Genomic DNA, 56,596 nt, shown 5'->3' on the forward strand with positions numbered 1-56,596 from the left:
GCGCCGCCGGGAGGTCCGTGCCGGTCGCGAGCAGCGGGTTCCAGGCGCCGGCGGCGGCGTCGGCGGGGAGGTCCTCGACGGCGTCGAGCAGGTGGGCGAGCCGGCCGAACAGCCGCCCGGCCTCGGCGAGCGGGGCCGCGTTGTCCGGCCGCCCGGCGAGGACGGCGGTGTGCCCGAAGGCGGCGGCGGTCGCCGTCTCGGTCGGCTCGGTCACGGTCAGCAGGGGCGAGCCGGCGTGTTCGAGCGCCGGCTGGCGGGCGACGGCGTCGAGCAGGACCGCCGGGTCGAGGCCCAGCCCGGCCGCACCCGTCGACGCCCGGTCGGCCCAGCCGGCGGCCAGCCGACGGGCGGCCGCGGCGACCGGACGGCGGGCGAAGGCGCCGTCGCGGTCGGCGACGTGGTCGGCCAGTGTGGCCGAGGCCAGCACCAGGCTCACCGCGGCGGCCAGCCGGGCGCCGTCGCCGGTCGCGACCCGCGCGGTCCGCATCCCGCGCAACGGGCAGGGCCCGGCGGTCCGGCGGCCCCGGGCCGGGGACTGGGCGTCGAGCAGGACCGAGATCAGCAGGCCGTCGTAGTTGGTGGCGATCCGCGCGGCCTGGCCGTACTCGTCGCGCAGCGCGTAGCAGAGCCCGCACAGGTGGCCGATCCACTCGGCGCGCAGGGCGGGGGAGAGGGTGTGCCGGCAGGGCCGGACCATGCCGAACACGCGCCGGATCGTAGCGGGGTACCCGGCCGTCCGGTGCGCGTCGGCTTCCCCGGTCCCGCGTGTCCTCAGTAGCCTCGGACCGCGTCGAGAGGGCGGTCCCGAGGACGAGGGGATGAGCGATGGCGAACCCGCTGGCCTCGCTGCGGCAGGGCAAGCTCCGGATCGACAAGCTGGAGAACGTCCGGGTACCGCCGAACACGGAGCGCACGGTGTTCGCCCGGACCGGTCCCGGGGTCGTCGTCTCCCTCTGGATGGCGCTCGGCGGCGGCAACGTGCCGGCCCTGGACGCCCGGCTGCGGGTCGCCTACGACGGCTCGCCGGCGCCCGCCATCGACATCGACATGGGCACGCTCCTGGCGACGCACTGGGGCGCCGGCAGCGCGAACACCAGCCACTCCTGCCCGCACCTGCACGTCGAGATCGACAGCGCGAGCTACCAGACGGCGTTCCTGTCGACCTACCCCCTGCCCTTCGGCAGCTCGATCAGGATCTCCTACCTCAACATCGACGCCGGGCAGACCGCGAGCATCTACTCGATGGCGACGTACGGCCTGACCTCGACCGACGAGGCCGACGGCCGGCGCCTGCGCTGCCAGGGCGCGCGCTACGTCGACCAGAAGGTCACCCGCACGGCCGCATCCACCACCACACTCGCCCAGATCACCGGCGGCCCGGGGTCGATCGTCCACCACTCCTACGTCGGCGGGGTCGGGGCCACGAACCTGTCCTGGCTCGAACGCAACTTCTCGGTCGCGGTCGACGGCGAGCCGACGCCGCAGATCGAGGCGACGGGGACCGAGGACTGGTTCGACAGCGGGTGGTACTTCCACGGCCGCCGCGACTACGGCACCAGCATCCACAGCTACGTCGGCACGGACCGGCCGGCCGGCAACGTGAACGTGGTGGGCATGGCCACCGATCTGTGGTCGAAGTGGGGCGGGATCCCCTTCACGAGCTCCGCCGTCGTCAGGTCCCTGCCCGAGCCCGCCTGCACCACGGGCGACACCCTCTGCTGGTGCCTCCTCTACTACCAGTGACGGCCCGCGAAATGCGTGGCGCAGGCACGAACCACCGCCTTACGGTCACCGTCATGCCCTCGACCGGCGCGATCCTCGCCTTCCTCGCCGCGTCGCTGGTCCTGGTGGCGATCCCCGGCCCGAGCGTGCTCTTCATCGTGGGCCGCGCCCTCGCGCACGGCCGCCGCGCGGCGCTGGCCAGCGTCGCGGGCAACACCACGGGCGTGGCCGTGCTGGTGGTGGTCGTCGCACTGGGGCTCGGGGCCGTCGCCGCGGCGTCGGCCGCGGTGTTCACCGTGATCAAGTTCGCGGGCGCGGTCTACCTCGTCTGGCTCGGCGTGCACACCATCCGCACCCGCGGCGACCTCGTGGCCGCGCTGGGCGCTCCCGGCGCCGTCGCCGACCGGCGGGTGTTCCTGCAGGGCGTGGTGGTCGGGCTGACCAACCCCAAGGCGCTGGTGTTCTTCGCGGCCGTGCTGCCGCAGTTCCTCGGCCCGCAGGCTCCGAACCCGTCGCTGCAGCTGCTGGTCTTCGGCCTGCTCTTCTGCGTGACGGCGGCGCTGCTGGACTCGACCTGGGGCCTCGTCGCGGGCGCGGCGCGGGACTGGTTCGCGACGAGCCCGGCCCGCCTGCGCCGGATGGGCGGCGCGGGCGGGCTGGTGCTCGTCGGGATGGGGATCGGGCTGGCCTTCACCGGCCGCCACGACTGATCACAGGACCTGGGTCCCTTCTCCTCGGGAGCAGGACCCCTTAGCCTGTGTGCGGGTCGGGGATGACCTGGGAGTTCGCATGCCTGTTCGCCGAGTCGGCGTAGTCGTTGTCCTGCTCCTGCTGGTCGTCGCCGGGTGCGCGGGCGCTCCGGCCGAGCCCGCGCAGCAGCTCCGACCGCCTGAGGTCCCGGCCGGCGGCATCGCCCCGACCACGAAGTTCACGCCGCTCTCGGCCACCACGGTGACCACGCCCGGCCCGGTCCTGGGGACCGACGGCAGGACGCACGTGACCTACGAGCTGCTGCTCACCAACGCCACGCCCGCCCCGTTCACCATGGAGAGGGTCGACGTGCTGGCGGGCCGGCAGGTCGTGCTCTCGCTGAGCGGGGGCGAGCTGGCGGCCCAGGCCGACCTGCTCGCCGCGAGCACCGGGGACGAGCCCGTCGGCGACCCCACCGGGTCCGCCGCCCCGATCCCCGGTGGCGCCACCGCGGTCGTCTGGCTGGACGTCCTGTTCGACGGCCCTGGATCGACTTCGGTGCCGACCGCCCTGGCCCACCGGGTCACCGGCTCCGTCGGCGGCGGGCCCGCCACGGAGGTCGACGCCGGGTCGGTCGCGGTGAGCACCGCCGCGGCGCCCGTCCTCGGCCCGCCGCTGCAGGGCGGCCCCTGGTACGCCAGCGACGGCTGCTGCGTCGACGACACCCACCACCGCCGGGGGATCGCCCCGATGAACGGGCAGATGCTCGTCCCGCAGCGCTACGCCATCGACTGGTACCTGCTCGACGACCAGCACCGCGCCTGGGTGGACGACCCCTCGACGATCACGAACTTCCTCGCCTACGACAAGCCCGCGATCGCGGTCGCGGACGGTGTCGTTGTCGACGCCACGGACGGGTTCGCCGACACCACGTCCCTGCCGCAGCCGCCGCCGATCCCGCCGATCGTCGAGACCGTCGGCAACCACGTCACGCTGATGATCGCGCCCGGGGTGTACGTGATGTACGCCCACTTCAAGAAGGACTCGGTCGCGGTGAAGACCGGCCAGCAGGTGAGGAAGGGGGACGTGCTGGGCCACATCGGCAGCTCCGGCAACTCGACGGCCCCGCACCTGCACTTCCAGGTCAACACCGAACCGACGTTCTTCCCGACGGACAGCACGCCGTTCGCCTTCGACTGCATGCGGGTGAACGGCCAGGTCACCGAGCGGATCTGGGACGACGTGCTGGCCGAGCAGCCCACCCCGGTGCTGCCGTACACGGCGTCGACGGACACGGACGAGCGGCGGGGTCAGATGCCGCTCGACCGCAACGTCGTCACCTTCTGCTGAGCAGGGCGGCGGCGAACCACTCGAAGGCCGGGACGCTCGGCGGCCGCTCCGGCCAGCCGTTGAGCCGCCCGAGCAGGGTCCAGTACCGCTCGACCCGCCGGTCACTGAACGTGTGGACCGTCGCCGCCAGCGCGGCCCGGTCGGCGCTCTCGTCGACGCCGATCCGCTCCAGCACCGCGGCCGCCTCCGGGGAGGCGGGGTCGACGCCCTCCCGCAGCGCCGCGCCGGCGTGCTCCAGCACCGCCGCGGGGTCGTAGGGCGGCGGCGCGGCGGCCTCCGACCCTGCGACGGCCATCTCCCGGACCCGCGCCTTGAAGTCGGGATCGGCGACGAGGTCGGCGAGCTCGATCCACGCCTCCACCTGCTCGGTCGTCGGGTCGTCCGGCAGCTCGGCCGGCATCGTGCGCATGGCGGAGGCGATGCCCGCGCCGGGCGCCTCGGGGTCGGTGCCGGCGAAGGCCTCCGCCACGAACTCGTCGATCATCCGCTGCCGCTCCTCGGCGGACAGCCTGGCCAGGTCGTTCATCAGTCTCAGCTCCCTCGGTGCGGGATCCGTGCCGTCGCGGGCGAGCAGCGTGCACACGGCACGCTGCACCCGCAGGGCGCGGATCCGTTCGTCGATGGCCCGCACGTGCGCGGCGGCCACCTCGCCGACGCGGCGGCGACGCAGCAGCACCTCCCGCACGTCGTCCAGCCCCATCCCGAGCTCCCGCAGGGTGCGGACGAGATCGAGCCGGGCCACGGCGGCCGCGTCGTACCGCCGGTAGCCGGCGGGGCTCCGGTCGGTCTCGGGCAGCAGGCCCTCGTCCGACCAGAAGCGGATCGTGCGGACGGGCACCCCCGAGCGCCGGGCGAGCTGCCCGATCGTCAGCAGGGGGTCCGTCCCCTCGTGCGTCGCGGTCACGGGATCCACCTTCGAGGTTCCAGCGGCTGGAAGGTCAAGGTATTCGGGCCCTCAGCCCGCGCACAGCCGGCGCTGCCACACTCGGCGCGTGCTGCCATCCGAGGTCCAGGGCGTGCTCGACGCGATCGTCGACGGCCTCACCGCCCGCCCCGCCGAGCTCGCCGCGGCGGCCGCCGCACTGCTCGTCGTGCTGTGGACGGTGTCCTGGCGGACGACCAGGACGGTCGTGACGATCGCGCACGAGGGCGGGCACGCGCTCGTCGCCGTGCTGGTCGGGCGCGGGCTCACCGGGATCCGGCTGCACTCCGACACCTCCGGCGTCACCCACTCGACGGGTGCGGGGCGCGGGCCGGGCGTCGTGCTGATGTTCCTCGCCGGGTACGTCTTCCCGCCGCTGCTCGGGCTGGGCGGCGCCGCGCTCGTCGCGGGCGGCCACACGAGCGCGCTGCTCTGGCTCGGCGTCGCGCTGCTGGTCGCGACGCTCGTGTACATCCGCAACCTGTTCGGGGCGTTCGCCGTGCTCGTGACGGGCGGCGTGCTGGGCGCGGTCGCCACGTGGGCGCCGCCGGACTGGCGCGCCGGCTTCGCAGCCGCGCTGTGCTGGTTCCTGCTGTTCGGAGGCCTGCGGGCGGTACGCGAGCTGCAGCGCAGCCGCCGCCGGCGCCGCACCACGACCTCCGACGCCGACCAGCTCGCCGCGATCACGGGGATGCCGGGGGGAATGTGGGCGGGGGTGTTCGGCTTGATCGGGCTGGGGGCCACACTGGCCGCTGCAGTGATCGTCTTCATGCCCTGAGCATGCTCGGCCGAGAGGAACGCAGTGCCCGAGGACTTCAACGCCCGCGTCATCCGTGAGTTCAAGGAGAACGATGGCAAGGTGGGCCCGCCCTTCGAGGGCGCCCCGATGATCCTGGTCCACCACGTCGGCGCCAGGTCCGGCGCGGTCCGCACCAGCCCGCTCGTGTACTTCGAGGACGGCGACCGCTACCTGATCGTCGCCTCCGCCGCCGGCGCCCCGTCGCACCCCGCCTGGTACCACAACCTCAAGGCCAACCCGCGCATCTCCGTCGACCTCGGCACCTCGGAGGGCGTTCGCGAGCTCATGGTCGAGGCCTCGGAGATCACGGGCTCCGATCGGGACCGGGCCTGGGAGAAGATCAAGTCCGCCGCCCCGGGCTTCGGCGACTACGAGAAGAAGACCGAGGGCATCCGCACCATCCCGGTCTTCGCCCTCACCGCCGCGTGACCTCGTCTCCGAACTCTCGGAGCCTGTCCACCGCCGACCACTGATCCCGTGCGAGCTGAGGAAGCGATCCCGGTCGCCAGGTGACGGGGGCGTCTGAGAGGCTGGCCCCTCGTGAGCATCTCGCTGGAGCAGGCCCGCACGATCGTCGACGCCGCCCTCGCGCACGGCACCGAGCAGGGGTTCAACCCGCTGACCGTCGCCGTCCTGGACCCGGGCGGGGCGATCGTCGCCCTCGCCCGTCAGGACGGATCCGGCTACCTGCGGCCCGACCTGGCCGTGGCCAAGGCGAACGGCGTGCTGGCGCTGGGCATGACCAACCGCGCCATCGCCGCCCGCGCCGCGGACTCGCCCGAGTTCTTCACCTCGGTCGCGAACCTCGCCGGCGGGAAGATCTTCTCCGTCCCGGGCGGGGTGTTCGTCCGCGACGGCGAGGGCGCGCTGCTCGGGGCCGTCGGCGTGACCGGCGACGCCTCGCTCAACGACGAGGCCGCCGCCGTCGCGGGGATCGAGGCCGCGGGCCTCGTCGCCGTCACCGGCGCGGAGTGACTCCCGGGCGCAGCACCGCACCGTTGCCCGACGCCGACCCCGCCGGACGTGCGACCCAGGTCGGTCTCGCGTTCGCCGTCGTGTCGGCGGTGTCGTTCGGGCTCTCCGGCCCGTTCGCGAAGGCGTTGATCGACGCCGGCTGGTCCTCCGCCGGGGCGGCGTTCGTCCGGATCGGCGGCTCGGCCGTCGTCGTGCTGGTGCTGCTCGCCGTGACGCGGCCGGGTGTCCTGGCCGCGCTGCGCGCCGACGCCCCGGCGCTGCTGCTCTACGGGCTGATGGCGATGGCCGGCGTGCAGGTCGCGTTCTTCAACGCCGTCCGGTACATGCCGGTGAGCATCGCGCTCCTGCTCGAGTACCTGGGCCCGGTGCTGGTCATCGCCTGGGTGTGGGTGGTGCGCCGGCAGCCGCCGAGCCGCCGCACCCTCGCCGGCGCGGCCGTCGCGATCGCCGGGCTGCTGCTGGTGGTGCAGATCTGGTCGGGCACCGCGGTGCCGCCGGCCGGCCTGGCGTGGGGCCTGGTCGCCGCGGTCTGCCAGGCGAGCTACTTCCTGCTCGCCGACCGCGCGGGCGCGGCGACCCCGCCCCTGGTGCTGGCGGGCGTCGGGATGGCGGTGGGCACCGTGGTGGTCGGGGTGCTGGGCGTGGTCGGGCTGCTGCCGCTGGTCGTGACCACCCCGCCCGACGGGCCGGTGGTCCTCGCCGGCGCCGACGTCGGCTGGGTGGTCGCGGCCGGTCTGCTCGTGCTGGTCTCGACGGTCGTCGCCTACCTGACCGGCGTGCTGGCCATCCGGCGGATCGGGGCGGCCCGGGGCTCGCTCGTGGCGCTGCTGGAGGTCGTCACGTCCGCGGTGGCGAGCTGGCTGCTGCTGGGCGAGGTCCCCGCGGCGGTCCAGCTGGCCGGGGGAGTGCTGATCCTGGCCGGCGTCGCGCTGACCCGCTCCCGCCCGGCCGGCCTCGCGGAGCCTTGAGCCCGCGGCCGACCGCGAGAACCCGAGAACGCGGCGACGGCCCGCCACCCCAGCGGAAAGGGGTGCACGGGCCGTCGCCCGGGCCGACCGTCCGACCGCCGCGGCCCGACCGCGTCACCGCAGGTCGGGCCGCGTCGACGCGATCAGACGTCGTAGTACAGCGCGAACTCGTACGGGTGCGGGCGCAGCCGCAGCGGGTCGATCTCGTTCTCCCGCTTGTACGAGATCCAGGTCTCGATCAGGTCCGGGGTGAACACGCCGCCCTCGAGCAGGTAGTCGTGGTCCTCCTCGAGCTTGTCGATGACCGCACCGAGCGAGGCCGGGACCTGCGCGATGTCCTTGAGCTCCTCCGGCGGGAGCTCGTAGAGGTCCTTGTCGACCGGGGCGGCCGGCTCGATCTTGTTCTTGATGCCGTCGAGGCCGGCCATCAGCATGGCCGAGAAGGCCAGGTACGGGTTGCCGGACGAGTCGGGGCAGCGGAACTCGATGCGCTTGGCCTTCGGGCTGTCGCCGGACAGCGGGATCCGGATGCAGGCCGAGCGGTTGCGGGCCGAGTAGACCAGGTTGACCGGCGCCTCGAAGCCCGGGACCAGGCGGTGGTACGAGTTCACCGTCGGGTTGGTGAAGGCCAGCAGCGACGGCGCGTGGTGCAGCAGGCCGCCGATGTAGTAGCGCGCGGTGTCCGAGAGCCCGCCGTAGCCGGACTCGTCGTGGAACAGCGGCTGGCCGTCCTTCCACAGCGACTGGTGGACGTGCATGCCCGAGCCGTTGTCGCCGAACAGCGGCTTCGGCATGAAGGTGGCGGTCTTGCCCGCCTGCCAGGCCACGTTCTTGACGATGTACTTGAACAGCATGATGTCGTCCGCCGCGTGGAGCAGCGTGTCGAACTTGTAGTTGATCTCGGCCTGGCCGGCGGTGCCGACCTCGTGGTGCTCGCGCTCCACGGTGAAGCCGGAGTCGATCATCGTCGAGACGATGTCGGCGCGCAGGTCGGCGTAGTGGTCCACCGGCGGGACGGGGAAGTACCCGCCCTTGTAGTTGACCTTGTAGCCGAGGTTGCCGCCGTCCTCCTCGCGGCCGGTGTTCCACCAGCCCTCGGAGGAGTCGATGTGGTGGTAGGTCTCGTGCGGGTTCGAGCCGAAGCGGATCGAGTCGAACACGTAGAACTCGGCCTCGGGCGCCATGTAGGCGGTGTCCGCGATGCCCGACGCGGCCAGGTACTCCTCCGCCTTGCGCGCGATGTTGCGCGGGTCGCGGGAGTACGGCTCGCCCGTGATCGGGTCGTGCACGAAGAAGTTGATGTTCAGCGTCTTGTGCTTGCGGAACGGGTCCAGCCGCGCGGTCGCCGAGTCCGGCAGCAGGGCCATGTCCGACTCGTTGATGGCCTGGAACCCGCGGACCGACGAGCCGTCGAACGCGGCGCCGTTCTCGAGCAGGTCACCGGCGGTGGAGGCGGGGACGGTGAGGTGCTGCATCACGCCGGGCAGGTCGCAGAACCTGATGTCGACGTACTCGACCTTCTCGTCCGAGATGTACTTGAGTACCTCTTCGGAGTTGTTGAACACGCGCGCTGGCTCCTTCGATCGTCCTCTGGATTGGCCGCGACGGTATGGCTGCCGTGTTGCCCGTTCATCACTCGCGGGTTTCACAGACGTTAACGGGCCCGGATCGCGTCCTCTCTCACATGGGACAACTAGGGTAGGGGTCATGGCGGGGTTCCTCGACTCCTGGACGGCAGGTTCACCGTCCGCGCACGACCAGGGTCACCCGGGTGAGCGGTTCGGCCTTCCGGCGGAAGGCGTGGGCGCGGTCGCCGGGTTCGGCAGGCGGCTGCTCGGCGTCACGGTCGACTGGCTGCTCGCGTACGTCCTCACCCTCGCCGTCATGGGGCTCGACGCACTGGGCGGCTCGGCCATCGGCTGGTGGGTCTGGGCGGTCTGGTTCGTGCTCACCGTGATCCCGACCGCGTTCTTCGGCATGACGCCGGGGATGGTCGCCGTCGGCATCCGGGTCGCCCGGGTGGACATGGCCGCGACGGTCGGCTTCCGGGCGATCCTGCGCACGGTCCTGCTCGGCCTGGTCCTGCCGGCGGTCGTCCGGGACGCCGACGGGCGCGGCTGGCACGACCGCGCCTCGCAGACCATCGTGATCCGCTCCCGCGCCTGACGGGCGCCCCTCGAACGACGGCGGCCGGGACCCGGATCGGGTCCCGGCCGCGGTAGGTCGGGTCAGCGGCGGCGCACGGTGCGCTGCACGCTGCGCATCTTGGCGCCCTGGGGCATCGGGCCCTTGGGCAGCGCGGCGGCGCGGTTGCCGAGCGCGGCGAGCCGGGCGTCGAGCGACTCCATCTCGGCGGCGCTGATGTTGCGCGGCAGCTTCATCATGTGCCGCTGCAGGCCCTTGAGGGGGACCTGGCCCTCCTCGTTGCCCACGACGACGTCGTAGATCGGGGTCTGGCCGACGACCCGCGCCGTGCGCTTCTTCTCCTGCGCCAGCAGCGACTTGACCCGGTGCGGCGCGCCCTCGGCCACGAGCACGACACCCGGCCGGCCGACGACCCGGTGCACCGCGTCGAGGTGTGTGGTCCCGGCGACGCCCTGGGTCACCCGCCACTGCCCGCGCAGCTGGTCGAGCGCCCAGCCCGCGGCACCCGGCTGCCCGTCGGCCTGCGCGTACACGCTGCGCTGGACCCGGCGGCCGAAGATGCTGATCGCGATCATCACGCCGATCGCGACGCCGAAGACCAGGAAGATCCACTCCAGGCCGAAGATCAGCCCGATCAGGAACGCGACGACGGCCGCGCCCACCACCGACCCGATCATCAGCGGCAGCAGGAGCTTGTCCTGCTTGCGCTGCATCTGGAACGCCTGCCAGATCTGCGCACGGCGCTGCTTGGACGCCGCGCGCTTCTCCGCCTTCAGGCGCTTCTGGGTCTCCTTGTCGGGCTTGCCGGCCATGCGGGCCAGGATACGTCCCGAGGGCCGGGTCGCGCCGCGAGGATCCGCGACGATCGGCGGACGTCAGCCGCGGGCGAGCAGCGACCGGGCCTCCTGGGCCGCCGGGGCCTCGGCGGCGAGGTGGGCGAGCTCGGGGGAGAGCTCCTCGCCGCGGTGCGCAACGGTCTGGGCGTAGAGCCGCCCGGCCCGGTAGGAGGAGCGCACCAGCGGCCCGGCCATCACGCCGGCGAACCCGATCTTCTCGGCGGTCTCGGCGTGCTCGACGAACTCCTCCGGCTTGACCCAGCGCTCGACGGGGTGGTGGCGCTTGGACGGGCGCAGGTACTGGGTGATCGTGATGATCTCGCAGCCGGCGTCGTGCAGGTCCGAGAGTGCCTCGGTGACCTCGTCGGGGGTCTCGCCCATGCCGAGGATGAGGTTGGACTTGGTGACCAGGCCGTCCTCGCGGGCGGCGGTGAGCACCTCGAGGGAGCGCTCGTAGCGGAAAGCGGGCCGGATCCGCTTGAAGATCCGGGGCACGGTCTCGAGGTTGTGCGCGAGCACTTCCGGACGGGACCCGAACACCTCGGCCAGCTGCTCCGGCTTGGCGTTGAAGTCCGGGATGAGCAGCTCGACGCCGGTGCCCGGGTTCATCGCGTGGATCTGCCGGACGGTCTCGGCGTAGAGCCAGGCGCCGCCGTCGGGCAGGTCGTCCCGGGCCACCCCGGTGACGGTGGAGTACCGCAGGCCCATCTGCTGCACGGACTCGGCGACCCGCCGGGGCTCGTCGCGGTCGAGGTCGGCGGGCTTGCCGGTGTCGATCTGGCAGAAGTCGCAGCGCCGGGTGCACTGCTCGCCCCCGATGAGGAAGGTGGCCTCGCGGTCCTCCCAGCACTCGTAGATGTTGGGGCAGCCGGCCTCCTCGCACACCGTGTGCAGACCGCCCGAGCGGACCAGGCCCTTGAGCTCGGTGTACTGCGGGCCGGTGCGGGCCTTCGTCCGGATCCACGAGGGCTTCCGCTCGATCGGGGTCTCGGCGTTGCGGACCTCGAGGCGGAGCAGCTTGCGGCCTTCCGGAGCGATCGTCACGGCGACCAGCCTACGCCCCGGGATCAGTGCCGACGGTCGACTCCGCAGGCTACGTCTCCGGCGTGACGCCCGTCTCCGCGGCGGTCCGGCGGCTCGTCGCGGCCCGGGCTAGCGTTGCCCGCCGTGGACCTCCGGATCTTCACCGAACCGCAGCAGGGTGCCGACTACGACGACCTCCTCAGGGTCGCGAGGACCGCGGAGGAGGCCGGGTTCGACGCCTTCTTCCGCTCCGACCACTACCTCGCGATGGGCGGCAGCGGCGAGCCCGGTCCGACGGACGCCTGGCTGACGCTCGCCGGGCTGGCCCGCGAGACGTCCCGGATCCGCCTGGGCACGCTCGTGTCGTCGGCCACCTTCCGGCTGCCCGGGCCGCTGGCCGTCTCGGTGGCGCAGGTGGACCGGATGTCCGGCGGCCGGGTGGAGCTCGGCCTGGGTACGGGCTGGTTCGAGGCGGAGCACGCCGCCTACGGCATTCCCTTCCCGCCGCTGCGCGAGCGCTTCGACCGGCTCGCCGAGCAGCTGGAGATCGTCACCGGGCTGTGGGGCACGCTGCCGGGGGAGCGCTTCGAGTACTCCGGCGACCACTACACCGTCACCGACTCGCCGGCGCTGCCCAAGCCCGTCCAGCAGCCCGGCCCGCCGGTGATCGTCGGGGGCAAGGGGAAGCAGCGCACCCCGGCGCTGGCCGCGCGGTTCGCCTCGGAGTTCAACGTCCCCTTCTCCTCGATGGACGACGTCGCCGCGCAGTTCGGCAGGGTCGACGAGGCCTGCGCCGCGGCGGGCCGGGACCCGAAGGAGATCGTCCGCTCCATCGCCCAGGTGGTCTGCGTGGGCCGGACGGAGGAACAGGTGAAGGCCCGCGCGCTGGCCATCGGCCGCGAGGTCGACGAGCTCCGGGCCAACGGGCTCGCGGGCTCCCCGGAGGAGGTCGCCGACCGGCTGGGGCAGTGGGCGGAGCGGACCGGCATCACCCGCGTCTACCTCCAGGTGCTGGACCTCGGTGATCTCGACCATCTGGAGCTCATCGCCGCCCACCTCCTCTGAGCCCCGCGCGGCGACCGCTCGGCGCGGATCGTCGCGGCGTCATCACTCCGTGATGAACCGTCCGTAACGGGCGCGTTCCCTCCGTCGATTGCCAGACGCAAGTGTCGGCCACTCTCCGTGAGTCCTCGGACGAACGGAGTAGGCCTTTTGTAGTACTGGTTCATTCGGATGAGGGAAGACCTGCTCGTGCGTACGCACTCCCGCTCGGGGCGTCATCCGGCCCTGCTCACCCTGCTCGCCCTCCCGGCGCTGCTCCTCGCGGCGTGCGGGACCGGGCCGACGGGGGAGGGCACGGCCGGGAGCAGCGCTGCCGGCACCACCGCGACCGCCGGCACCACGGCGTCGGGCACGCGCGTTCTGCCGTACGTCGACGCGTCGCTCGCGCCCTCCCCGCTCCCCGCGATGGCCGACGCCAGCGGGGTCACCGACGCCGTCCTCGGCTTCGTCCTCGCCGGCGCCGGCGGCTGCACGCCCACGTGGGGCGGCACCCAGCCCGTGACCGCGCCCGCCGTCGTGGCGGCCGCGCGGGACCTCACCGACCGCGGCGGCGCGGTCGCCGTCGCCACCGGCGGCGCCACGGGCGCCTACCTCGAGAGCGCCTGTCCCGACGCCGCGTCGCTGGCCCGCGCCTACGACGAGGCGCTCGACGCGGTCGGCAGCACCGAGCTCGTCGTCGACGTCGAGGCGGACGTCCCCGTCGCCACCGTCGTCGAGGCACTGCGGACCGTGCAGGACGAGCGGCACGCCACCGTCACGCTGACCCTCAAGGTCGACGACGCCGAGCGCGGCCTCACTCCGTCCGCCGTCGACCTCGTCCGTGCGGCCGACCGGGCCGGGGTCGACGCCCGCGTCGACGCCATGATCATGAACTTCCCCTACACCGGGTCGTGGGCCGACGCGATGACCGGCGCCACGGACACCGTCCTCGGCCAGCTCGGCGAGGTGTGGTCGGGCTCCGACGAGGTCGCCGTCGCGGCCCGCACCGGCGCCGTGTTCATGCTCGGGCGGACCGACCTCGGTGCCGTCACCACGCTCGACGACGCCACCGCCGTGGTCCGCGACGCCCGCGGACGCGGCCTCGGCACCGTCGGCTTCTGGTCCGTCGGCCGGGACAACGGCGGTTGCCCCGACCGCCCCACCGCCTCCTTCGACTGCAGCGGCATCGCGCAGTCGCCCTTCGCCTTCACCCTGGCCGCCCGCGACGCGGCCGCGTCCCCCGAGGAAGGTCCCCGATGAACGACGACGACACCCTCGCGTACCGGGAGGTCCCCGAGCGGGGCCCGGTGTTCGTCGACGGCAGCGGCCGGCGCCAGCGCCGGATCCGGATGGCCGTGTACGGGCTGGTCTCGATGTGCCTGGTGTTCCTGATCGTCGTCGGGACGAGCCTGGTGGCCGGGCAGCGCACGCCCATGCTCGACATCCCCGTGCTCGGCAACCTGCTGCCCGCGCCCGAGGCGGAGGCCGCGGACGACACGGAGGGCGAGCTGCGCCCGGAGGCGCCGCCGTCCCAGGGCGGCCTGATCGGCGACGTCACCACCACCTCGACCGGGACCACCGGCGGGACGACGACGGGTGGCGCCGCCGGCGTCATCGCCCCGCTGGCCGGGCTGCCCGCGGCCCCGCTCGCCCCGGCCCCTGCCCCCGCCGCGGTCGCCCCGGCGGCGCCGGTCCCGGCCGCCCCCGTGCCGGGCGCCCCGGTTGCGGTCGACCCGGCGGCCCCGGTCCCGACGACGCCGCCGCCGAACACCGAGGGCCAGCCGGACACTCCGCCGGCCACGACCACCCCGCCGACCAGCTCGAACCCGCCGGTGACCACCATCCCGCCGACGACGAAGCCGCCCACGACCACGACCCCGCCGGCGACCACGACCAAGCCGCCGGTCGTCATCACGACCGTCAAGCCGACCGTCACGACGCCCCCGCCGGTGACCACCACGGTGCCGCCGACCACGCCCACGGTCGTGCCCACCACCACGACGACCCCGGTCCCGGCCTAGGAGCACGCAGAACATGCCCAGTCGCATCCGCAGGCGCGGGAGCGGTTTCTCCCTCGGCAAGTTCGTCGTCGCCGTGGTGGTGCTCGCGACGTTCGTCGCCGTGCTCCTCCTCAACGGCGTCCTGACCGCGAAGACCTCCTCCGACGCGGAGGGCCACCTCCAGCGGGGTCCGGACGACCAGGTGCCCGTCGCCGTGCACGACGGCGGGTCGGCGATCGACACCATCCACGACCCCGTCCGCACCCTGAGCTACCCGGCGAAGACGATCGCCCTGACCTTCGACGACGGCCCGGACCCCGAGTGGACGCCGCAGATCCTCGAGGTCCTGGAGAAGTACCAGGTCCCGGGCACGTTCTTCGTGCTCGGCTCGCTGGCCGCGCAGCACCCCGACCTGGTCCGGGAGATGCGCGCCACCGGGTCCGAGATCGGGTTGCACACCTTCACGCACCCGAACCTGGCCGAGGCGTCGACGAACCGGATCGACCGCGAGCTGACCCTCACCCAGCTGGCTCTCGCGGGCGCCACGGGCGAGATCTCGTACCTCGTGCGGCCGCCGTACTCCTCGCGCTCCGACGCGCTCACCAACAACGAGTACGAGGTCGTGCGGGAGCTCGGCGAGCGCGGGTACGTCACGGCGCTGACCGACTTCGACAGCCGCGACTGGGAGCGCAAGGGCGTCGAGGTCATCGAGAAGGCCTCCACTCCGAGCTCCGACGCCGGCGGCGCGCTGCTGCTGCACGACGCCGGCGGCGACCGGACGCAGACCGTCGCCGCGCTGGACCGGCTGATCCCGCAGCTGCAGGCGCAGGGCTGGCGGTTCACCACGGTGAGCGAGGGCCTGGGCCTGCCGACGGCGAACACGCCGGCCGACACCTGGGACCGCGTCTTCGGCACGATCCTGGTCGGCGCCGCGGGCGTCTCCACCTACATCGTCCGTGGGCTGGAGTGGCTGCTCCTGCTGGTCGGCGCGCTGGTCGTCGCGCGGCTGGCGATCATGGTCGTGGTCGCCCGCCGGCACGCGAAGCAGAGCCGCCTCGCCACCCGCAGCCGCAGCGGCCCGTGGTTCACCGACCCCGTGTCCGTCGTGGTGCCCGCCTACAACGAGAAGGAGTGCATCGAGCACACGGTGCGCTCGCTGGTCGCGAGCGACCATCCCGTCGAGATCATCGTGGTCGACGACGGCTCGACGGACGGGACGCCGGACATCGTCGAGCGACTCGGCCTGCCCGGGGTGCGCGTGCTCCGGCAGCCCAACGGCGGCAAGCCGGCGGCGCTGAACGCCGGCATCCGGGCGGCGCGCCACGAGATCGTCGTGATGATCGACGGCGACACCGTCTTCGAGCCGACGACGGTCGGGACCCTGGTGCAGCCCTTCGTCCGGCCCGAGGTCGGCGCAGTGGCGGGCAACGCGAAGGTCGCCAACCGGCGCAGCCTGGTGTCGCGCTGGCAGCACATCGAGTACGTGATGGGCTTCAACCTCGACCGCCGCGTCTACGACCTGTGGCGCTGCATGACCACCGTGCCCGGCGCGGTCGGCGCGTTCCGCCGCAGCGCCCTCCTCGAGGTCGGCGGCGTCAGTGACGACACCCTCGCCGAGGACACGGACCTCACGATGGCGCTGTGCCGGGCCGGCTGGCGCGTGGTCTACGAGGAGCGCGCCCGCGCCTGGACCGAGGCGCCGGGCACCCTGGGGCAGCTGTGGCGGCAGCGCTACCGCTGGAGCTACGGGACCATCCAGTCGATGTGGAAGCACCGGGCGTCGGTCGTGGCGCGCGGGCCGGCGGGACACTTCGGCCGCGTCGGACTGCTGAACATCGCGCTGTTCCAGGTGGTGCTGCCGCTGCTCGCGCCGCTGGTCGACGTGTTCCTGGTCTACGGCCTGTTCTTCCTCGACCCCGTGACCACGCTGGTGGCCTGGGGCGGCGTGCAGCTCATCCAGCTGTTCGCCGCGGTCTACGCGTTCCGGCTGGAGCGCGAGAAGATCGGCGTGCTGTGGCTGCTGCCCTTCCAGCAGATCGTCTACCGGCAGCTGATGTACGCGGTGCTCATCCAGTCGATCATGACCGCCCTGGCGGGCATCCGGCTGAAGTGGCAGAAGCTGCGCCGCACCGGCGACTTCGGTGGCGCGCCCGTCGAGCGGACGGTGGGCGCAGGCCTGTAGTCCGTCGTGAGTGGCGATGGTCGCTCCAGCGACCATCGCCACTCACGGGCTCAGTGGAGCGAGGGGTGCAGCTGCAGGTCCAGGCCGGCGACGTCCGCAGCGACCGGGACCTCGCGCCGCGGGACCGCGTGCTCGCGGACCGGCAGGGCGCCCTCAAGGGCGGCGAGCACCGCGTCCGTGACGCCCGCCAGCACCTCGTCCGTGGTCACCTCGCGGCCCAGCTCGGCGGACAACGAGGTCACGCCGGCGTCGGTGATCCCGCAGGGCACGATCCGGCCGAACTCGGCGAGGTCGGGGTCGCAGTTGAGGGCGAAGCCGTGCAACGTCACCCCGCCCTGCACCCGGACGCCGATGGCGGCGATCTTGCGCTCGGGGCGCAGGTCGTCGGCCGGGAGCCACACGCCGCTGCGGCCGTCGACCCGGCCGGCGGTGCTCACGCCGAGGCCGTGGCAGACCGCGATCAGGGCCTCCTCGAGCCGCCGCACGTAGTCGACGACGTCGAGGGGCTCGCCGAGCGAGACGATCGGGTAGCCGACGAGCTGGCCCGGGCCGTGCCAGGTGATCCGGCCGCCGCGGTCGACGTCGATGACGGGGCTGCCGTCCGTGGGACGGTCCTCGGGGCGGGTCCGCTTGCCCGCGGTGTACACCGACGGGTGCTCGAGGAGCATGAGCACGTCCGGTCCGGTCCCGGCGCGCCGCGCCTCGGCGTTGGCGCGCTGGACGTCCCAGGCGGTGAGGTAGTCGACCGTGCCGAGCAGGTCCACCCGAACGGGGTTGGGGGAGCGGCGGCACGAGGTTCCCTGGCTGGCCACCGGCCCAGGGTACGCCCGCGTTCCGGAGCGGCAGGGCGGGCGTGGCCACACCACAGGGACCTCACACCCGGCGCTCATGTCAGGGCGCGCAGCACCTCCGCGGCCGCCCGCCGCCCGCTGACCAGGGCGCCCTGGGTCGACGGGGTGTCCCGGTGGTCCCCGCACACGAAAAGTCCGTCGCCGAGCGCGACCCCGCTGCGCAGCGGGCGGCCGGGGAGGAAGGCGGGCAGCGCCCCGCGGATCTCGGCGAGGTGCACGAGCTCCCACCGGTAGGTGCCGGTGCCGTAGATCCGGGCCAGCTCGCGGCGCACCTCGGGCTCGGGGATCGCCGGGCCGACGACCGTCGAGGACACCAGCGGGCGGCCGGAGGCCGAGTACTCCGGGGCCGCCGGCGTGAGGACGACGGTGTTGGCGACGGGCCCGCCGGTCCCGTCGAGGTGCAGGACCGGCTCGTCGGCCGGGGGCTCCGGCATGGTGTGGTACCAGGTCGTGAGCGTTCTGGTCTCCGGTGCGGTGACGCCGGGGAGCAGCCGCGCGGCGGTCGCCGCGTCCGTCGCGACGACCACGGCGCGGGCGGTGACCTCGCCGGCCGCCGTCCGGACGACCGGGGTGGGCCCGCCGGTCACGGCCTCGACCGGGGTGTCCAGCCGGACCGGCACCCCGACGGCCAGGCGCCGGGGGAGGGCCTCCATGCCGTCGGCCGGCACGAAGACCCGGCCGAGCGCGAAGCTCCGCCACACCAGCCGGACGAAGCCCTCGCTCGTCGCGAGCTCGCGGTCGGCGAGCACGCCCGAGAGGAAGGGCCGCAGGAAGGTCTCGGTGGCCGTGCCGCCCAGCCCGGCGGCGGCCAGGTCCGCGGCCGCCGACCGGGCCGTGCGGAGGGCGGTGCGGCCCGGCGGGGTGCCGAGCACCCGGGCGGTCCACGCGGCGAGTTTCGCCAGGTCTGCGGGCGGGAGCGCGCGCAGCGAGGCGGGCGCCGCGGTGGGGGTGCGCAGTGGGTTGACGAACCGGCGAAGCGAGCCGTCGGCGGCCCGGATCGCGGCGCCCGGGACGAACGGCCGCATGGCCAGCGACTCCGGCCCGTCCGGCCCGAGGACCGTGCGCAACGCGGGATAGGCGGTGTTGAGGACCTGGAACCCGCGGTCGCAGCGGAAGCCGTCGACGACGTCCGTCGCGATCCGGCCGCCGACCCGGTCGGCGGCCTCGAGGACCGTCACGTCGAGCCCGCGGCGGCGCAGGATCCGCGCGGCCCGCAGCCCGGCGACCCCCGCCCCGACGACGGCGACGTCCGTGTCGGTGCTCATGCCCGGACGGCGGCGGAGAGCGCGTCGGCGAGGGTGGTGTGCCGGAACGTGAAGCCGGCCCCGAGCAACGCCCGCGGCACCGCACGCTGCGAGTACAGCAGCATCTCCCGGCCCATGTCGCCGAGCACGGTGCTCACCGCGAAGGCCGGGACGACCAGCGGCGCGGGCCGCCCGACGGCGCTCGCGAGGGTCTGGGTCAGGACCTTGTTGGTCACGGGGGCGGGCCCGGTGACGTTGACCGGGCCGCTCAGCGCGTCGTTCTCGACGGCGAACCGGATGGCCGAGACCTCGTCGTCGAGCGAGACCCAGGGCATGTACTGCTCGCCGCTGCCGATCCGCGCGCCCAGGAACGCCTTCCACACCGGGCGCATCAGCGCCAGCAGCCCGCCCGACGGCGACAGGACCAGCCCCGTGCGCAGCCGGACCACACGGGCGCCGGCGTCCGCGGCCGGGGCGGTGGCGGCCTCCCAGTCCCGGCAGACCTCGGCCAGGAACCCCTCGCCCGACGGCGCGGACTCGTCGATCTCGTCCGGCCCGGCGTCGCCGTAGTAGCCGACCGCGGAGCCGCTGACGAAGGCCGGGACGCCGGCCCGGGCGACGGCGGTGGCCAGCACCTCGGTCGGGACGTTGCGGCTGTCCCGGATGGCCTGCTTGCGCGCGCCGCTCCACGGCCGGTCGGCGATCCCGACGCCGCCGAGGCTCACCACGGCGTCGGCCCCGTCGAGGGCGCCCTCGTCGATCGCGCCCGACGGCGGGTCCCAGCCGCGCTCGTCCGGGGCCGACGGGGCGCGGCGGACCAGCCGCACGACCTCGTGGCCCGCCTCCCGGAGGCCGGCGACCAGGGCGGTTCCGATCAGGCCGGACGAACCGGCGACGACGACGCGCACGGCCCGGATCCTTCCGAACCCGGCCGGAGCGCGCGACCCGGGCACGCCGACACGGGTGCGTGAGAACGGCCGGAGGGGCCCGCGACCTGCGGGACCCCTCCGGGTGTGACGTTGCGGCGGGCGTCAGAGGCCGAGCTCGGCCTCGAACGCACCCTCCTCGAGCCGGGCGCGGATCGCGCTGACGAACCGGCCGGCGTCGGCGCCGTCGACGATCCGGTGGTCGTAGGTCAGCGGCAGGTAGCAGACGGACCGCACGGCGATGACGTCCTCGCCGTCCGGGCCCGCCACGACCTTCGGCTCCTTCGCGATCGCGCCAGTGCCGAGGATCGCGACCTGCGGCTGGTTGATGATCGGCGTGTCGAACAGCGCGCCGGCGCTGCCGATGTTGGTGATCGTGAAGGTCCCGCCGGACAGCTCGTCGGGCTTGATCGTGTTGTTGCGGGTGCGGGCCGCGACGTCGGCGATCTTGCGGGCGATGCCGGCCAGCGACAGGTCCTCGGCGTTCTTGATCACCGGGACGAGCAGGCCGCGCGGGGTGTCGACGGCGATCGCCAGGTGGACGTTGCCGTGGTACTCGATCTGCTTGCCGTCCTCGGAGATCGAGGCGTTGACGGCCGGGAAGGCCTTGAGGGCCTCGACCGTGGCCTTCGCGAAGAACGGCAGGTAGGTGAGCTTGACGCCCTCGCGCTGCTCGAAGGCCGCCTTCGCCCGGGCCCGCAGCTTGGCGATCCGGGTGACGTCGACCTCCTGGACGGTGGTCAGCTGCGCCGAGACCTTGAGCGACTCGGTCATGCGCTGGGCGATGACCTGACGCAGGCGCGGCATCTTCACCGTGGTGCCCGGCTGCGGCCCGTCGGCGGCGCGCGACGGCACCGTCGTGGGCTCCTTCGGGGCACTGGTCGGGGCGCTCGGCGCGGCGGCGGCCGGCTGCTGCGGGGCCGCGGCGGGCTCCGGGGCCTTGGCAGACTCGGCGGCGGCCAGGACGTCCTGCTTGCGGATGCGGCCGCCGACGCCCGAGCCCTCGAGGGTGTCGAGGTCCACGCCGTGCTCCGCGGCCAGCTTGCGGACCAGCGGGGTGACGTACGGCGGGGCGGAGGTGCCCTTGGTCTCGGCCTTCCCGTTGCCCGACGGGGCCGGCGCGGTCTCGGCGGCGCGGGCGGTGTCCTCGGTCTCCGGCTTCGCCGGCTCCGGCGCGGCCTGCTCCTCCTTGACCGGCTCCTTGGGGGCCTCCTGCTTCGGGGCCTCCTCCTGCTTCGGGGCCTCCTGCTTCGGGGGCTCCGGCGTCGGCTCCTCGGCCTGGGCGGGCGCGGCGTCGGCGTCGCCGATGACGGCGAGCTGGCCGCCGACCTCGACGGTGTCGTCCTCGCCGACGGACAGCTCGAGGACCGTGCCGGCGACCGGCGACGGGATCTCGGTGTCGACCTTGTCGGTGGAGACCTCGAGCAGCGGCTCGTCGACCTCGACGCTGTCGCCGACCTGCTTGAGCCAGCGGGTCACGGTGCCCTCGGTGACCGACTCGCCGAGCTCGGGCATGGTGACCGGGGTGCCACCGCCGGAGGACTTGCCGGTCGAGGCCTTCGGGGCCTCCTGCGGCTCCTCGGCCTGCGGCGCCTCCTGCGGCTCCTCGGCGGGCTCCGGCTCGGGCTCCGGCTCGGCGGCCTCGGACTGCGGCTGGGCCTCGGGCTGCGCGGACCCCTCGTCGGAGCCGGCGTCGCCGATGACGGCGAGCTCGCCGCCGACCTCGACGGTCTCGTCCTCACCGGCGACGATCTTCTGCAGCACGCCGGCGACCGGGGACGGGATCTCGGTGTCGACCTTGTCGGTGGAGACCTCGAGCAGCGGCTCGTCGACCTCGACGGTGTCGCCCTCCGCCTTGAGCCAGCGGGTGACGGTGCCTTCGGTGACGCTCTCACCGAGGGCGGGCATCTGGACGGAGAAGGCCATGTCTGCTCGGATCCTCTTTCGACGTGCGGTGGTGTGGTCCGTTCGGGACCTCAGCCGTGGGTGTGCAGGGGTTTGCCGGCCAGGGCGAGGTGTGCCTCGCCGAACGCCTCGTTCTGGGTGGGGTGGGCGTGGACGAGCGGGGCGACGTCGCCGGGCTCGGCTTCCCAGTTGTAGACGAGCTGGGCCTCGCCGATGAGTTCGCCGACGCGGGCGCCGACCATGTGGATCCCGACCACCGGGCCGTCCTTCGCGCGGACCAGCTTGATCGCGCCGGAGGTCTGCAGGATCTGCGACTTGCCGTTGCCGCCGAGGTCGTAGGTCAGGGTCTCGATCTCGCCGAACTTGTCCTTGGCCTGGGCCTCGGTGAGCCCGACGGAGGCGACCTCGGGCTCGCAGTAGGTGACCCGGGGGATGCCGGCCTCGTCGATCGGGGCCGGGTCGAGCCCCGCGATGTCCTCGGCCACGAAGATGCCCTGCTGGAAACCGCGGTGGGCCAGCTGCAGGCCCGCGACGATGTCGCCGACGGCGTACACGCCGTCGAGGTTGGTGCGGAGCCGCTCGTCGGCGGTGACGAACCCGCGCTCCATGGCCAGCCCGGCCTCCTCGTAGCCGTGGCCGGTGGTGTTCGGGCCGCGGCCGACCGCGACGAGCAGCAGGTCGGCCTCGATCTCCTCGCCGGACTCCAGGGAGACGGTGACGGTGTCGTTGACCTGCTTGGCCCCGGTGAACTTGACCCCGGTCTTGGCGGTGATCTTGCGGCGGCGGAAGGCGCGTTCGAGGAGCTTGGAGGCGAACTCGTCCTCGTTGGGCACCAGCCGGGGCAGGGCCTCGACGACGGTGACCTCGGCGCCGAAGGAGCGCCACACGGAGGCGAACTCGACGCCGATCACGCCGCCGCCGAGCACGACGACCCGCTGCGGGACGTCGTCGAGGGTCAGGGCCTGGTCGGAGGTGATGACGCGGCCGCCGATCTCCAGCCCGGGCAGGGTCTTCGAGTAGGAGCCGGTGGCCAGCACGACGTTCTGCCCGGTGTAGGTGGTGCCGTCCACCTCGACCGACTTCGGTCCGACGAAGGTGCCGGCGCCCTCGACGAGCTCGATCTTGCGGGACTTCACCAGGCCCTGCAGGCCCTTGTAGAGGCGGCCGACGACGCCGTCCTTGTAGGTGTTGACCCCGGTCATGTCGATGCCGACCAGCTGGGAGAGCACGCCGACCTTGGCTCCGTCCCGGGCGGCGTCGGCGACCTCGGCCGCGTGGAGCAGGGCCTTGGTGGGGATGCAGCCGCGGTGCAGGCAGGTGCCGCCGAGCTTGTCCTTCTCGACCAGCACCACCGACATGCCCAGCTCGGCGGCCCGCAGGGCGCACGCGTAACCACCGGAGCCACCGCCGAGGATCACCAGATCGGCAGTCCGTTCGGGCACGTCGGTTCTCCTCACTCGCGGCGTCGGTGACCCGGTGCTCCTTCCGGGCGGCCCCATCTTGTCACTCGGCGACCGCAGTCGCTGGAACAGGTCCGGGAGAAATCCGGACAGGTCGCGCGTTGGGTGGGTGACGCCGAGAGCAGCGGAGGGCTCATGGGACTGTTCGGCCGCAAGCGCGCCGGTGGGCGGCGTGGTGCCGCGGCCGAGGACGCCGAGCACCTGCGCGCCTGGACGGCGGTGCGCGAGGGCGTGGAGGCGTTCGTCGAGCCCCGTACCGCCGTGACCGAGACGACGATGATCCTCGTGGCCAAGGACGGGGAGTGGACGCGGCGCCGGGTCGCCGGTCCGGACGGTGCCCGCAAGCTCGCGCGGTCGCTGCGGATCCCGGTCTACGACGTCCAGATCGTCGGCTACCCGAAGCGGATGCGCGACCACGACGCCCGGCAACGGGTGCTGCGCGAGCGGGAGCGCCGGCGGGGGCTGGGGGAGCTCGGCGGCTACAGCTAGCTCCTACCGAGTCTTGCGGGCGCCGATCGCCTGCATCACGGGAGCGGCGCGCAGCAGCGGGCCGGGGGCCAGGGCGGTCAGCCGCATCATCGCGCCGCGCCAGCCCGGGACCGTCTTGTAGACGCGCCCGGTGCCGAACAGCCCGACCAGCTCGGTGGCCACGCGGTCCGGGGTGAGCAGCACACCGGACCGGACGAGCGCCCGCGCCCGCGGTTCCATCGTGTCGAGCAGGGCCGTCGCGACGCCGTCGGGGTTGATCGCGTGCACCCGGATCCCGTCCGCCCGCACCTCGGCCGACAGCGCGGAGGCGAGGGAGAGCACGGCGGCCTTCGTCGCGGCGTAGAGCGAGAGGCCCGGCACGGGCCCGAGCCCGGACAGCGAGGCGGTGATCGCGAGGTCGCCCCCGCCGCCCTGCTCGCGGAACGCGGCGATCGCGGCGCGCGAGCCCCACACCGGGCCCAGCAGGTTGATCTCGACCAGGGCCCGGGCCTCGGCGTCGGTCAGCTCGGCCAGCGGGCCGCCGGTGCCGACGCCGGCGTTGCTCACCCACGCGCCGAGGGGCGCCAGCTCACGGGCGCGGGCGGCGACGGCGTGCGCGGCGGCCGGGTCGGTGACGTCGTAGGCGGCGGACTCGCCGCCGATCTCCGCGGCCGTCGCCTTCGCCGCGGTCTCGTCGACGTCGGTCACCAGGACGCGGTAGCCGCGCCCGGCGAGCTCGCGGGCGATCGCCGCGCCGATGCCGCGCGCGCCACCGGTGACGACGGCCGAGCGGGAGCCTGTGGGGACCGAGTGGGCGACACGGCGGCGGATCACCGGCGTGACCTTACCCGCGGGTAGCTCTCGGGGGAGCCCCGAACGCCGATCCGGGGGATCACCGGATGTCCGGTCCGTCCCCGGCGGATGGACTCCGGGAGTGCCTCCCGCAATGCTCTCCCGGTCGCGCCCGTCCACCTCCGCCCGTACCTGGCGGCGGCTCGCCGTCTGGGTCCACCTGCTGTCCTCGGTGGGCTGGATGACCTGCGCGCTCGCGCTGTTCGCGCTGCTCGTGCCCGCCCTGCGGGGTGGCGCGTCGTGGGCGGTCGAGGCGGCCCACCACCTCGACACCCAGCTGCTCGCGCCGCTGGCCAACACGTCCGCCGCGACCGGCCTGGTGCTCTCGCTCGGCACCGCGTGGGGGCTGGCCGTGCACCGGTGGGTGTTGACGAAGCTCGTGATCACCCTGGTGCAGCTCTACCTCGGGATCTTCGTGCTGTCGGGGGCGCTGGACACCGCCTCCCACACGCTCCGCGTCTCGCCCGCCCTGGTCGTCGGCACGGCGCTGATGGCGAGCGCGATCGCTGTGCAGGCCTGGCTCTCGGTCACCAAGCCCGGCGGGCGCACCCGCTGGGGCACCCGGGGCGGGCGGCCGGTCACGCTCCCGACCGCGCCGCCTCGGGTGTTCGCGCTGGTCGTCGCCGCCCCGGTGGTGGACGTGACGCTCGGCCTGCTCCTCGGCTTCCCCTCGCCCCTGTGCTCGCTGACCGCGGTGCTCGTCGCCGCGGTGGTCCGCCACCGCACCCTCCGCCGCCGGGGCGTGCCGGCGTAGCTCCCGACTCGCGGTGCCAGAGCTCCCGACTCGCGGTGCCAGAGCTCCCGACTCGCGGTGCGGGAGCTCCCGACTCGCGGTGCCAGAGCTCCCGACTCGCGGTGCCAGATCTCCCGACTCGCGGACGCGTGGGGGCGGCTCCCGGACGTCGGTGCGGCCCGACGCGCGACGCATGATCGCCGTCGCCGTGCGCCCAGGGCGGACAGTCGAACCGCGGATGCACGCAGGCGTCGATCATGGCGGCGCGCACGGGTTGGTGATCACCGTTTGCGTGCAGCGGCGGCCGCGGACACCACGCCCACCGCACACGATCGTCGATCTTCGACAGGAAGCGACCTCGAAGCGGCGTCGGGTACCACCACGGCCTTCGAGTCCGGCGCCGCGCCGGAGCTCCCGACTCGCGGTGCGGGAGCTCCCGACTCGCGGTGCGGGAGCTCCCGACTCGCGGTGCCGGAGCTCCCGACTCGCGGTGCCGGAGCTCCCGACTCGCGGGAGCCCGGCTCGAGCCGCGAGCCGCGGGTCAGCCGTTGGCGGCGATGTCCTCGAGGAGGGCGACGAGGGTGCGGACCGGCACGCCGGTGCCGCCCTTGGGTGTGTAGCCCCAGGGGCCCCCGGTGTTGAACGACGGGCCGGCGATGTCGATGTGCGCCCACGGCAGCCCGTCCGCGACGAACTCGCGCAGGAAGATGCCGGCGGCGAGCATGCCGCCGAAGCGGTTGCCGGTGACGTTGGCCAGGTCGGCGATGCGGGAGTCGAGCTCGCCGCGCAGGTGCTCGGGCAGCGGCATGGCCCAGGCGTCCTCGCCGACGGACCGGCCGAGCGCGGCGACCCGGTCGCGGAAGTCGTCGCTGCCCATGACGCCCGCGGTGCGGGTGCCCAGCGCGACCATCTGCGCGCCGGTGAGCGTGGAGGTCTCGACGAGGTAGTCGGGGTCGTCCTCGGCGGCCCGGACCATCGCGTCGGCCAGGATCAGCCGGCCCTCCGCGTCCGTGTTGAGCACCTCGACGGTCTTGCCGCCGTACATCGACAGCACGTCGCCCGGCCGGTACGCGGTGTCCGACGGCATGTTCTCGGCCATCGGCACGGTCGCGGTCACGGCGACGGGCAGCTGCAGCTTCGCGGCGAGCACCGTCGTCGCGATCACCGCGGCGGCGCCGGACATGTCCGACGTCATGTGATCCATGTTGGCGGCGGGCTTGATCGAGATGCCGCCGGTGTCGAACGTGATGCCCTTGCCGATCAGCGCGACCTTCTTCGCGGGGTTCTCCCCGCCCGACCAGCGCAGCCGGACCAGCCGCGGCAGCCGCGACGAGCCCTGCCCGACGCCGAGGATGCCGCCGTACCCGCCGGCGGCCAGCGCCTCGTCGTCGAGCACCTCGACCGCCAGCCCGGCGGCCTCGCCCAGCTCGCGGGCCCGCGCGGCGAAGGTCTCGGGGTAGAGCGCGTTGGGCGGGGTGTTGATGAGGTCCCGCGCGGTGCTCACCGCCTGGGCGACGGCGAAGGCGTGCTCGAGGACGTCCGCGTCCGCCCCCGGGAACTCCACGGACTCGATCGGCTTCTTCCCGGCCGTCGGGTCGCCCTTGAACGCGGTGAACCGGTAGGCCCCGAGCAGCACGCCCTCCGCGGCGGCGGTCAGGTCGACCGCGCCCAGGGTGCTGACCACGCGGCCGCTGCCGGCCAGGGCCCGGGCCACCGCGCCCGACGCCCGCCGCACCTGGTCGGCGGGGATCGCGCCGGACTCGTCCGGCTTGCCGAGCCCCACCCCGACGACGAGCGGGGAGCCGACCGCCCCGCGCGAGGGCAGCTTCACGACCTCCTCGACCTTGCCGGTGGCGCCGGCGAGCGCGAGCAGCCCGGCGAGCGTGCCGTCGAAGGCGGCGTCGATCTCCTCGGCGCCGGGCGCGAGGACCGGCTCGGCGCCGTTCCCGTTCGAGCCCTCGCCGTTGCCGTTCGCGCCCGGGAGCAGGCCGACGACGAGGACGTCGGCCTCGGCCGCCGCGGCGGGCCCCTCCAGGGCGCCGATGCGGGTGCCGGTCTGCGGGACGGTGGTCGTCAAGGCGGGTCTCCTCGGTCGGGGTCGGGCGCCGCCCGGCGGTCCCGGGGCGGGGTACGGCGGCGTGAGCGGGTTGGCATCGCCGGGCCCGGGGCGCCGCACCGCCCGTCGACGAGCGGTCCGAGCGCCCGGCGAGACCTCTTCGAAATGCTAATGACACCGTCGCGGGGCCGTTTCGCACAGGGTCGGATGCAATGGTGGTGACCGTGGCAACGACCCTCGGACGCCGCCTGGGTACCGCCGACGTGGTGGTGCTCGGGCTCGTCGCCATGCTCGGGTCCGGGGTCTTCGCCGTCTTCGCACCCGCCGGCGCCGCGGCGGGGCCGTGGCTGCTCCTGGCGGTGCTGCTGGCCGCGGTCGTCGCGGGGACCTGCGTGCTGTCCACCGCGGAGCTGGTGCTCGCGGGCGGCTCGGGCGGGGCGAGCTTCTCCGCCGGGTACACGGCCGGCTACGTCGCGGCCCGGGACCGCCTGCACCCCGTCGCGGGCCGGCTCGCCGGCGTCACGCTGCTGATCGGCGGGGTCGCCTCGGCGGCGGCGGCCGCGGGCGTGTTCGGGGCGTACGTGCTGCCGTCGAACCCGCTGGTGGCCGGGATCGTCGTGATCGTCGCGGCCACGGTGCTCAACGTCGTCGGGGTCCGGACGACCGCCCGCTCCTCCTGGCTGCTGGCCGGCGGGACGCTCGCGGTGCTGGTCGTGGTGGTGGTCGTCGGGCTGCTGGGCCCGGGTGGGGAGCAGACGGTCTCGGCGGCGGTCACGGCAGCGGGCGAGGCCCGCGGGGTCGCGGTGCCCGTGCCGCAGGCCTCGCCGGGTGCGCTGGGCGTGCTCTCGGCCGCGGGGCTGGTGTTCTTCGCGTTCGTCGGGTTCGCCAACGTGGCGACCTACCGCGAGGAGGTCCGCACCCCGGCCCGCACCCTGCGCCGCGCGATCCCGATCGCCCTCGCCGTCTGCACGCTGACCTACCTCGCCGTCGCGGGGGCGCTGCTGATGGGACTGGGCACGGACCGGATCGGCGAGGAGCACGCGCCGCTGGTCGCGCTCGTCGACACCGGCCAGGCGCCCGCGCTGGGCGTGCTGGTGCGCATCGGCGCCGCGGCGGCCGCCGGCTCGACGCTGCTCGCCGTGCTGATCGGGATCAGCCGCACGGCCATGGAGATGGGGGCCCGGGAGGACCTGCCCCGCTCGTTCGCGAAGGTCTGCGGCAGCGGCGCCCCCTGGCGGTCCGACGTCCTCGGCGCGGCCCTGGCGATCCTCGTCGCCGTGCTCGCCGGGCCGGTGGCGTCCATCGCGCTGTCGGCCTGCGCGATGCTGCTGCACTACGCGCTCGTGCACGCGGCGGCGCTGCGGGTCCCCGACCGGCGGACCCCGGCCTGGGTGGCGGCCGTCGGGTTCGTGCTGTGCCTGGGGCTGGCCGCGCTGCTGCCGCGGACGTCGGTGCTGATCACCCTCGGCGCCCTGGCGGTGGGCTGGGGGCTGTCCGAGCTGTCGGCGCTGCGGGCCCGCCGGAGACCGCCGCCGCCGCAGGAGGAGGCACCGGGGGAGCAGGCGGCCTGAGTACGGTTTGCCCGTGACCGACGAGCTGATCACGGGACCGCTGCACGACCGGCACGTCGCGCTGGGGGCGACCCTCGGCGCCTTCGGCGGCTGGTCCATGCCGATCGCCTACCCGGCCGGCACCGTGGCCGAGCACACCGCCGTCCGCGAGGCGGTCGGGGTCTTCGACGTCAGTCACCTCGGCAAGCTGCTGGTCCGCGGGCCGGGCGCGGCGGACTTCGTCAACTCCTGCCTCACCGCCGACCTCGGGAGGATCACGCCGGGGAAGGCGCAGTACACCTTGTGCTGCACGGAGTCCGGCGGCGTGGTCGACGACCTCATCGCCTACCTGGACGGGCCGGACGAGGTCCTCCTGGTCCCGAACGCCGCCAACGCCGCCCGGGTCGCCGAGCTCCTGCGCGCGGCGGCGCCGGCCGGGATCGAGATCGTCGACCGGCACCGCGAGCTCGCCGTGATCGCCGTGCAGGGGCCGCGCTCCGCCGAGCTGTTCCACACCATGTTCGCCGGGTTCTCCGGCGTCCCCGGGCTGGACTACATGGCATTCGCCGACGCCGGCGCCGTCCGGGTCTGCCGCACCGGCTACACCGGCGAGCACGGCTACGAGCTGCTCGTGCCGGCCGCGCAGGCCCCCGAGGTCTGGGAGGGGCTCCTCGCCGGCGCGGAGCCGCTCGGCGGGCGGCCGTGCGGGCTGGGCGCGCGGGACACGCTGCGCACGGAGATGGGCTACCCGCTGCACGGCCAGGACCTCAGCGAGGAGATCACCCCGGTGCAGGCGGGCAGCTCGTGGGCGGTCGGTTGGTCGAAGCCGGCGTTCTGGGGCCGCGAGGCGCTGCTGGCCGAGCGCGAGGCCGGGCCGGCGCGGCGGCTGCGCGGGCTGCGGGCCACCGGGCGCGGGATCCCGCGGGCCGGGATGACGGTCCTGGCCGGCGGCGAGCCGGTCGGCGTCACGACCTCGGGCACCTTCTCGCCGACGCTCAGGACCGGCATCGCGCTGGCGCTGATCGACACCGCGGCGGGGGTGTCCGCCGACGACGTCGTGACCGTCGACGTCCGAGGTCGCTCACTCGAGACGCAGGTGGTGAAGCCCCCGTTCGTCCCGTCGCACGTCCGATGATCGGGCACCCGACCGGCTGACACGCGCCTTGCCCCGCGGGTTACCGTTCATTCATGAACGCGCCGCTGTTCACCCGCATCCCGAACCCCGCGCCGGCCTCCGACCAGCGGCGCAGCGAGATCCTGGCCGCACCGGGGTTCGGCCGGCACTTCACCGACCACATGGTCTCGATCCGCTGGACGGTCGGCGAGGGCTGGCACGACTTCACGGTGGAGCCGTACGGGCCGATCGCGCTCGACCCGGCGACGATGGTCCTGCACTACGGGCAGGAGATCTTCGAGGGCCTCAAGGCCTACACCCAGCCGGACGGCACGATCGCGTCGTTCCGGCCGGAGGAGAACGCGGCGCGGTTCCGCCGGTCCGCGGTGCGCCTGGGCATGCCCGAGCTGCCGGACGAGCTGTTCATGGCCGCGCTGCGCGAGCTGGTCGACGTCGACCGCGCCTGGGTGCCCCCGGCCGGCGGCGAGGAGTCGCTCTACCTGCGGCCGTTCATGATCGCTACCGAGGTCGGACTGGGCGTGAAGCCCGCCGACTCGTACCTCTTCCTGCTCATCGCCTCGCCCGCCGGCGCGTACTTCCCGGGCGGGGTCAAGCCCGTCGACGTCTGGCTGTGCACGGACTTCACCCGGGCCGCGATCGGCGGGACCGGCACCGCGAAGTGCGGCGGGAACTACGCCGCCTCGCTGCTGCCGCAGGCCCAGGCCGCGCAGCACGGGTGCGCGCAGGTCGCCTACCTCGACGCCGCGGAGAGGCGCTGGGTCGAGGAGATGGGCGGGATGAACCTGTTCTTCGTCTACGGCTCCGGGGAGTCGGCCGAGCTGGTCACGCCGGAGCTGTCCGGCAGCATCCTCGAGGGCGTCACCCGGCACTCGCTGCTCACCCTGGGCAAGGAGATCGGCTGCCAGGTCACCGAGCGCAAGATCTCCGCGCGGGAGTGGCTCGTGGGGTGTGCGGACGGGGCCATCACCGAGGTGTTCGCCTGCGGCACCGCGGCAGTGATCACACCGGTCGGCAACGTCAAGTTCAGCGAGAACACCGGCGTCGGGTCGATCCGCGTGGCCGACGGCGAGCCCGGTGCGGTCACCATGCGCCTGCGCACTCTGCTCACCGACATCCAGCGGGGCACCGGCACGGACACCCACGGCTGGATGACCGCCCTCTGACCCCGTGAGTGCCGACTGCCCCTAGAGGGGCAGTCGGCACGCACGACCCCGGCTGAGCTGCGCGGATGCCGGATCAGGCCGTGGCGAGGACCAGCAGGACCGCGGCGGCGCCCAGCTCCGCCGCCGCGCCCAGGACGTCCCCGGACATCCCGCCGAACCGGCGCGCCGTGTGTGCGGACAGCGCCACCACGAGAACGGCCGCCAGCGCGACGCCGGCCGGCCCGCGCCAGCCCGCGACCGCGTAGCCCGCGGCGGCCAGCACGGCCCACCACACCGGCGCCACCCACGCGGCCTGCGACTCGGCGACCATCGCGCCGAGCCCACCGGGCCGTGCGGCGGGCACGCCGCGGCGGGCGACCCAGCAGAATCCGGCCCGGCCCGTCGCGACGGCGATCGCGCTCCCGGCCACGGCGTGCCAGCTCGTCAGGGCGCCCAGCGATCCCGCCTGGACCCCGAGGACGACCAGCAGCGTCACCGCGGCGAAGGGCCCCGCGCCGCCGTCCTTCATCACGGCGAGCGCGCGCTCGGGCGGGCCGAAGCAGCCCAGCCCGTCGGCGGTGTCCGCGAGCCCGTCGACGTGCATCCCGCGCGTGCCGAGGGCCAGCACCCCGACGGCGAGCAGGCCGGCGACCAGCCCGGGCACGCCCACCGCGGTGAGCCCCCGGACGACCAGCCCGGCGACGCCACCCAGCAGGGCCCCGACCAGGGGAGCCCAGCGCAGCGCCCCGGCCGCGGTCCGCGCCGACGGGATCCCAGTCCGGACGGGCAGGACGGTGAGCCAGCTCAGCGCGAGGGCGAGCGCGCTCATCCGGCTCTCACCCCGCGACGGCGCGCACGGGCGCGATCCCGCTCGCCTCCGCGGTCGTGGTCTCGCCGAGCAGCCGGGCGGCCGCCTGGATCAGCGGCAGCACCGCGACCGCGCCCGTGCCGTCCCCCTGGCGGACCTGCAGGTCCAGCACCGGGACGAGCTGCAGGTGCTGGAGGACGAGCGTCATCGCGGGTTCGGGGGAGTTCTGGGCGGCGAGCCACCAGTGGTGCGCGCCGGGGGCCAGCTCGTCGGCCAGTAGGGCCGCGGCGCCGACCACGAGGCCGTCGAGGAGCACGGGGGTGCGGCGCAACGCGGCCTGCACGAGGAACCCGGTGAGGACGGCGAGGTCGGCGCCACCCGCCGTGCGCAGCAGCGCGTGCGGGTCGCGGACGTGCGGCTTCGCGCGGCGCAGGGCGTCGCGGATCGCGGCGGCCTTGCGCATCCACGCGTCGTCGCCGATGCCGGACCCCCGCCCCACGACGGCGACCGGCTCGGCCCCCGTCACCGCCGAGACCAGTGTCGACGCGGGCGTGGTCGCGCCGACCCCCAGGGAGGCGGGGACGAGCAGATCGGCGCCGGAGTCGACCTCCTCGTCGGCCAGCGCGCGGCCGATGCGGATCGCGGTCTCGACCTCGGCGGTCGTGAGGGCGTCCTCGCGGTCGATCCGGCCGCTGCCCCGGCGGACCTTGAACCGCTCCTGGCCGGGCAGCAACGCCTCCCGGTCCAGCCCGGCGTCGACCACCCGGACCGAGGCCCCGGACACCGAGGCCGCCACCGCGACCGGCGCGGACTGCTCCAGCGTGGCCGCGACCTGCCGCGCGGTGACCTCCGGCGGATAGGCGGAGACCCCGGCGGCCGCGATCCCGTGGTCGGCCGCGACGACGACCACGCGCACCCGCGCGGGCGGCCGCGGCGGGCAGGTGCCCTGCATCGACGACAGCCACAGGCCAAGGTCGGCGAGCACGCCCAGCCCGCCCGCGGGCACCGCCAGCGCCTCGTACCGGGCGACGGCCTCGCGCCGCGCCTCGAGGTCGGGTGCGGGCACGGCGGGGAAGGGACTCTCGCTCACGCGCCCTTCCTACCGTCCGCCCTGCGCAGGCGTCGCGGCAGCCCTGGTCACGGGCCCTTCAACCGCAGCGGCAGGCCCGCCACCAGCAGCACCACCTCGTCGCACACCTCGGCGAGGGCGGCGTTGAGGGCGCCGAGCTCGTCCCGGAACAGTCGCCCGGCGCGGGTCGCGGGGACCACGCCCAGCCCGACCTCGGCGGACACCAGCACGCACGACGCCTCGGACCGGGCCTGCCGCACGCTCTCGACCAGCGTCGCGACGGCGTCCTCGACCCCGGGCGGGGTGGTGGGCGCCTCCCAGGCCTCGGTGTCGTCGAGCACGCCCGTCAGCCAGGTGGCGAGGTCGTCGATCAGCAGCGGGCCGCCGCGGGCGAGCTCGGCGACCAGGTCGGGCTCCTCGACGGTGGTCCAGCAGGCCGGCCGGCGCGCGGCGTGCCGGGCGATCCGGGCCTCCCACTCGAGGTCGTCCGGCCGGCGGCGGGCGGTGGCGGCGTAGCGGACCGGGGCGTCGGCGGGCAGCAACGCCTCGGCGTACCCGGACTTGCCCGACCGGGTGCCGCCCAGGACGAGGGTCCTCAGACCTGCGCCCCGCGCTGGACCCGCGGCTTCGGCACCCGCAGCTTGCGGATCTGGCTGGCCCGGGTGAAGGCGTACCACCCGGTGCCGAGCCCGCTGATCTGCTCGTCCGGGAACTTGGCCCGCGCCTGCTTCGTGACGCGCATCCCGAGCGTGACGCCCTCGACCACCATCACGAACAGCACGACCAGGCTGAACAGGCTCAGGTACTGCTGCACCGCCGGGATCGGCAGCAGCACCGAGATCAGCACCACCACGGCGAGCGGCATGAACAGGCCCATCAGGTGCGGCCGCGAGTCCACGACGTCCCGGATGTAGGCCTTCACCGGACCGCGGTCGCGGGGGAGGAGCACCCGGTCGTCGCCGGCGTCCATCCGCGCGCGGCGCTCGGCGGCCTGGGCGCGGCGCTCGTCCTTGCTCGGGCGGTTGGCCTTGGCCAGGCGGGCGGCCTCGCGCTGGGTCTTCGGCGGGGGCGGGGCCGGGCCGCGACGCTTGGTCTCGGCGTCGCGGCGCTTCGGCGTGGGCCGGCCCTTGCCCTGCGTCCAGCGCGGATCGAGCGGCTTCTTCTCCTGCGTGCCCTCGGCCTCGTCCGTGTCGACGGACGCGGATGCCGGGGAATCGTCGGAGCGGCGCAGGAACCTCACAGGTCCACAGGGTACGGGCGATAGCGTGCGCGGTGTGCGTGTGGTCGTCGCTCCCGACTCCTTCGGCGGAACACTGAGCGCGCGGGCCGCGGCCGGCGCCATCGCGGAGGGCTGGTTGCGCGCCGTCCCCGACGCCCGGATCGACCGCCTCCCGCTGGCCGACGGCGGCACCGGCTTCGTCGACGTCCTGCAGGAACGGCTGGGCGGGGCTCTGCACGAACCGCAGGTCACCGGCCCGTTCGGCGATCCGGTGACCGCCCCGTGGCTGCAGGTCGGCACGACCGCCTACGTCGAGTCGGCGGCCGCGTGCGGGCTGCACCACGTGCCCCGGGAACGGCGGACGCCGGACGTGGCGGGCCGTGTCACCACGCGCGGGGTCGGCGAGCTGCTGCGCGCGGCGCGGGCCGCGGGCTGCACCGAGGCCGTCATCGGGCTCGGCGGCTCGGCCACCACGGACGGCGGCGCGGGCATGCTCGCCGCGCTCGGGGCCGCCCCGCTCGACGCGTCGGGCGCCGAGCTGCCACCCGGCGGGGCCGACCTGGGGCGGTGCGTGCGGCTCTCCGGCACCCCGGACGTCGGGATGACGCTGGTCGCGGCTGCGGACGTCGACAACCCGCTGCTCGGCCCGCACGGCGCCGCCGCGGTGTTCGGGCCGCAGAAGGGGGCGGACGAGGGCGCGGTCGCGGCGCTCGACGCCGCCCTGGCCGTGTGGGCGGACGTCCTCGCGGAGGCGACGGGCCGGGACGTCCGCGACGAGCCCGCCGCCGGAGCCGCCGGCGGCCTGGGGGCGGCGCTGCTGGCGCTCGGTGCGCGCCGCGAGTCCGGGGCGGGTCTGGTCCGCCGCCTGCTGGGGCTCGACGAGGCGCTCGACGCCGTCGCCGCCGAGGGCGGGCTGGCGATCACCGGCGAGGGCAGCTTCGACTGGCAGTCGCTGCGCGGGAAGCTCATCACCGCGGTGGCCGGGGCGGCCGCCGAGCGCGGCGTGCCGTGTGTCGTCCTGGCCGGGCAGGTGAGCGTCGGGCGGCGCGAGGCGGCCGCGGCAGGTGTCGACGCCGCGTACTCGGCCTCGGAGCACGCCGGCGGGATCGAGGCCTCGATGGCCGATCCGGCGGGCACGCTGGCGGCACTCGCCGAGCACGTCGCGCGCCGGTGGGGCTCGTCCTGACCGTCCGGTGACCCGGATCACCCGATCCGGGGGCGGCGGATTCCCGCAGGCCCCGGAGGGTGTCGGCGGGAGGGCCTACTATGGGTCGAGGCACGACTCCCGGGTCGCCGGGAACAGTTCCGCCACGTGCGCTGTTGGGAGAGTTCATGACCGTCGAGAACACCGTCGAGGCCGGCGCCGCCGAGGAGACCCACGGCGTCGAGCTGACCGACAACGCCGCCCTCAAGGCGCGCTCCCTGCTCGAGCAGGAGGGCCGTGACGACATGCACCTGCGCATCGCCGTGCAGCCCGGTGGCTGCGCCGGTCTGCGCTACCAGCTCTTCTTCGACGACCGTTCGCTCGACGGCGACCTGTTCCGTGACTTCCACGGCCTCAAGGTCGGCGTGGACCGGATGAGCGCGCCGTACCTGCAGGGCGCGGTCATCGACTTCGTCGACACGATCGAGAAGCAGGGCTTCACCATCGACAACCCGAACGCGGGCGGCTCCTGCGCCTGCGGCGACTCCTTCAACTGAGTCTCGGCGTCGCGGACCCCCGGGTCGAGGAAGATCACCTCTTCTTCACCCGGGGGTTTCGTCATGTCTGACGTAAGGTGATCCGACGTGCGCATCGCCGTCACCGGATCCATCGCCACGGACCACCTCATGCACTTTCCGGGGAGGTTCGCGGACCAGCTCGTCGCCGACCAGCTCGACCGGGTGTCGCTGTCCTTCCTGGTCGACGAGCTGACCATCAAGCGCGGCGGCGTGGCGGGCAACATCGCGTACGCCCTGGGCGTGCTCGGGCGGTCCCCGGTGCTCGTCGGCGCGGTGGGCGCGGACTTCGCCGACTACCGCTCCTGGCTCGACCGGCACGGCGTCGACACCAGCGGCGTGCACGTGTTCGACGACGTCCACACCGCCCGGTTCGTCTGCACCACGGACGACGACATGCGCCAGATCGCGTCCTTCTACGCCGGCGCCATGGCCCGGGCCCGGCTCATCGAGCTGCAGCCGGTCGCGGAGCGGGTCGGCGGGGTGGACCTGGTGCTGATCGGCGCCAACGACCCCGAGGCGATGCTGCGGCACACGGACGAGTGCCGGCAGCGCGGCTACGCGTTCGCCGCGGACCCGTCGCAGCAGCTCGCACGCATGGAGGGCCCGGAGATCCGGAAGCTCGTCGAGGGTGCGCAGTACCTGCTGACCAACGACTACGAGTGGGAGCTCCTGCTCAAGAAGACCGGCTGGACGCCCGACCAGGTCGGGGAGAAGGTCGGCACCCGCATCACCACGCTCGGCGAGAAGGGCGTGCAGATCGTGGGGCGGGACGGGGTCGCGCTCGAGGTCGGGGTGGTGCCGGAGACCGCGAAGGTCGACCCCACCGGCGTCGGCGACGCGTTCCGCGCCGGGTTCCTGGCCGGGACGTCGCAGGGCCTGTCGCTCGAGCGCGCTGCCCAGCTGGGCTCCCTGGTCGCGGTGCTCGTGCTGGAGACGGACGGGCCGCAGGAGTGGCGGTGGGACCGGGGGCGCGCCCTCGAGCGCCTGCAGCAGGCCTACGGCCCCGACGCCGCCGCCGAGATCGCCGCCGCCCTCCCCGCCTGACCCCGACCACACCCCCCGAGTCGCGCTCTGGGCTGTGGCGAGTCGCGAGTTCTGGCATCGCGAGTCGCGAGTTCTGGCACCGCGAGTCGCGAGTTCTGGCACCGCGAGTCGCGAGTTCTGGCACCGCGAGTCGCGAGATCTGGCACCGCGAGTCGGCATCTTCGGGAGACCGGCCCGGGGCCGCCGATCCACAGCGCCCGCCCAGCCCCGGCGCCGAGCTGGCCCGGGCGACTACGTCGGCGCAGTTCGCGCTGGCCGGGCGCTCGGCCGTCGAGGGGCTGCACCACCTGCGCGCCGCCCGGACCGCGCTCGCCATGGATCCGGGACCCGAGATCCCCTTGCTCGCGCGACCGGCCCTGGCGTGGTGCGCGTCGGCGAGCGGGAGTACGCGTCGTCGCCGCAACGGGGCGCGGCCACGCCCTACTACTTCGCGGGCGGCACCGTGCAGGGGCGACAGGTACCGGCGGGCTGGTACGCCACGCCCTGGTGGAAGACCGCGCTGCTCGGCGGCGCGGCCGGCCTGGGCGGCGCAGTGCTGTTCGACGCCCTCTTCGACGGGCCCGGCCATCACCACGGCCCGGGCCCGTTCGACGGATTCGGCGGCCCCTTCGGCCCCGGCTTCTGACGCACCGGCCGCAGCGGCTCGCGGGAGCCCAGGGCGCGACTCGCGGAAGCCAAGAGCGCGACTCGCGCTGCCGGAACTCGCGACTCGCGCTGCCGGGCCGACTCGCGCTGCTGGAACTCCCGACTCGCGGTTACAGGGTGACGGGGTAGGCGGGCTCGGGGACCTCGGGGGTGATCCGGCGCTCGACGAAGATGCCGTACCAGATCAGGAAGACCAGCAGCGTCCAGATCCGACGGCTGTGGTCGACGGGCCCCTCGCGGTGGGCGTCGAGCATCGCCTGGACCGCGGGCAGGTCGACCAGGTGGCCGGCCCCCGAGTCCCGGATGATCTCGCGCGCCCAGGCGTACATCTCGTCCCGCAGCCAGTGCCGGATCGGCACCGGGAAGCCCAGCTTGCGCCGGTTGAGCACGTGCGACGGCACGATCTGCGACAGCGCCCCGCGCAGCGCGTACTTGGTGGTGCCGCTCGCGCCGCCGGTGATCTTCTGCGCCAGCGGCAGCGCCGAGGCGACCCGGAACACCTCGGGGTCGAGGAACGGCACGCGCAGCTCGAGCGAGTTGGCCATGGTCATCTTGTCGGCCTTGACCAGGATGTCGCCGCGCAGCCAGGTGAAGAGGTCGACGTGCTGCATCCGCGCCACCGGGTCCCACTTCTCCGACGCGGCGTAGTGGGGAGCCGTGACGTCCGTGTGCGAGACCCGCGGGTCGTACTGGCGCAGGATCTCGTGCAGCTGGTCGTCCCGGAAGATCCGGGCGTTGCCGTAGTAGCGCTCCTCGAGCCGCAGCGAGCCCCGGCGCAGCAGGTCCTTGCCGCGCATGCCTTCCGGCAGCCGGCGCGACGCCCGCCCGAGCAGCGGCCGCAGCGTGCCCGGCACCTTCTCGAACGGCGACAGCGACAGCGGCTCGCGGTAGATCGTGTAGCCGCCGAACAGCTCGTCCGCCCCCTCGCCGGACAGCACGACCTTGACGTGCTGGCGGGCCTCGCGGGCGATGAACCACAGCGGGACGAGCGCCGGGTCGGCCACCGGGTCGTCGAGGTACCAGACGATCAGGGGCAGCGCCTCCATCATCTCGTCCGGCTTGACGGTGCGGACGACGTGCCGGACGCCGATCGCCGCCGCGGACTCGGCCGCGACGTCGACCTCGGAGTAGCCCTCGCGCTCGAAGCCGGTGGTGAAGGTGATGAGGTCCGGGTTGTGCTCCTTGGCCAGCGCCGCGATGGCCGTGGAGTCGATGCCACCGGAGAGGAAGGCGCCCACGGTGACGTCGGCGCGCATGTGCTTGGCCACGGAGTCCCGCAGGACCTCGGTGATCTCGCCGTGCACGATCGCCTCCGCCTCGGCGCTGGCCGGGGCGTGCGAGGGCAGCGACACGAACTTCGGGTGGAAGTAGCGGTGCTGCACGGGCTGCTGCCCGGCCTTCACCGTGACGTAGGTCCCGGACTCGACGCGACCGATCGCGCGGTGCAGCGTCTCGGGCTCCGGGACGTACTGCAGGATCAGGTAGTGCTGCAGCGCGGCCGGGTCCAGCTCGTCCGAGCCGGCGATACCCAGCTCGGGGGCCAGCTCCAGGAGGCTCTTCTTCTCGCTCGCGAACGCGACGCCGGTCGGCCCGGACGCGAGGAACAGCGGCTTGATGCCGAACGGGTCCCGCGCGACGAACAGCTGCCGCTCCCGGGCGTCCCAGATCGCGAAGGCGAACATCCCGCGCAGCCGCGTGACGGCCTCGGCGCCCCAGTGGTGGTACGCCGCGACGACGGCCTCGGTGTCGCCCTCGGTCGCGAACTCCGCGCCCAGCCCGGCGAGCTCCTCGCGCAGCTCGAGGTAGTTGTAGACCTCGCCGTTGAAGACGATGGTGTACCGGCCCGCGTCCTCGGCGGGTGCCGGCGGCCAGTGCAGCGGCTGGTGGGAGCCCGCCACGTCGATGATGGAGAGCCGGTTGAAGCCCAGCACCACGTCGTCGTCGTTCCAGGTGCCGCTCTCGTCCGGCCCGCGGTGCCGAGCGCACCTCAGGGCGCCGGCGATGGCATCGGTTCGGTCGGCCGCGTCAGCGCCGGCGGTCAGCAGTCCCAGCAGTCCGCACACAGCGAGCAAGTATGGCGGTCCCGGACCGGGGACCCCCGGACGGGTCACGCGGCACGGCCCCGACCCCCGGGGGCGCGTCGGACCGATCTGCTCGGCTAGTCTCTACGCGTGGTCGAAGGTCCGCCCCGTCCCGGGCGTCCGGACCCTCGGCCGGACCGGCCGGACCCGAATGGGTTCGTGCTGGTCGGAACGAGGCAAGGGTGTGGTGGGAGCACCACGCGGACGAGGGGAAGGCGGCGGGCAGTGAGCCGATCGGAGCGCGGCGGCACGACCGTGCGTGGCCGTACCGGGTACGTCCGGGCGGCGAAGCTCGCCGGCCTCGGGCTGCTGACGATTCCGCTCCTGGCCGGGTGCTCGGTCGAGGAGGTCATCCGCTTCGGGTGGCCGGTGGGCGTCACGCCCGAGTCCGAGCAGATGCGTCACCTGTGGACCTGGTCGGCGATCGCCGCCCTCGTCGTGGGTGTCATCACCTGGGGCGCAATGTTCTGGGCGGTGGCGTTCCACCGCAAGAAGAAGGGCGACGACGAGTCGGTCCCGCGGCAGACGCAGTACAACCTGCCGGTCGAGATCGTCTTCACGGTGATCCCGACGATCATCGTCGCGGTGCTCTTCGGCTTCACGGTCGCCGTGCAGCAGTACGTGGACAAGGACAAGCCGGCCGACCTGGCGGTCGACGTCACCGGCTTCCAGTGGAACTGGGCCTTCAGCTACCCGGACCAGATCGCGGCCGACGGCAAGCCGGTCGAGACCATCGGGACGTCGAACACGATCCCGCTGCTCGTCCTGCCGACGCAGCGGTCGATCGAGTTCACCATCGCGTCCAACGACGTGATCCACAGCTTCTACGTGCCGGAGTTCCTCTTCAAGCGGGACGTCTTCCCGATCCCGGAGAAGAACGACACGGACAACACCTTCGTGATCGACCGGATCGACCAGGAGGGCGCGTTCGTCGGCCGCTGCGCCGAGCTCTGCGGCACCTACCACGCGTCGATGAACTTCGAGGTACGCGCCCTGAACCCGGACCTGTACGACCGGTACATCGCGCTCCGCAAGCAGAGCAACCCGACCACGGGCGTGCCGTACACCGCCCAGGAGGCGCTGGCCACGCTGAACTGCGGCCAGTGGTGCGCCCCGGAGGCCATCACGACCCGTCCGTTCACCGACCGCGGGCAGCGCGCCCAGGCCGACGCCCAGCCCGTCGCGGCCGGGAACTGAGGGAGGACCAGCGATGAAGGTCGAATCCCGGATCTTCGAGATCTGCACCGCCTTCTTCTTCGTCGCCGCGATCGTCTACACGATCCTGACTCACGAGGCCGTGGGCATCGCCGCGCTGTTCCTCACCGGCGGGCTGTCGCTGATCATCGGCACGTACTTCCGGTTCGTGTCCCGCCGGCTCGAGGAGCGCCCCGAGGACAACCCGGAGGCCGAGGTCTCCGACGGCGCGGGCGAGGTCGGCTTCTTCTCGCCCGGCAGCTACTGGCCCATCGCCGTGGCCGCCTGCGCCGCGCTGGTCGGTGTCGGCCTGGCGTTCTTCTTCTGGTGGCTGATCGTGATCGCCGGCGTGCTGCTGCTGATCGCGGTCGGCGGGCTGGTCTTCGAGTACCACATCCGCCCCGCGGACCACTGAGTTCCCGCTCGACGGCGCCGGTTCCCCTCGGGGTCCGGCGCCGTCGGCGTTCTCGGGTCGTTCAGAGGGTGCGGTGCATGATGTGCAGCCCGACCAGCCCGTCCCGCGGGTGCCGGAAGGCCTCGGGCACCGTCCCGACGATCGCGAAGCCGAGCGACTCCCACAGCCGGACCGCCCGGACGTTCGACGCCACCACCGCCGAGAACTGCATGGCCCGGTAGCCGCGGCGCCGCGCCTCGTCGAGCGTGAACTCGGCCAGCGCCCGGCCGATGCCGCCGCCGGCCCGGTCCGGGTCCACCATGAACCCGGCGTTGGCGACGTGGTCGCCGAGACCGGGCTGCACGGGCTTGAGCAGGGCCGTGCCGACGACGGCGTCGTCCCGCTCGGCGACGAGCGTGACCGCTGGCGGCGGGGGCATCCACAGGGCCCGGGCCTGCTCCTCGGAGGTGCCGGGCTCCCAGGTGTAGGTGTCGCCGGCCGCGACGACGCGATGCCAGATCGGCCAGATCGCGGCCCAGTCCTGCGGCTCCGCGACCCGGAGCGTCACGTCAGCCACGGGCCGCCGGGCCGAGCGCGTCACGCGCGATGATGACCTGCTGGATCTGGCTGGTGCCCTCGTAGATCCGGAACAGCCGGACGTCCCGGTAGAAGCGCTCCACCGGCACCCCGCGCATGTACCCGGCGCCGCCGTGCACCTGCACCGCCCGGTCGGCCACCCGTCCCACCATCTCGGAGCAGAAGTACTTCGCGGCGGCCGGCCCGGCGATCTTGTCCGTGCCGGCGTCGAACGCCTTGGCGGTCTCCAGCACCAGCGCGCGCCCGGCGTAGTAGTCGGTGACCGAGTCCGCGACCAGACCCTGGATCAGCTGGAACCGGGCGATCGGCGCGCCACCCTGCTCGCGGGTCTTCGCGAACTCGGTGGTCTCGTGGACCAGCCGGGCGGCCATGCCCGCACACACCGCGGCGATGTGCAGCCGGCCGTGGGCGAGGCACTTCGCGGCGATCCGGAAGCCCTGGTCGACGCCCTTGTCGCCGCCGACGACGTTGTCGTGCGGGACGCGGACGTCGTCAAGGTGCACGTCGGCGGTCCAGGCGCCGGCTTGCCCCATCTTCTTGTCCTTCGGCCCGATCGACAGCCCCGGCGTGTCCTTGGGCACCAGGAAGGTGGAGATGCCGCGGTTGCCCTTGGCCTCCGGGTTGGTCCGGGCGAAGACCATGATCACGTCGGCGACGGGGGAGTTGGTGATGTACCGCTTCGACCCGTTGATCACCCAGTGGTCGCCGTCCGGCTTCGCGGTCGTGGCCAGCGCCGACGGGTCGGAGCCGGCGTCGGCCTCGGTGAGCCCGAACGAGGCCGTGACCTCGCCCGACGCCAGCCGCGGCAGCCAGGCCTTCTTCTGCTCCTCGGTGGCACCCTCCAGCAGCACGTGCCCCGCGATGCCGTTGTTCGTGCCGAACAGCGACCGCAGCGCCGGGGTGGTCCAGCCCAGCTCCATGGCCAGCTGCACCTCCTCGTACGCGGAGAGCCCCAGCCCGCCGTACTGCTCGGGGATGGTGAAGCCGTAGAGGCCCATCTCCTTGCACTGCGTGACGATCCGCTCCGGGATGACGTCCTGCTCGTCGATCTGCTCCTCGAGCGGCACGACCTCGGTGCGGATGAAGTCCCGCACGGATTCCAGCACGTGTGTCAGGTCGTCGGCGTCCACCGCTGCTCCTCTCGTTCCCTCACCACCGACGCTACTTCAGCGCTGACGGATCGCTCCGCAGGCTCCGCTCAGCGTTGATGCGAGCTCGCAGGCTCCGCTCAGCGCACCCGGGCCAGGACGAACCCGTCGTACCCCTTGGCGCCGACCGTCTGCACCGCCGTGGCCTCCAGCCGGTCGTCCTTCTCCAGGGCCGCGAACATCCGCCGCGTGCCGTCCGTGGGCGGGTCGCCGCCCGTCAGCACCCGGCCGGCACGCACCACGTTGTCGACGACGATCACGGTGCCGGGACGGCCGAGCCGCACGGCGTGGTCGAGGTAGGCGGCGTTGTTCTGCTTGTCCGCGTCGACGAACACCAGGTCGAACGGGCCCTCGAGCGTCGGCAGGGTGTCCAGAGCCGCCCCGACGCGGATCTCGACCCGGTCGGCCAGCCCGGCGTGCTCGAGGTTGGCCTGCGCGACGGCGGCGTGGTCCGGCGAGTACTCGCAGGTCACGAGCGTGCCGTCGGCGGGGAGGGCGCGGGCGAGCTCGATCGTGGAGTAGCCGCCGAGCGTGCCGATCTCCAGGATCCGGCGGGCGCCCGCGATCCGGGCGAGCAGGTGCAGGAAGCGACCCTGGGTGGGGGAGACGTCGATCGCCGGCAGCCCCGCCTCGGCGTTGCGCGCGAGCGCCGCGCTGAGCACCGGGTCCTCGGGCAGGAGGGCGGCCTCCAGGTAGCGGTCGACCCTGCCCCAGACGTCGCGGTCCCCCGTGCTCTCGCTCATGCCTCCACCCTGGCCCTCCGGCCGGCGGGCGGCCACCGCGATCGATGGTCCCGACGGTATCGGCTCGGCCACGCGTCCGGTCGGGGCGCGGCCGACGGCCTAGGGTGCGGTACATGTCGGAAGCGAACGATCCGAGGGCCGCACGGCGGGTCCCGGCCGGGGAGCGGGTCGTGTTCGACGGCACCGCCGGCAAGCTGGTCGGCGACCGCTGGCCCGCCGTCGGCGAGCGCCGCGGGCCCGCCCTCCTGCTGCACGGGGGCGGCCAGACCCGGCACTCCTGGTTCCGCACCGCCGCGGCGCTGGCCGAGGCGGGCTGGGACGCGACCGCGCTCGACGCCCGCGGGCACGGCGACAGCGACTGGGCGCCCGACGGCGACTACGGCACCGACGCCCTCAACGCCGACCTCGCCGCGGTCGTCGAGCAGGTGGGGGAGCCCGCGCTGCTGCTCGGCGCCTCGATGGGCGGGATGACCGCGCTGGTCACCGAGGGCGAGCGGGGTGGCGTGGCCCGGGCGCTGGTGCTGGTGGACATCGTGCCCCGGGTCGAGCCCGACGGCGTCGCGCGGATCATGGCGTTCATGGGCGCGAACCCAGACGGCTTCGGCTCGCTCGAGGAGGTCGCCGAGGCCGTGCGGGCCTACAACCCGCACCGCAAGCGCCCGCCGAACCCCGAGGGCCTGCGCAAGAACGTGCGGCTCCGGGAGAACGGCCGGTGGTACTGGCACTGGGACCCCGCCTTCCTCCGGGTCGGCGACGAGCCCCGCCGCTCGACGACCCACGAGCGCGCCGCGGCTGCCGCCGCGCGCGTGACCGTGCCGACGCTGCTGGTCCGTGGCGCCCAGTCGGACATCGTGAGCGAGGACGGCGTGCAGGAACTGCTGCGGCTGATCCCCGGCTCGGTGCACGTCGACGTGTCCGCCACCGGCCACATGGTCGCGGGCGACGACAACGACGTCTTCACCAGCACCGTGCTCGGCTTCCTGGCCGACCACGAGGTGTAGCCGGGCGCGCTCGGTCAGACGTTGTCGAGCGCGACCCGGGCGATCGCCGCCGCCGCGTCCCGCGTCTGCTGCTCGGTGCCCGAGCCCTGCAGCGAGACGTCGATCGTCGCGCCGCCGCTGCGCACGAGCAGCCCGCCCAGGCCCTCCGGGAAGTCCCGGTCGCTGTAGAAGAACAGCGCCTGGTCGCCGAGCCCGGGCACATCGACGCCCGGCACCCCCACCGAGCTGCGCGAGGCCGCCGCCTTGGCGTCGAACCGCGAGCCGGACTCGACGCCCACGCTCAGCCCCGGCACCGTGCCCGACGCCGGGTAGGCGCACACGCTCCGCGTGGTGCCTCCGGTCGGGGTGGGCGTGCCGAAGGCCAGTCCGGTGGCCTGCGCGATCTCCTCCTGCGGGACCAGCTCGCAGGCCTGGGGCAGCGCCCCGCCGTCCCCGGCCGGGTTCGGCTCGCCCGGTGCGATGCCCGGCGCCGCCGCGGCCGACGGTGCCGCCGACGACGCCGGAGTCGCGGCCGGGACCGACGACGCTGCCTGGTCCCCGCCCCCGCCGCTGCAGCCGCTCAGCGCGAGCGCGCCGCCGAGGGCGGCGACCAGCGCGAACGTGCGGACCAGCCCGTGGGAGCGCGAGTGCGGGAAGCGGTGGGAGGAGCGCTGCGGGAACCGGACGGATCGGACGCGCATCCGCCGAGGGTAGCGACGCGCGGTGAACGACCCGCGACCGGGAGTGAACCCTGTCCGGCGCCGTCCGGAGAGGCGGCCCCGGCCTCGCACCGGGGACGCCGCATCCCCTCACCCGATCAACGCCAGCGGCTCCGGCCGCGGGCGCCGGGCCCGGGGCACCCGGGCCGCCGGGACCGGTTCCGGCACCACCGCCATCTCCGGCAGCCGACGCCCGGCCGCGCGGATCAGCACCGCGGTCCACGTGCGGAACGGCCGCCAGGGTTCGGCGATCCGGGTCAGGTCCTCCTCTGTGGCCGGGCCGTCGAGCCCGTAGGCCGCGCCGACCAGGGCGGCGAGCCGCGGCTCGCCCGCGACCAGCGCGTCCTGCACCCCGGACGCGCGCAGGTGGATCAGGGTCGCCGCGAACGCGCCGATCCCGGGCACCGTGCGCAGCCCGGCCCGGACCTCGTCCGGGTCGCCCTCGCGCAGGGCAGTGGGATCGAGCAGCCAGGCCTCGGCGGCCCGCGCCACCGCCCGCAGCCGCTCCTGCTTGAGCTCGGGCAGGCCGGGCAGGCGATCGGCGGCCAGCAGCTGCGCGGGCGTGGGCACCGCGGCCGTCTCCTCGCCGGCGACCGCCAGCACCCGGCCGAACCCGCGGGCGAGCCGCTCGCGCGCCGCGAGGGACTGCCGCCGCCCCCAGCGCTGGGAGAGCACGCACCACAGCGCAGCCTCCCAGGGCGAGGCGAACAGCACGGGCCGCAGGCCCGGCGCGGCCGCCATGATCCGACCGATCAGCGGGTCCCGCTCGCCGACCTCGGCGAACGCGGCGCCGTCGCCGTCGAGCGCGAGCATCCGGGCCACCTGGTCCCGCACGGGATCGAGGGGCTCGCCCGGATCCAGCCCGCCGACGACGCCGTGCACGCCCCCGGCGTCCTGCGTGAGGGCCACGCCGACCTGGCCCCGCAGGTCGTCCCGGCAGAAGGCGAGCCGCAGCACACCCCCGGCGAAGGCACCGCCGCCGGGCCAGTCCCCGGCCGGCTCGGCACCGTGGCCGAAGGCGCCCGCCTCCACCAGGGAGAACGCGCCGCGGGGTCGGATCGTGAAGGTCTGCTCGGACACCGTCGAAGTGGTCATGGGCGCAGCATGCCCGCCGCCACCGACAGTTCCCGGCGCCCGCACGAGTTGTCCACAACCCGTTGCTCCGGTCGGTGGTGATGCATCTGCATGACTTCCGCTCCGGGCCCGGCGTGGGATATCCAGGGAGGACCGACCGCGACGGAGGGGGCGGCATGACCGAGTTCGACCTGGTGGTCCGGGGTGGATCCGTGCTCGACGGGAACGGAGGTCCGGCCCGCACGGCGGACGTCGGGATCGTCGGGGACCGGATCGTGGAGGTCGGCCGGGTCGCCGGCACCGGCCGCCGCGAGATCGACGCGGACGGCGCGGCCGTCGCCCCCGGGTTCGTCGACATCCACACCCACTACGACGGGCAGGCGACCTGGGAGTCCCGGCTGCAGCCGTCGTCGTGGCACGGGGTCACCACCGTGGTCGCCGGCAACTGCGGGGTCGGCTTCGCGCCCGCCCTCCCGGAGCACCGCGACCGGCTCATCGACCTGATGGAGGGCGTCGAGGACATCCCGGGCATCGCCCTGCACGAGGGCCTGCCCTGGACCTGGCTGACCTTCCCCGAGTACCTCGACGTGCTCGAGGCCCGCCCGTACGACGTCGACCTCGCCACCCAGGTCCCGCACGCCGCGCTGCGCGTGCACGCGATGGGGGAACGGGCCGCCGCGCACGAGGAGGCCACGGCGGACGAGGTCGCGCTGATGGCCAAGCTGGCGGCGGAGGCGATCCGGGCCGGCGCGCTGGGCTTCTCCACCTCGCGCACGCTCAACCACAAGAGCATCGACGGCGAGCTCACGCCGTCCTACGGCCTGGGTGCCGCCGAGCTCGTCGCGATCGCGAAGGCCGTCGGGGAGACCGGCACCGGGGTGTTGCAGCTGGTCAGCGACTTCCCCGACGCCGACGAGGAGTTCGCGCTGATCCGGGAGATGGTGGCGGCGTCGGGCCGGCCGCTGTCGTTCTCGCTCGTGCAGTTCCCGCAGGAGCCGGACAAGCACCGCGCGATCCTGGCCATGGTCGACCGGGCGTGGGCGGACGGGCTCGAGATCCGCGCGCAGGTCGCGGCCCGGCCCGTCGGGCTGATCCTGGGCCTGGAGAACACCCTCAACCCGTTCATGACCAACCCGGTGTGGCGCGGGATCGCCGACCTGACCCCCGGCGAGCAGGCGGCCCGGATGCGCGAACCCGGCCTGCGGGCGGAGATCCTCGCCGCACAGACCCGGGAGAAGGAGCGCGGCCGGCTCGGCGGCAACCTGATCCACAAGTACGAGCTCATGTACGAGCTCACGGACCCGCCGAACTACGAGCCGCCCGCCTCGGCGTCGATCGCCGGCCGGGCCGCCGCCGAGGGCCGGGACCCGGTGGAGCTGGCCTACGACATCGTGGCCGGCGGCGGCATGCTCTACCTGGTCAGCTCGAACTACGTCGCCGGCAACCTCGACGCCGTGGGCGAGATGCTGCGGCACCCGCACGCGCTGCCCGGGCTGTCCGACGGCGGTGCGCACGTCGGCACGATCTGCGACGGGAGCTTCCCGACGACGCTCGTCCAGCACTGGACCCGGGACCGCGCCGGGGAGAAGCTCGACCTGGCCTACGTGGTGCAGCGGCAGGCCCGGGACACCGCGCGGGCGGTCGGGCTGCTCGACCGCGGCGTGCTCGAGCCCGGGTTCCGCGCCGACCTCAACGTGATCGACGTCGACGGGATGCGGCTGCACCGGCCGGAGATGCGCCACGACCTGCCCGCGGGCGGGAGCCGGCTGCTGCAGCGGGTGGACGGGTACCGGCACACGGTCGTCGCCGGCCAGGAGACCTACACCGACGGCGCCGAGACCGACGCGCTGCCGGGCCGCCTGATCCGCGGGGCACGGCCCGCGCCCCGGTAGCCCGCCCGGAAACCCGCTCGGCGCCGGGTGGGGCTGGCCCTACTGTGCACCCGGGAGTGTGCCGGGTGGGGGGCACTGCGCGGGTGGGCTTGGGTGGACGCATGAGCGAGGAGGGGATCCCGGCCGCCGTCGTCGTGCCCGCGCCGGCGGTCGGGGCGGTCCGGCGGGGGCTGCGCTACCTGGTCACGGGGCTGCCGCTGGGGGTGCTGGCCTTCGTCGTCGCGATCGCCGGGTTCGCGGCCGGCATCAGCACGGTCGTCGTGTGGGTGGGGCTGCCGATCCTGGCCGGCACGTTCGTGCTGTCCCGGCGGCTGGCCGACGTCGAGCGGCGGGCCACGGAGGCCGCCACCGGCCGCCCGCTCCCGCCGCACCACTACCGCCCGCGGCGCGGGCGCGGCGTGATCGGGATGCTGGGCCGGCTCGCCGACCCGCAGTGCTGGCGCGACCTGCTGCACGCCGTCGTCGGGTTCCCGGTCCGGCTGGCCTGCTTCGTGATCGGCGTCGCCTGGGTCGTGACCGGCCTCGGCGCCACGCTGTACGTGCTGTGGGAGTGGTCGCTGCCGCGCGGCGAGCGGACCGGGCTGGTCGACGTGATCACCGGCGTCGCGTCCCGGGCGCTGGACGTCGCCTTCACCACCCTCGTCGGGCTGGTCCTGCTGGCCACGACGCCGTGGGTGGTGCGGGGGCTCGTCGCCGTGCGGGCCGGGCTCGCGCGCGGCCTGCTCACCAACCGCACCGCCGCGTTGCGGGCCCGTACCGAGCAGCTCGCCGCCGGTCGCCGGGCCGCGGTCGCGGCCGAGGCCGCCACGCTGCGGCGGCTCGAACGGGACATCCACGACGGCCCGCAGCAGCGGCTCGTCCGGCTGACCATGGACCTCGAGGCGGCCGACCGCCGGCTCGACGACGATCCCGAGCGCGCCCGCCCGCTGATCGCCGAGGCCCTCACCCAGACCCGCGAGGCGCTGGCCGAGCTGCGGGCGCTGTCCCGGGGCATCGCCCCGCCGGTCCTGGCCGACCGCGGGCTCGCCGCCGCGCTGGCCGCCGCCGCGGCGCGGTCCACCGTGCCGGTCAGCGTCGAGGTCGACCTGCCTTCGGGCGAGCGGCCGGCGGCGGCGGTGGAGAACACGGCGTACTTCGTGGTGACCGAGGCGCTCACGAACGTCGCGAAGCACTCCGGGGCGACCCACGCCACCGTCGACGTCCGGCCGCACCGCGCCGACCTCGTCGTCCGGGTGACCGACGACGGCGTCGGCGGCGCCCACCCGGCGAAGGGCCACGGATTGTCGGGGCTGTCGGAGAGACTGTCGGCCGTGGAGGGGCGGCTGGAGGTCGCGAGCCCCGAGGGCGGGCCGACGGAGATCACGGCGTGGATCCCGCTGGCCGGGTTGGAGGACGCGTGAGGGTGGTGCTGGCCGAGGACTCGTTGCTGCTGCGCGAGGGCCTCGTGCGGCTGCTCGACGAGGCGGGCGCCGAGGTGGTGGCGGCGGTCGGCGACGGGGCGGCGCTGGTCACCGCGGTGAAGGAGCACCGGCCGGAGGTGGCGGTCGTCGACGTGCGGATGCCGCCGACCTTCACCGACGAGGGGCTGCGGGCGGCGCTGGAGATCCGCCGCGAGTGGCCGGACACGGCGATCCTGGTGCTGTCCCAGTACGTCGAGGAGTCCTACGCCTCGGACCTGCTGGCGGCGGGTGGGGGAGTGGGGTACCTGCTCAAGGACCGGGTGTCCCGGCTGGCCGAGCTGTCCGACGCGCTGGAGCGGGTCGTCGGCGGCGGGACCGTGCTCGACCCGGAGGTCGTGTCCGCGCTGCTGACCCATCGCCGGCGCCGCGATCCCGTCGAGTCGCTCACGCCCCGTGAGCGGGAGGTGCTCGGCCTCATGGCCGAGGGCCGGACCAACACGGCCATCGGCCGCGACCTGGTGATCACGCAGGGCGCGGTGGAGAAGCACATCTCGTCGATCTTCACCAAGCTGGGGCTCGCGCCGTCGGGTGACGACCATCGACGGGTGATGGCGGTCCTCGCCTGGTTGCGGGCCTGACGCCCACGTGGGCCCCGGATCTTCCCCGTCCGTGTGATGGCGGATGCGGCGCGTGTCCGCCAAGCTCTCGCCGGTCCAGTCGGGGCGACCGGTCGGGGGAAGAGTCGATGGCGCTGCGCGAGCGTGTGCCGACAACGGGGTCACGATCCGTCACGAAGCGGTCGGGCCGGCATCGGGCCGGGTCGCACCGGCCCGCGATCGTCGTGCCGGAGCAGCGGGGAACATCCCACCGCTGGATCACCGCGGAGGCCGACGAGCGGGCGCGGCGGCGGGAGTCGCGGCGGCGGGCGGGTACCGGGACGGAGACCCGGTCGGTGCCCGCGGAGACGGCACGTGGTGCGGCCGTCGGGCTCGAACCCGGTGTGGAGAGCCGGTCCCTGCGAGCGGAGGCGGCGCGGAGCGCGGCCGCCGGTCTCGCGGGGGCGCGGCTGGCCACGGCGCTGGTCGGGCGGGTCGTCGCGGACTGCCACCGCGAGGCGGCCACCCGGATCGCGGACCGGATCGCCACCGTCCGTGCGCCGCTGCCGGAGCCCGGGGTCGTCGACCGCGAGCCGGAGCCCGGCGTCACGCGAACCCTGCCGGTCCGCTACCGGGGTGTGCCGACGCGCCGCCGGCCGCGGCCGGCTGCCGGGGTGTGGGTCCTGCTCGGGCTGCTGCTGGTCGTGGCGGTGGCCGTGCCGTCGGCGGTGCGGCAGGCCGGGTTCGCGACGACGGCCGACGCGGCGGCCGAGCGGTTCCCCGGCGTCTTCCCCGAGAACACCGAGCCCGGAGCCGGCGGCGGCCCGGTCGCGCCGGCACCCGCCGAGTTCACGACCGCGCTGCCCGACGGGCGCGCGCAGGTCGCGATCGACGCCGCCCTCTCGCAGGTGGGCGTGCCCTACCAGTGGGGCGGCGACGGACCGGCCGCCGGCGACCAGGGCTTCGACTGCTCGGGCCTGACCGTGTTCGCCTACGGCGCCGCGGGGATCACCCTGCCGCGCACCGCGCACACCCAGTACGTCGCGGGTCCGCACGTGCCCGCCGACGCCGCGCTGCAGCCCGGCGACCTCGTCTTCTACGGCACGCCGTCCGCGGTGCACCACGTCGGCGTCTACCTCGGCGACGGCCGGATGGTGAACGCGCCGACCTACGGCCAGCCGGTCCGGACCTCGTACTACCGCTGGCGCGGCGACGACTATCTCGGCGCCACCCGACCCGCCGCCCCCGGCCCGCGCAGCAGCGGGATGCTGCAGGTGCTGCCGGAGCCTCGGGTCACCTCGCCGAACGGGTGGCCGAAGACCTTCGACGCCCCCGCCGCGCCGGCCCCCGCCGCCGCGATCGCCCCGAGCGAGAGCCTGCCACCGGAGTCCGTGACGGCCGCCGCGGCGATGGCGGCCTCCGTCGGACCGCTCAGCGTGGTCGACGGCGCGGTGCCGAGCGGGGCCGGTGCGGGATCCACCGGGCCGGTGTTCGGCGAGCCCGCGGCTGCCCCGGCCACCGGGCCGGCCCCGGCCGGGCAGGTGTGGCGGCCCGCCGCGGCGACGTGGCGGTTGCCGGCGGGCGGGGACGTGAGCGGTGACGCCGCCTCAGCTCCGGCTGGTTCGACCGTGGCCGGCCCCGCGGGTCAGGTGGCTGCGGTTGCGGGTCCGGCGCAGGCCGCAGCTCCGGCGGACCAGACCGGAGCCGCCCCGGCCGAGAACTCCGCGGCTCCGCCGGCTGCGGCGGCTCCGACGCCTGCAGGCCCTGCCGACACCGCCCGGTCCGCTGTGGCACCGGCCGGGGACGTCCCGGCCGCCCAGGCACCGACCGTCGGCACCCTGACCCTGCCCGGCGGCGAGCTCCCGCTGGTGGCGGCGCGGCTAGACGAGGCCAGCGTCCCGGTGGCGCCCGAGCCGGGCACCGCCGCACTCCTCGACGAGGGCGACGCGCAGCTCGTCGTCCTGCGCTCGGCCGACGACCTCCCGCTCGACCAGCAGCTCACGGTCGCCGTCGACGGCGCCGACCCGCGCTCCCGCACGGTGGTGGAGGCGGCCCCGATGTCGGCGCAGGAGCTGGCGGAGCACATCCGCTCGCTGCCGGCGGGGGAGTTCCAGGTCCTCGCCCCCGCCGCCGACGGCACCTGGACGGTCGCCGAGCTCGAGTAGTGATCGTCGTACCGGTGCGCTGAGGGCGGCGATGCCCGCTCTCAGCGCACGGAAGCAACGATCACGAACGCCGGCCCGTCACCGCCCGTCGACCGCCCGCAGGTCGAGCACGAGCTCGGCCGGGGCGGTGCCGTCGCCCTCCACCACCCGCACCGGCACGCCCCAGTCCTGCTGGTACCGGTGGCAGGCGCCGAAGACGGCGTCGCCCTCGTCGCAGGCCGCGGCGGCGACGCTCACCGACAGCACCCCCTCGCCGGGCGCCAGGACGAGCGAGCGGACCAGGCCGGGCGCGGTGCCGCCGCCCTCGACCAGCAGCGACGCCGGCGACGCGTCCACCGTCAGCACCGTCGGGTCGCCGAAGCGCGTGTCGAGGTGCTGCCCCGTCGGCGGGGTGAAGTCGATCGTGAGCGCGACGGGTCCGGCCGCGAGGTCGGTGCGCGGGCGGCGCACGGTGTGCGACCCGGCGTTGACGAGCGCGCCGGCCGGGATCGGCAGCCGCACCAGCCGGTGCGCCGCCGACTCCACGACCACCAGCGTCTCCCCGTCGACGAGGACGTCGCTGGGCTCGGCGAGGTCCTGCGCCAGCGTGGTCACCTGCCCACCGGCGATGCGGCGGACGGCCCCGTTGTAGGTGTCCGCCACCGCGATCGAGCCGTCGGGCAGCACGCCGACGCCGAGCGGGTGCTGCAGCAGCGCCTCGCGGGCCGGGCCGTCGCGGAACCCGAAGTCGAACAGGCCGAGCCCGACGGCGGTGCTGACCTGCGGCGTCGCGTCGAGGTCCAGGGCGCGCACCGCGGAGGTCTCGGCGTCGGCGACCCAGAGCGTGTCGCCGGCGACCGCCAGTCCGGACGGCTGGGCGAAGAACGCGTCGGTCACCGGCCCGTCGCGGAGTCCCTCGGTGGTCGTGCCGGCCAGCACGGCGAGCTCCCCGGAGACCGGCGAGAAGGTCCACAGCTGGTGCCACCCCGCCATCGCGACGACGATCCGGCCGCGCCACCACGCCACGTCCCACGGGGTCGACAGCTCGGCCGCCGAACCGCCGGGCTCCACGCGCTCGCGCAGCGGCGAGCCGGTGCCCGCGACCGTCGTCACGTGCCCGTCGGCGAGCCGCAGCCCGCGCAGGGCGTGGTTCACCGAGTCGGCGACGACGACGTCGTATCCCACCTCGGCGACCACCTCGGCCGGCAGCACGGCCAACCCCTGCGGCTCCGAGAACTCCGGCGAGGTGCCGTCGCGGAACCCGCGCGAGCCCGTCCCGAACCGTCTGATCTCGTCGAACTGTGCGTCGACCTGCACCACCTGGTGGTGCGCGGTGTCCGAGACCAGGAAGCCGCCGGGCACGGCGACGACCTTCCCCGGGAACCGCAGCGCGGTCGACGGCGGCGGGGGCGCGACGGACGGCCCGTCACCCCGGCGCAGGGTCCCCTTCGCGGTGTGCTCGGCCACCAGCTCGCGTATCAGCACCGCCAGGCCGTGCGCGTGCCCCTCGCCCGCCATCTGCGCGACGACGTACCCCTCCGGGTCCACCACCGCGAGCGTCGGCCACGCGCGGGCGGCGTACGCGTCCCACATCGCGAGGTCCGGGTCGTCGAGCACGGGGTGGTGCACCCCGTACCGCTCGACGGCCGCCTCGACCGCCTTCGGGTCGCCCTCGTGGGCGAACTTCGGCGAGTGCACCCCGACGACCACGAGGACGTCGGCGAACTCCTCTTCGACCGGCCGCAGCTCGTCGAGCACGTGCAGGCAGTTGACGCAGCAGAACGTCCAGAAGTCGAGCAGGACGATCTTGCCGCGCAGATCCGGCGCCTCGCCGCCGGTGTTCAGCCAGCGACGTCCACGCAGCTCCGGAGCCCGTACCCGCATCACGGACGGATCAACGCGCGGGACCGCCGCCCCTGTTCCAGACTGGGTGCGTGCCGGAACTGCCCGAGGTGGAGACCGCGCGGAAGGTGCTCGAGGAGGCCCTGGACCGCGAGATCAGGTCCGTCGACGACAACGACGAGTGGGTGTGCCGGCCCCATCCGCCGGGCGAGATCGCGAAGGCGCTGGTCGGCGGCCGGCTGACCGCGGCCCACCGGCGCGGCAAGACGATGTGGTGCGAGACCGTCGACCGGGACGGCGAGGAGGGCCCGACGCTCGGCGTGCACCTCGGCATGGATGGGCGCGTGATCGTCACGAACTCCGACGGGGAGCGCGTCGGCGGCGGCCCGGAGCGACCGGACCGGCAGCCCCGCAAGCCCGAGTGGGACCGGTTCACCGTCAACTTCGCCGACGGCGGCCGGTTCCGGCTGTTCGACAAGCGTCGCCTGGGGCGGATCCGCCTCGAGCCGGACCTCTCGGGTCTGGGGCCCGACGCCGAGGAGATCACCGCCGCCGACTTCCGCACCCGGATCGCGCGCAGCCGCTCCGCGGTCAAGGCGCGGCTGCTGGACCAGTCGGTGATCGCGGGCGTCGGGAACCTCCTCGCCGACGAGACGCTGTGGCGCGCCAGGATCAACCCGGCGGCGCCCGCGGACGAGCTGGGGCGCACGGAGCTCGACCGCCTGTACCGCAACCTCGAGAAGTCCCTGAAGTCCGCGATCGCGAACGGCGGCGTGCACACGGGCGAGGTGATCGAGCACCGCCACCCCGGCGGGCACTGCCCGCGGTGCGGCGCCGAGATGCGCCACGGGACCGTCGGCGGCCGCAGCACCTGGTGGTGCTCGAAGGAGCAGCAGTAGCCGGTCAGCTCAGGGCGGGCTCCGGGTGCCGGGCGCGCCACCACAGCAGCACCCCCGTGCACACCGCGAGCCAGGCGGCGCCGGTGGCCCAGCCCGCGACGACGTCGCTGAACCAGTGCACGCCCAGGTAGATGCGGGTGTAGCCGATCCCGCCGATCCACGCCGCCGCGACCAGCAGGGCGCCCAGCCGCAGCGGGCCGGTGAGGTGCGGCCAGGCCAGCACGACGAGCGCCCCGACGACGACCATCGACATCGTCGCGTGCCCGGAGGGCAGCGACTCGTTCCCGGCCTCGACCAGGCGCACCGCCAGCGGCGGCCGCGGACGGTCCAGCATGCGTTTGACCAGCGTGAACACCACGCTGGCGCCGGCCATCGTGGCGATCAGCCACACGCCGTCGACGCGCCGCCCGCGCAGGATCAGCACGATGCCCGTGACCAGGGCGAGCACCGCCATCGCGGCGGTGCTGCCGAGGTTCGTGAACACGACCAGGATCGCCGTGACCCCGACGGAGCGGCTGTCGATCGCCCCGGCGAGGGCCGAGCCGTCCTCGTCCGCGGGCCCGACGCCGGTGAACGCGGCCCAGATCAGCCCGGCCGCCAGGGTGAGCAGGAGGACGGAGCAGGTCGCGGTGAGCGCGAGGACGCGGCGGCCGGGCACCCCACCACTCTGCCCACGCGGGACCGCCGGCGCCCGCCGACCGGCCGAATCCTCAGCCGCAGCTCAGGAGGGGTCGTGAGTGCCTACTGCCCCTAGAGGGGCAGTCGGCACTCACGGGTCAGCTGCGGCCGCGCAGGGTGCGGTACCGGCGGATGAGCGCGGCGGTGGAGGCGTCGAGCGCGGAGAAGTCCGGGTCGTCGCCGTAGAGGGCGGGGCCGAACTGCTTGGCCATCACCTTGCCCAGCTCCACGCCCCACTGGTCGAAGCTGTCGATGCCCCAGATCGTGCCCTCCACGAAGGTCTGGTGCTCGTAGAAGGCGATGAGCTGGCCCAGCGTCGACGGCGTGAGCTTCGGCGCGAGGATCGTCGAGGTGGGCCGGTTCCCGGGCATGACCTTGTGCGGCACGACGTCGGCCGGGGTGCCCTCGGCCTCGATCTCCTCCTTCGTCTTGCCGAAGGCGAGCGCGGCCGTCTGCGCGAACAGGTTGGACATGAACAGGTCGTGCATGTCCGGCCCAGATCCATCGGCACCGCCCTCGCCCGGGAGGTCGTGGTTGGGCTCGGCGAAGCCGATGAAGTCCGCCGGCACGAGCCGGGTGCCCTGGTGGAGCAGCTGGTAGAAGGCGTGCTGACCGTTGGTGCCGGGCTCGCCCCAGAAGATCTCGCCGGTCTCGGTGGTGACCGGGGTGCCGTCGGCGCGCACCGACTTGCCGTTGCTCTCCATCGTGAGCTGCTGGAGGTAGGCGGGCAGCC

At 74.4% G+C, this 56,596-nt stretch carries 54 protein-coding genes (2 of these 54 cut by a window edge); 29 read left to right on the top strand and 25 right to left on the bottom strand.

The genetic code is table 11. The features are described 5' to 3' along the window. A protein-coding gene (locus tag PKE99_RS07580; protein WP_197040451.1) for a DUF5685 family protein crosses the window boundary here: on the bottom strand, positions 1–706 show its 5' portion. Its footprint begins 422 nt before the window's first position; the window shows 706 of its 1,128 coding nt (coding positions 1–706); it begins with the start codon at positions 704–706; its stop codon lies beyond the left edge, outside the window. Between the two features lie 119 nt (positions 707–825). On the opposite strand from PKE99_RS07580, the gene PKE99_RS07585 reads away from it, so the two are divergent. The 3 genes from PKE99_RS07585 to PKE99_RS07595 all read left to right on the top strand — a co-directional run bounded on the left by PKE99_RS07585 (position 826) and on the right by PKE99_RS07595 (position 3,762). Next, positions 826–1,743 carry a DUF2961 domain-containing protein gene (locus tag PKE99_RS07585; protein WP_037040772.1) on the top strand — a complete coding sequence of 306 codons (918 nt, stop codon included), beginning with the start codon at positions 826–828 and terminating at the stop codon, positions 1,741–1,743. 53 nt (positions 1,744–1,796) lie between these two features. Next, the gene (locus PKE99_RS07590; protein ID WP_037040774.1) at positions 1,797–2,432 is read left to right on the top strand and encodes a LysE family translocator; all 636 of its coding nucleotides are present in this window, start codon (positions 1,797–1,799) and stop codon (positions 2,430–2,432) included. 79 nt (positions 2,433–2,511) lie between these two features. Further along, entirely contained in the window at positions 2,512–3,762 is a 1,251-nt protein-coding gene (locus tag PKE99_RS07595; protein WP_051736758.1) for a M23 family metallopeptidase, read from the top strand. Here the strand turns inward: PKE99_RS07595 and PKE99_RS07600 are convergent. Further along, a complete protein-coding gene (locus PKE99_RS07600) occupies positions 3,749–4,666 on the bottom strand; it encodes a helix-turn-helix domain-containing protein (RefSeq protein ID WP_037040775.1) in 918 nt (305 codons plus the stop codon). The genes PKE99_RS07595 and PKE99_RS07600 overlap by 14 nt on opposite strands. An 88-nt stretch (positions 4,667–4,754) precedes the next feature. Here PKE99_RS07600 and PKE99_RS07605 point away from each other — a divergent pair, with 88 nt between their 5' ends. The 4 genes from PKE99_RS07605 (at position 4,755) to PKE99_RS07620 (ending at position 7,426) form a co-directional block, all read left to right on the top strand. Next, positions 4,755–5,462 carry a M50 family metallopeptidase gene (locus PKE99_RS07605; RefSeq protein ID WP_231498037.1) on the top strand — a complete coding sequence of 236 codons (708 nt, stop codon included), beginning with the start codon at positions 4,755–4,757 and terminating at the stop codon, positions 5,460–5,462. 24 nt (positions 5,463–5,486) lie between these two features. Beyond that, on the top strand, positions 5,487–5,912 hold the full coding sequence (locus tag PKE99_RS07610) for a nitroreductase family deazaflavin-dependent oxidoreductase (protein WP_037040777.1): 426 nt from the start codon (positions 5,487–5,489) through the stop codon (positions 5,910–5,912). Positions 5,913–6,023: 111 nt separating this feature from the next. Next, complete coding sequence (locus PKE99_RS07615) at positions 6,024–6,458, top strand: GlcG/HbpS family heme-binding protein (protein WP_037040779.1); 435 nt, start codon at positions 6,024–6,026, stop codon at positions 6,456–6,458. Between the two features lie 23 nt (positions 6,459–6,481). Further along, positions 6,482–7,426, top strand: coding sequence for an EamA family transporter (locus tag PKE99_RS07620; RefSeq protein ID WP_063739659.1), 945 nt, complete (start codon positions 6,482–6,484; stop codon positions 7,424–7,426). A 143-nt stretch (positions 7,427–7,569) separates the two neighbouring features. Here the strand turns inward: PKE99_RS07620 and glnA are convergent, their stop codons facing one another. After that, complete coding sequence (gene glnA / locus PKE99_RS07625; protein WP_037040780.1) at positions 7,570–8,991, bottom strand: type I glutamate--ammonia ligase; 1,422 nt, start codon at positions 8,989–8,991, stop codon at positions 7,570–7,572. Between the two features lie 142 nt (positions 8,992–9,133). Between glnA and PKE99_RS07630 the strand changes: the two genes are divergently transcribed. After that, positions 9,134–9,592 (top strand): RDD family protein, encoded by a 459-nt coding sequence (locus tag PKE99_RS07630; protein WP_051736761.1) that lies wholly within the window; start codon positions 9,134–9,136, stop codon positions 9,590–9,592. Between the two features lie 62 nt (positions 9,593–9,654). Here PKE99_RS07630 and PKE99_RS07635 read toward each other — a convergent pair whose 3' ends face one another. Together PKE99_RS07635 and lipA are read right to left on the bottom strand one after the other, a co-directional pair. Next, on the bottom strand, positions 9,655–10,383 hold the full coding sequence (locus tag PKE99_RS07635) for a DUF4191 domain-containing protein (protein WP_037040783.1): 729 nt from the start codon (positions 10,381–10,383) through the stop codon (positions 9,655–9,657). A 63-nt stretch (positions 10,384–10,446) separates the two neighbouring features. Further along, positions 10,447–11,451 carry a lipoyl synthase gene (gene lipA, locus PKE99_RS07640; RefSeq protein ID WP_037040784.1) on the bottom strand — a complete coding sequence of 335 codons (1,005 nt, stop codon included), beginning with the start codon at positions 11,449–11,451 and terminating at the stop codon, positions 10,447–10,449. A gap of 123 nt (positions 11,452–11,574) precedes the next feature. Between lipA and PKE99_RS07645 the strand changes: the two genes are divergently transcribed. From PKE99_RS07645 to PKE99_RS07660, 4 genes are all read left to right on the top strand, one after another. Further along, positions 11,575–12,495, top strand: a complete 921-nt coding sequence (locus PKE99_RS07645) for an LLM class F420-dependent oxidoreductase (protein WP_037040787.1) — start codon at positions 11,575–11,577, stop codon at positions 12,493–12,495. Between the two features lie 168 nt (positions 12,496–12,663). Next, positions 12,664–13,731: a glycoside hydrolase family 18 protein gene (locus PKE99_RS07650; RefSeq protein ID WP_051736762.1), complete on the top strand. Its 1,068-nt coding sequence runs from the start codon at positions 12,664–12,666 to the stop codon at positions 13,729–13,731. After that, positions 13,728–14,492, top strand: a complete 765-nt coding sequence (locus PKE99_RS07655; RefSeq protein ID WP_037040788.1) for a hypothetical protein — start codon at positions 13,728–13,730, stop codon at positions 14,490–14,492. The genes PKE99_RS07650 and PKE99_RS07655 overlap by 4 nt, the downstream gene beginning before the upstream one ends. Before the next feature lie 13 nt (positions 14,493–14,505). Continuing rightward, the gene (locus PKE99_RS07660; protein WP_051736763.1) at positions 14,506–16,653 is read left to right on the top strand and encodes a bifunctional polysaccharide deacetylase/glycosyltransferase family 2 protein; all 2,148 of its coding nucleotides are present in this window, start codon (positions 14,506–14,508) and stop codon (positions 16,651–16,653) included. 50 nt (positions 16,654–16,703) lie between these two features. Here the strand turns inward: PKE99_RS07660 and lipB are convergent, their stop codons facing one another. The 5 genes from lipB to lpdA form a co-directional block, all read right to left on the bottom strand. Next, complete coding sequence (gene lipB, locus PKE99_RS07665) at positions 16,704–17,465, bottom strand: lipoyl(octanoyl) transferase LipB (RefSeq protein ID WP_037040790.1); 762 nt, start codon at positions 17,463–17,465, stop codon at positions 16,704–16,706. Between the two features lie 74 nt (positions 17,466–17,539). Beyond that, complete coding sequence (locus PKE99_RS07670) at positions 17,540–18,769, bottom strand: FAD-dependent oxidoreductase (RefSeq protein ID WP_037040792.1); 1,230 nt, start codon at positions 18,767–18,769, stop codon at positions 17,540–17,542. Next, positions 18,766–19,656, bottom strand: coding sequence for a TIGR01777 family oxidoreductase (locus PKE99_RS07675; RefSeq protein WP_037040794.1), 891 nt, complete (start codon positions 19,654–19,656; stop codon positions 18,766–18,768). Before PKE99_RS07675 ends, PKE99_RS07670 begins: the two co-directional genes overlap by 4 nt. Before the next feature lie 123 nt (positions 19,657–19,779). Beyond that, a complete protein-coding gene (gene sucB, locus PKE99_RS07680) occupies positions 19,780–21,600 on the bottom strand; it encodes a 2-oxoglutarate dehydrogenase, E2 component, dihydrolipoamide succinyltransferase (protein WP_037040796.1) in 1,821 nt (606 codons plus the stop codon). Between the two features lie 50 nt (positions 21,601–21,650). Beyond that, entirely contained in the window at positions 21,651–23,021 is a 1,371-nt protein-coding gene (lpdA, locus tag PKE99_RS07685) for a dihydrolipoyl dehydrogenase (RefSeq protein ID WP_037040797.1), read from the bottom strand. A gap of 153 nt (positions 23,022–23,174) precedes the next feature. Between lpdA and PKE99_RS07690 the strand changes: the two genes are divergently transcribed. Continuing rightward, the gene (locus PKE99_RS07690) at positions 23,175–23,528 is read left to right on the top strand and encodes a hypothetical protein (RefSeq protein WP_037040799.1); all 354 of its coding nucleotides are present in this window, start codon (positions 23,175–23,177) and stop codon (positions 23,526–23,528) included. A gap of 3 nt (positions 23,529–23,531) precedes the next feature. Here the strand turns inward: PKE99_RS07690 and PKE99_RS07695 are convergent, their stop codons facing one another. Then, positions 23,532–24,341: an SDR family NAD(P)-dependent oxidoreductase gene (locus PKE99_RS07695; RefSeq protein ID WP_231498038.1), complete on the bottom strand. Its 810-nt coding sequence runs from the start codon at positions 24,339–24,341 to the stop codon at positions 23,532–23,534. 112 nt (positions 24,342–24,453) lie between these two features. Between PKE99_RS07695 and PKE99_RS07700 the strand changes: the two genes are divergently transcribed. After that, positions 24,454–25,113 (top strand): hypothetical protein, encoded by a 660-nt coding sequence (locus PKE99_RS07700; protein ID WP_037040800.1) that lies wholly within the window; start codon positions 24,454–24,456, stop codon positions 25,111–25,113. Between the two features lie 520 nt (positions 25,114–25,633). Here PKE99_RS07700 and PKE99_RS07705 read toward each other — a convergent pair. Beyond that, the gene (locus PKE99_RS07705; protein ID WP_425566480.1) at positions 25,634–27,169 is read right to left on the bottom strand and encodes a leucyl aminopeptidase; all 1,536 of its coding nucleotides are present in this window, start codon (positions 27,167–27,169) and stop codon (positions 25,634–25,636) included. Between the two features lie 203 nt (positions 27,170–27,372). On the opposite strand from PKE99_RS07705, the gene PKE99_RS07710 reads away from it, so the two are divergent. From PKE99_RS07710 to PKE99_RS07720, 3 genes are read left to right on the top strand one after another with little or no spacing between them, the layout of a single operon-like run. Beyond that, a complete protein-coding gene (locus tag PKE99_RS07710; RefSeq protein ID WP_197040452.1) occupies positions 27,373–28,719 on the top strand; it encodes an APC family permease in 1,347 nt (448 codons plus the stop codon). 13 nt (positions 28,720–28,732) lie between these two features. Beyond that, entirely contained in the window at positions 28,733–29,833 is a 1,101-nt protein-coding gene (gene gcvT / locus PKE99_RS07715; protein WP_037040802.1) for a glycine cleavage system aminomethyltransferase GcvT, read from the top strand. 53 nt (positions 29,834–29,886) lie between these two features. Beyond that, the gene (locus PKE99_RS07720) at positions 29,887–30,996 is read left to right on the top strand and encodes a branched-chain amino acid aminotransferase (RefSeq protein ID WP_037040803.1); all 1,110 of its coding nucleotides are present in this window, start codon (positions 29,887–29,889) and stop codon (positions 30,994–30,996) included. 73 nt (positions 30,997–31,069) lie between these two features. On the opposite strand, the gene PKE99_RS07725 is transcribed toward PKE99_RS07720, so the two are convergent. The 4 genes from PKE99_RS07725 to PKE99_RS07740 are packed head-to-tail and all read right to left on the bottom strand — an operon-like array spanning position 31,070 to position 34,092. Then, positions 31,070–31,804 carry an adenosylcobinamide-GDP ribazoletransferase gene (locus PKE99_RS07725; RefSeq protein ID WP_037040805.1) on the bottom strand — a complete coding sequence of 245 codons (735 nt, stop codon included), beginning with the start codon at positions 31,802–31,804 and terminating at the stop codon, positions 31,070–31,072. 7 nt (positions 31,805–31,811) lie between these two features. Next, positions 31,812–32,873: a nicotinate-nucleotide--dimethylbenzimidazole phosphoribosyltransferase gene (gene cobT / locus PKE99_RS07730; protein ID WP_037040807.1), complete on the bottom strand. Its 1,062-nt coding sequence runs from the start codon at positions 32,871–32,873 to the stop codon at positions 31,812–31,814. A gap of 47 nt (positions 32,874–32,920) precedes the next feature. After that, positions 32,921–33,451: a bifunctional adenosylcobinamide kinase/adenosylcobinamide-phosphate guanylyltransferase gene (locus PKE99_RS07735; protein ID WP_037041568.1), complete on the bottom strand. Its 531-nt coding sequence runs from the start codon at positions 33,449–33,451 to the stop codon at positions 32,921–32,923. Beyond that, on the bottom strand, positions 33,448–34,092 hold the full coding sequence (locus PKE99_RS07740; protein ID WP_037040810.1) for a DUF3043 domain-containing protein: 645 nt from the start codon (positions 34,090–34,092) through the stop codon (positions 33,448–33,450). Before PKE99_RS07740 ends, PKE99_RS07735 begins: the two co-directional genes overlap by 4 nt. 34 nt (positions 34,093–34,126) lie before the next feature. On the opposite strand from PKE99_RS07740, the gene PKE99_RS07745 reads away from it, so the two are divergent. From PKE99_RS07745 to PKE99_RS07760, 4 genes are all read left to right on the top strand, one after another. Beyond that, positions 34,127–35,257, top strand: a complete 1,131-nt coding sequence (locus tag PKE99_RS07745; RefSeq protein WP_037040812.1) for a glycerate kinase family protein — start codon at positions 34,127–34,129, stop codon at positions 35,255–35,257. A 146-nt stretch (positions 35,258–35,403) separates the two neighbouring features. Further along, a complete protein-coding gene (locus PKE99_RS07750; protein WP_037040814.1) occupies positions 35,404–35,772 on the top strand; it encodes a HesB/IscA family protein in 369 nt (122 codons plus the stop codon). A gap of 129 nt (positions 35,773–35,901) precedes the next feature. After that, entirely contained in the window at positions 35,902–36,837 is a 936-nt protein-coding gene (locus PKE99_RS07755) for a carbohydrate kinase family protein (RefSeq protein WP_051736890.1), read from the top strand. A gap of 361 nt (positions 36,838–37,198) precedes the next feature. Beyond that, the gene (locus PKE99_RS07760; RefSeq protein ID WP_051736765.1) at positions 37,199–37,462 is read left to right on the top strand and encodes a hypothetical protein; all 264 of its coding nucleotides are present in this window, start codon (positions 37,199–37,201) and stop codon (positions 37,460–37,462) included. Positions 37,463–37,592: 130 nt separating this feature from the next. Here PKE99_RS07760 and asnB read toward each other — a convergent pair whose 3' ends face one another. Further along, positions 37,593–39,545, bottom strand: coding sequence for an asparagine synthase (glutamine-hydrolyzing) (gene asnB / locus PKE99_RS07765; RefSeq protein ID WP_037040818.1), 1,953 nt, complete (start codon positions 39,543–39,545; stop codon positions 37,593–37,595). A 243-nt stretch (positions 39,546–39,788) separates the two neighbouring features. On the opposite strand from asnB, the gene ctaC reads away from it, so the two are divergent. Both ctaC and PKE99_RS07775 read left to right on the top strand, forming a co-directional pair. Beyond that, positions 39,789–40,760 carry an aa3-type cytochrome oxidase subunit II gene (gene ctaC / locus PKE99_RS07770; RefSeq protein WP_051736766.1) on the top strand — a complete coding sequence of 324 codons (972 nt, stop codon included), beginning with the start codon at positions 39,789–39,791 and terminating at the stop codon, positions 40,758–40,760. Between the two features lie 13 nt (positions 40,761–40,773). Further along, a complete protein-coding gene (locus PKE99_RS07775; RefSeq protein WP_037040819.1) occupies positions 40,774–41,172 on the top strand; it encodes a cytochrome c oxidase subunit 4 in 399 nt (132 codons plus the stop codon). Positions 41,173–41,233: 61 nt separating this feature from the next. Here PKE99_RS07775 and PKE99_RS07780 read toward each other — a convergent pair whose 3' ends face one another. The 3 genes from PKE99_RS07780 to PKE99_RS07790 form a co-directional block, all read right to left on the bottom strand. Beyond that, the gene (locus PKE99_RS07780) at positions 41,234–41,719 is read right to left on the bottom strand and encodes a GNAT family N-acetyltransferase (protein WP_037041572.1); all 486 of its coding nucleotides are present in this window, start codon (positions 41,717–41,719) and stop codon (positions 41,234–41,236) included. A 1-nt stretch (position 41,720) separates the two neighbouring features. Further along, positions 41,721–42,878: an acyl-CoA dehydrogenase family protein gene (locus PKE99_RS07785; RefSeq protein ID WP_037040820.1), complete on the bottom strand. Its 1,158-nt coding sequence runs from the start codon at positions 42,876–42,878 to the stop codon at positions 41,721–41,723. 98 nt (positions 42,879–42,976) lie between these two features. Then, positions 42,977–43,639 carry an O-methyltransferase gene (locus PKE99_RS07790; protein WP_037040821.1) on the bottom strand — a complete coding sequence of 221 codons (663 nt, stop codon included), beginning with the start codon at positions 43,637–43,639 and terminating at the stop codon, positions 42,977–42,979. A gap of 113 nt (positions 43,640–43,752) precedes the next feature. On the opposite strand from PKE99_RS07790, the gene PKE99_RS07795 reads away from it, so the two are divergent. Beyond that, positions 43,753–44,640: an alpha/beta fold hydrolase gene (locus PKE99_RS07795; protein WP_081923819.1), complete on the top strand. Its 888-nt coding sequence runs from the start codon at positions 43,753–43,755 to the stop codon at positions 44,638–44,640. 14 nt (positions 44,641–44,654) lie between these two features. Here the strand turns inward: PKE99_RS07795 and PKE99_RS07800 are convergent, their stop codons facing one another. Both PKE99_RS07800 and PKE99_RS07805 read right to left on the bottom strand, forming a co-directional pair. Then, positions 44,655–45,320: a DUF3558 family protein gene (locus tag PKE99_RS07800; RefSeq protein WP_037040822.1), complete on the bottom strand. Its 666-nt coding sequence runs from the start codon at positions 45,318–45,320 to the stop codon at positions 44,655–44,657. A 108-nt stretch (positions 45,321–45,428) separates the two neighbouring features. Next, positions 45,429–46,433: a DNA-3-methyladenine glycosylase 2 gene (locus PKE99_RS07805; RefSeq protein ID WP_156067125.1), complete on the bottom strand. Its 1,005-nt coding sequence runs from the start codon at positions 46,431–46,433 to the stop codon at positions 45,429–45,431. A 155-nt stretch (positions 46,434–46,588) separates the two neighbouring features. Here PKE99_RS07805 and PKE99_RS07810 point away from each other — a divergent pair, with 155 nt between their 5' ends. From PKE99_RS07810 to PKE99_RS38820, 4 genes are all read left to right on the top strand, one after another. Beyond that, a complete protein-coding gene (locus PKE99_RS07810; RefSeq protein ID WP_037040823.1) occupies positions 46,589–48,304 on the top strand; it encodes an N-acyl-D-amino-acid deacylase family protein in 1,716 nt (571 codons plus the stop codon). 101 nt (positions 48,305–48,405) lie between these two features. Beyond that, positions 48,406–49,704 carry a sensor histidine kinase gene (locus PKE99_RS07815; RefSeq protein WP_037040824.1) on the top strand — a complete coding sequence of 433 codons (1,299 nt, stop codon included), beginning with the start codon at positions 48,406–48,408 and terminating at the stop codon, positions 49,702–49,704. Beyond that, positions 49,701–50,342 (top strand): response regulator, encoded by a 642-nt coding sequence (locus PKE99_RS07820; protein WP_037040825.1) that lies wholly within the window; start codon positions 49,701–49,703, stop codon positions 50,340–50,342. The genes PKE99_RS07815 and PKE99_RS07820 overlap by 4 nt, the downstream gene beginning before the upstream one ends. Positions 50,343–50,656: 314 nt before the next feature. Beyond that, a complete protein-coding gene (locus PKE99_RS38820; RefSeq protein ID WP_197040453.1) occupies positions 50,657–52,465 on the top strand; it encodes a C40 family peptidase in 1,809 nt (602 codons plus the stop codon). 78 nt (positions 52,466–52,543) lie between these two features. Here the strand turns inward: PKE99_RS38820 and PKE99_RS07830 are convergent, their stop codons facing one another. Beyond that, positions 52,544–54,328, bottom strand: coding sequence for an NHL domain-containing thioredoxin family protein (locus PKE99_RS07830; RefSeq protein WP_037041579.1), 1,785 nt, complete (start codon positions 54,326–54,328; stop codon positions 52,544–52,546). Positions 54,329–54,378: 50 nt separating this feature from the next. Between PKE99_RS07830 and PKE99_RS07835 the strand changes: the two genes are divergently transcribed. Beyond that, a complete protein-coding gene (locus tag PKE99_RS07835; protein ID WP_037040827.1) occupies positions 54,379–55,185 on the top strand; it encodes an Fpg/Nei family DNA glycosylase in 807 nt (268 codons plus the stop codon). A gap of 4 nt (positions 55,186–55,189) precedes the next feature. Here PKE99_RS07835 and PKE99_RS07840 read toward each other — a convergent pair whose 3' ends face one another. After that, positions 55,190–55,843, bottom strand: a complete 654-nt coding sequence (locus PKE99_RS07840; RefSeq protein WP_051736768.1) for a phosphatase PAP2 family protein — start codon at positions 55,841–55,843, stop codon at positions 55,190–55,192. Positions 55,844–55,961: 118 nt separating this feature from the next. Beyond that, positions 55,962–56,596, bottom strand: partial view of a glucose-6-phosphate isomerase gene (pgi, locus tag PKE99_RS07845; RefSeq protein WP_425566481.1) — the end only. 1,033 nt of this gene lie beyond the right edge of the window; the window shows 635 of its 1,668 coding nt (coding positions 1,034–1,668); the start codon falls outside the window, past its right edge; its stop codon occupies positions 55,962–55,964.

The sequence above is a fragment of the Pseudonocardia halophobica genome (assembly GCF_027922425.1).
In the GTDB taxonomy this organism is placed as follows: Bacteria; Actinomycetota; Actinomycetes; order Mycobacteriales; family Pseudonocardiaceae; genus Pseudonocardia; species Pseudonocardia halophobica.

Coding starts and splice junctions, on each gene's coding strand:
- PKE99_RS07590 (WP_037040774.1), top strand. CDS start 1,797: ATGCCCTCGACCGGCGCGATCCTCGCCTTCCTCGCCGCGTCGCTGGTC.
- PKE99_RS07595 (WP_051736758.1), top strand. CDS start 2,512: ATGCCTGTTCGCCGAGTCGGCGTAGTCGTTGTCCTGCTCCTGCTGGTC.
- PKE99_RS07630 (WP_051736761.1), top strand. CDS start 9,134: ATGGCGGGGTTCCTCGACTCCTGGACGGCAGGTTCACCGTCCGCGCAC.
- sucB (WP_037040796.1), bottom strand. CDS start 21,600: ATGGCCTTCTCCGTCCAGATGCCCGCCCTCGGTGAGAGCGTCACCGAA.
- PKE99_RS07795 (WP_081923819.1), top strand. CDS start 43,753: ATGTCGGAAGCGAACGATCCGAGGGCCGCACGGCGGGTCCCGGCCGGG.
- PKE99_RS07690 (WP_037040799.1), top strand. CDS start 23,175: ATGGGACTGTTCGGCCGCAAGCGCGCCGGTGGGCGGCGTGGTGCCGCG.
- PKE99_RS07650 (WP_051736762.1), top strand. CDS start 12,664: ATGAGGGAAGACCTGCTCGTGCGTACGCACTCCCGCTCGGGGCGTCAT.
- PKE99_RS07800 (WP_037040822.1), bottom strand. CDS start 45,320: ATGCGCGTCCGATCCGTCCGGTTCCCGCAGCGCTCCTCCCACCGCTTC.
- PKE99_RS07635 (WP_037040783.1), bottom strand. CDS start 10,383: ATGGCCGGCAAGCCCGACAAGGAGACCCAGAAGCGCCTGAAGGCGGAG.
- PKE99_RS07810 (WP_037040823.1), top strand. CDS start 46,589: ATGACCGAGTTCGACCTGGTGGTCCGGGGTGGATCCGTGCTCGACGGG.
- PKE99_RS07660 (WP_051736763.1), top strand. CDS start 14,506: ATGCCCAGTCGCATCCGCAGGCGCGGGAGCGGTTTCTCCCTCGGCAAG.
- PKE99_RS07805 (WP_156067125.1), bottom strand. CDS start 46,433: ATGACCACTTCGACGGTGTCCGAGCAGACCTTCACGATCCGACCCCGC.
- PKE99_RS07790 (WP_037040821.1), bottom strand. CDS start 43,639: ATGAGCGAGAGCACGGGGGACCGCGACGTCTGGGGCAGGGTCGACCGC.
- PKE99_RS07750 (WP_037040814.1), top strand. CDS start 35,404: ATGACCGTCGAGAACACCGTCGAGGCCGGCGCCGCCGAGGAGACCCAC.
- PKE99_RS07755 (WP_051736890.1), top strand. CDS start 35,902: ATGCACTTTCCGGGGAGGTTCGCGGACCAGCTCGTCGCCGACCAGCTC.
- PKE99_RS07775 (WP_037040819.1), top strand. CDS start 40,774: ATGAAGGTCGAATCCCGGATCTTCGAGATCTGCACCGCCTTCTTCTTC.
- PKE99_RS07830 (WP_037041579.1), bottom strand. CDS start 54,328: ATGCGGGTACGGGCTCCGGAGCTGCGTGGACGTCGCTGGCTGAACACC.
- PKE99_RS07585 (WP_037040772.1), top strand. CDS start 826: ATGGCGAACCCGCTGGCCTCGCTGCGGCAGGGCAAGCTCCGGATCGAC.
- PKE99_RS07700 (WP_037040800.1), top strand. CDS start 24,454: ATGCTCTCCCGGTCGCGCCCGTCCACCTCCGCCCGTACCTGGCGGCGG.
- PKE99_RS07720 (WP_037040803.1), top strand. CDS start 29,887: ATGAACGCGCCGCTGTTCACCCGCATCCCGAACCCCGCGCCGGCCTCC.
- PKE99_RS07815 (WP_037040824.1), top strand. CDS start 48,406: ATGAGCGAGGAGGGGATCCCGGCCGCCGTCGTCGTGCCCGCGCCGGCG.
- PKE99_RS07655 (WP_037040788.1), top strand. CDS start 13,728: ATGAACGACGACGACACCCTCGCGTACCGGGAGGTCCCCGAGCGGGGC.
- PKE99_RS07725 (WP_037040805.1), bottom strand. CDS start 31,804: ATGAGCGCGCTCGCCCTCGCGCTGAGCTGGCTCACCGTCCTGCCCGTC.
- PKE99_RS07670 (WP_037040792.1), bottom strand. CDS start 18,769: ATGAGCACCGACACGGACGTCGCCGTCGTCGGGGCGGGGGTCGCCGGG.